The sequence below is a fragment of the Alteromonas sp. S005 genome (assembly GCF_036864475.1).
Taxonomy (GTDB): Bacteria; Pseudomonadota; Gammaproteobacteria; order Enterobacterales; family Alteromonadaceae; genus Alteromonas.
In genome coordinates, this window is the sequence record NZ_JAZETN010000009.1 from 115,343 (window position 1) to 156,152 (window position 40,810).

A 40,810-nucleotide genomic window follows, 5' to 3' on the forward strand; every position below is an offset into this window, starting at 1 on the left:
CCCATGCCCTCTACTTCTTCTTCATCACTATCTACTCTAAGGTTGGCCTTGTTCTTTTTAATTAATTCTTCAAAAAAGTTGCGAGCACTTTTGCCCTCATCACCTGTGGCTGTTTTCAAATGAAGGATGTTTTTTTCCACATTATGATAAATAATGTCGTATTGAAGGTGCATTACGTCAAAGTTGTTAGCTATTTCCTGAAGCCGAGGAAACCCAACTTCTACTCTACCTTCTAAGCTGCCTTTATAATCTTTTGCCAGTTCTACCCGAAGACCCAATCCGTGAACTGATATATCTTCGCTTATGCCACGATGTACAGTTGAGTCGCCATTAAATCTTGCTTCAATTTGCGTTCTTAACTGGTAGCGGCTTTCAATACGCTGCTCTTCGTATTTAAAGCGTACGAGTTGAACATTAGAGGCTGCACGACTTCGTGGGTGACCAAAAACTCTCAAATGTGAGAGATTGTCACGATTAAACTTAAGTTCGTTATATGTCTCTTGCCCTGTAACAGAGGTTACGTCTGTCACATGAGCGAGATAACGTAGGTTCTTAAGCTTTGACATCAAACGAGCAGAAGGTGGTGTATTGAGCTTTTTAACTTTATTGCCGACAGAGTCTGGAATAGAAAGCGGAATATGGGCTTGCTCTGGCTCCATGTCTGTCAGAGTTATTTTAAACACTCGCCAACTCGCCTTCCTTGAGCCGAAGCCCAAAAATACACGTGACAACACCTCTTTTTGAAGAAGCTCTTCATAAGCAGCTGAATAAAAATAAACTTTATCTGTGTGCAAGTGCGTGAAGCTGAAAACAAAAATTTCACGAACTTCATCCGATTTATTAAGTAGCCGAGTCAGTCTTTCTTGCGATAATAAGAAATTCAAACGACAGTTTTCTTCTTCGTCTTGCCAATATTGTACCGTTTCACGGTTTACTTCATTTACCATTGCATAGCGTGGCACTAAAGTTTCGTTGACGACGTCGATAAAAACGGGAAGCGTGGGGCTACGAGGTGAAAAGTATTGCTCGCAGGTTTTACTGGTTATCGCCTCAATGGTGTTCGTCATATTCACTTTATAACGGCGTTTGTTACCGTGTATAAAGCTCTCCAAGAACTTGTCGAATGCTGGGCTTGGATGAGTCTTATCGCGCTGTAAGGCTAAGTAGTTAACGTCATTTTTCGTAATGATTTTTACTAACTTGTAAGCAATGCCATTTTTCTTATCCATGGCAAACTCGTTTTCAAGCCCTCTGAAGTAAATAAAGAGCGTTTCACCCTTTTCAAAAAACGAGTCCTTAGACAGTTTTACTTGCAGACCTTCAAGGGATATATCAACGCTTAAGCCACGCATTGATTGATTTGCACTATTGAATATTTCAACGGCAACCGCAAAATTCATGCGCTCTGTATTGCGTTGTCTGTAATCGAGAAGATTTACTGTAGGTACTTTGAACTGTTCCAAAACCGCTGAACGCTTTTTGAGTTCTGGATTTTCTTTGTCAGCTCTTTCTTGCTCGAGTTCTTTTTCGCGCATTAGGCGAAAGTTGTTTTCAGTGTTTTGAACAGCTTCGTATACACCGTAGGTGTATCGACCGAACACGCGTAGTTGTTCTTCGAACTTATCAACAGCCAAGTCGTCCATGTAGTGACTACGCCCTTCGTGTACGTATTTTTTGCATTTGCCGTCTACATGACCGCGCAAATCAATAGTGCGCATGCAAGGTTTGGCCAAGCGCTTCACTTCCATTTTAATAAGAAAGCGTTTTTCTTTAGGTACATCAGAAGCAGTTTGAAGCAATACCTGGTTAAATTCAGGCTCATTAACCATAGGCTTTAGCTGTTCAATAATATCAGCATATTGCTTTAAATCTTGACTCATGAATGCGCAACTTTATTGTTAAGTATCATTATTTTAGTTGTTATCGGCAAATCAGTAAAACTCATTAACCCGTTAATATTTATACTTTTGGGGTATATTTCTGAATGAAAACTGACCGTGGGTTTGTGCTTAATTCACCGTTATTAAGTGTTAGAATACTCTTTTTAAGCAATGGATAAAACTGGAATATGGCAAAACGTAAAACTGCTTATGTGTGTTCTGACTGCGGGGCAGAGTTCCCCCGTTGGCAAGGGCAATGCTCTGAGTGTAAAGCGTGGAACACGATAAGTGAGTTTGTGGTAGCGAGTGCCAAAAGTGTGGCTCGACAAACTACATCAGGATATGCAGGGCAAACTGCTGCCAAAATCGAAACGCTAAACGCAATAGATTTAGAATCATTACCGCGGTTTTCCTCAACGTTTAAGGAGCTAGATAGAGTACTTGGCGGGGGGATAGTCCCGGGCGCAGCCATGTTAATTGGTGGTTCACCTGGCGCCGGAAAAAGTACACTTTTACTGCAAGTCATGTGTCAGATGGCGAAAAGCGAAACTGCCCTTTATGTAACAGGGGAAGAGTCTCTTCAGCAGGTGGCGATGCGTGCAAAACGTTTAAACCTTCCCGACGATAAGCTGATGATGCTTGCCGAAACTAATGTGGAAACCATCTGTGATCTGGCACTGACCAAAAAACCCAAAATTATGGTTATCGACTCTATTCAGGTTATGCATGTGTCAGATGTACAGTCGGCGCCAGGCAGCGTATCCCAAGTAAGAGAAAGCGCAGCCTATCTAACACGCTTTGCTAAACAAAATCATTTTGCCATGTTTATAGTTGGTCACGTAACGAAAGACGGTAACTTAGCCGGCCCGAAAGTACTTGAGCACTGTATCGATAGCTCAATGATGCTGGAAGGGGAAAGTGACGGCCGTTATCGTACTCTGCGAAGCCACAAAAACCGCTTTGGTGCAGTCAACGAGCTTGGTGTATTTGCCATGACGGAAAAAGGTTTGAAAGAGGTAAGTAATCCTTCAGCTATTTTCTTAAGTCGGGGCGATAACGAAACGCCAGGGTCCAGTGTAATGGTTATATGGGAAGGCACTCGCCCGCTGCTAGTGGAAATACAGGCGCTGGTGGATTATTCGCAGATGTCTAACCCAAGGCGTATAGCGGTGGGCTTAGATCAAAACCGTTTGTCTATGCTTTTAGCGGTACTTCATCGACACGGTAACGTGCAAATGAACGACCAAGACGTGTTTGTAAACGTGGTTGGCGGTGTACGAGTCTCTGAAACCAGTGCTGACTTGGCGTTATTGTTGGCGATGATTTCCAGCTTCAGAAACCGCTCGTTACCACGAGACTTAATCGTATTCGGTGAAGTAGGGCTCGCGGGTGAAATTCGTCCGGTTCCCAATGGTACAGAGCGCATTATTGAAGCAGCAAAACATGGCTTTAAACGCGCTATTGTGCCCAAGGCCAATGCACCCAAACAAGCCATTGATGGCATGAAAGTTGTGCCGGTTGCTCGTCTTTCTGAAGCATTAGATGCCCTAGAGTAAGGCGAAAGACAAGAATTTCAAAGCAGTCTAGAACGCGTAAGGTGGCTTACTAAGTATGTCCTCTTGCGCAGTTTTATGGGAACAGGGTTCTCTGAAGTATTGCAAAGCCTTAAAGTAACTTTACGTTCTATTTTGGCGCTTGATAAACCGCATTAACCAATGCGTTAAGGTCCTTCTCTTCAATACTGGCGTCATCGCTATTTAAAGTAATCAAACGGCGCAGGGCGCTTATGCTGTCCACATCCATGCGCTCTACTTTGCATCCTAATGAAACAAGCTCTTGCCTGCTGTCCGCGTGGCGATATAACTGCGAGATTGAAAGAGTAATGATGGGGCTGTCTTCGTTGGCTTGGAAGGTAGCAACATAAGGTTCATGGCTGTCGAAAGGTAGGTTTGATAATGCAAGTTCCGTTGCCTGAAGTTTTATGCCCTGCAGAGACACGTCGCTAACCACCACATCAATGCTGATGTCGTTATGTGCCAGTGTGCCGTTTACATTCAGTAAAACTCGTTGGAATTGACGTTTATCTGTCATTACTCACATACCTAGTTATCATTAACGACCTCAGTATTGGCTAAATTTCTCGTGTTCGCAACGAAAAGCAAACAAATAAAAAAGCCGCTATCGATGACAGCGGCTCTTGGCTTTTAAGGTAAGGAAAGGTTTATCCTAAATTCCCTTTATTTAGACATGCGCTTATATTTAAGGCGGTGTGGTTCAACCACATCTTGCCCAAACTCCTGCTTCAACCAGCTTTCGTAATCTGAGTAGTTACCTTCGAAGAAGTTAATGTTACCTTCATCGCGGTAATCCATGATGTGCGTCGCCACGCGGTCTAGGAACCAACGGTCGTGCGAGATAACCATGGCACAGCCTGGGAACTCCAACAACGCGTTTTCTAAGGCGCGAAGAGTTTCTACGTCTAGGTCGTTGGTTGGCTCATCCAGTAGCAATACGTTACCGCCAGCTTTGAGAAGTTTCGCAAGATGTACACGGTTTCGCTCACCACCTGACAAGTCTTTAATAAACTTCTGCTGGTCGGTGCCTTTGAAGTTAAAACGGCTGCAGTATGCGCGGCTGTTAATTTCAAAGTTGCCAATGCGAATAATGTCTTGCTCGTCAGAAATTTCTTTCCACACAGTGTTTTCTTCGTTCATGTGGTCGCGGAACTGCTCTACCGCAGCAATCTGAACAGTATCACCTAAATCTATATTGCCTGAATCAGGTTGCTCAGCGCCGGTAAGCATTCTGAATAAGGTTGATTTACCCGCACCGTTAGGGCCAACAATACCTACGATTGCACCTTTCGGTACTTTAAACGTTAAATCATCAATTAATACACGATCGCCATAGGACTTTTTAAGGTTGCTAACTTCAATAACCTTGTCACCCAAGCGCTCACCTGGTGGAATGAAAAGCTCGTTAGTTTCGTTACGCTTTTGGTAATCGCTAGTCGATAGTTCTTCAAAACGAGCCATACGAGCTTTACTTTTAGCATGACGACCCTTTGGGTTTGAGCGTACCCACTCAAGTTCCTGTTTCATGCTCTTCATACGCGCCGTTTCGGTACGCTCTTCTTGCTCTAGTCGGTTTTCTTTTTGCTCCAACCAAGAAGAGTAGTTACCTTCCCATGGAATACCTTCACCTCGGTCAAGCTCTAAAATCCAACCCGCAACGTTATCAAGGAAGTATCTATCGTGGGTAATAGCTACAACTGTACCTTCATAATCGTGAAGGAAGCGCTCTAGCCATGCAACTGATTCGGCGTCCAAGTGGTTGGTCGGTTCGTCAAGAAGCAACATTTCAGGTTTTTCTAAAAGCAGGCGACAAAGCGCAACACGGCGACGCTCACCACCCGACAATTTGCTAACGTCCGCATCCCAAGCTGGCAGGCGAAGGGCATCTGCAGCACGCTCGAGGGCATTTTCTAAATTGTGGCCGTCTTTGGCTTGAATAATAGCTTCTAGCTCACCTTGCTCTTTAGCAAGGGCGTCGAAATCAGCGTCTGCTTCTGCGTAAGCGGCATAGACTTCGTCTAGGCGAGTCAGTGCGTGCTTAACATCGGCTACGGCTTCTTCGATATTGCCGCGAACATCTTTGGTTTCATCAAGCTGAGGTTCCTGTGGAAGATAGCCCACCTTCAAACCTGGTTGAGGACGCGCTTCACCTTCGATGTCGGTATCTACGCCAGCCATAATGCGAAGTAAGGTAGATTTACCTGCACCGTTTAGACCTAGCACACCAATTTTGGCGCCTGGGAAAAAGCTAAGTGAGATATTTTTTAGAATGTGTCTATTAGGTGGGACGATTTTGCCCACGCGATGCATACTGTAAACGTATTGCGCCATGCTCTATCCTCGCTGAATAAGCGGTGAAAATAAAAAAGTCGTTACGGTGTATTCTACTCGTAACTGGGTAGTTTGCGCCAGTTACTTAACCTCGGTGAATTTGCGCTTGGCGATATTTTAATCACTCATGCCAAAAAGATCGATTTATGCATCGGTTGGCGAGTTGATTTAAGGTAAACTTGTGTTTTATAAGCATGAGTAAACATGGGCTCTATGGTTAGCTACTGAGCTAGTAAAAAGCAATAAAGAACCCAAAGAGATAGACTCAATACTATTCATATTTCTGAACAGGCAATTAAGATGACCGCTATGAATAAACGCATATACAGTCTGGATGAACTCGCCAAGCATGTTGGTGGGGAAGTGCAGGGCGACGGCAATATCACAATTTCTGCGGTTGGCACGCTATCTGGTGCAGCATCGCATCAAATTTCGTTTCTGACCAACCCTAAATATAAACCGCAGTTGAAAGATACAAATGCCGGTGCGGTTATTCTGCACGAAAGCTTAAAAGGTGACAGCCCAGTTCCCGCTCTAGTTGTGGCAAATCCACATGCGGCCTTTGCGCTCATCGCTCAGCTATTCGATACCACCCCAGCGGTTGCTACAGGCATTGCTGAGTCAGCAGTTATTGCGCCGTCTGCGCGCATCGGCAGTGATGTGTCGCTAGGACACAACGTTATTATTGAAGATAATGTGGTGCTGGGCGATAGAGTTACGGTTGGCGCTAATACCGTTATCCGCAGAGGCACGCACATTGGTGAAGGCTGTACTATCCATCCAAATGTGACCATTTATCACGACGTGGTTATTGGCAAGCGCGTGACCATTCATAGTCAAACGGTAATTGGTGCAGCGGGCTTTGGCTATGCAAATGATAAAGGCGTGTGGATCCCTATTCCGCAAACCGGCTCAGTACGTATTGGTGACGACAGTCAAATTGGTGCGAGCAGCAGCATCGACCGCGGTGCTATGGAAGATACGGTGTTAGGCACTAACGTTATTATCGACAATCAAGTACAAATTGGCCACAACTGTATTATTGGCGATCATTCCTGCATTTGCGGCGCTACCGGTATCGCCGGCAGTTGTCATATTGGCAAACACGTAATTATTGGCGGAGGAGTTGGCATCAATGGTCACATTAGCATTTGTGATAACGTTCAGGTGACTGGCTACACAATGATTGTACAAGATATCACTGAACCGGGTGTTTATTCTTCTGGTCAGCCAGCACAAACCAACCGTGATTGGCGTAAAAATACGGTTCGCCTTGCTAAAATTGGCAGTTTATTTGACCGTGTTAAAGCCCTTGAAAAACAGGTCTGATCTCGCGCTGGCGTAGGTATTACGTTAAACCTGCGCCATTTATATTAATTTGGTCATAAAGCGGTATACAAGTAACCGAAAATGACTAGAATATGGCTCGAATTTGAGCAATCAGTGCGTAACGCCATATAAAAACCGCAGTTAAGGAGCCCCCCATGTTTTCTCGCGAAATGAATATAGCCGACTTCGATCCTGAATTAGCCGATGCAATGTCTAAAGAGGTTGAGCGTCAAGAACATCACATTGAGCTAATTGCCTCTGAGAACTACTGTAGCCCACGTGTAATGGAAGCACAGGGTTCGCAGCTTACTAATAAATACGCTGAAGGCTATCCAGGCAAGCGTTACTACGGCGGTTGTGAGCACGTAGACGTTGTTGAGCAACTAGCTATCGACCGTGCAAAAGCGCTATTTGGTGCAGACTACGCAAATGTTCAGCCACACGCTGGTTCACAAGCAAACTCAGCTGTTTTCATGGCATTACTTGACGCGGGCGATACGGTATTAGGTATGAGCCTTTCTGAAGGTGGTCACCTGACTCACGGTTCGCACGTAAATTTCTCTGGTAAAACCTACAACGCTGTCCAGTACGGTTTGAATAAAGAAACCGGTGAAATAGATTACGCTCAAGTAGAAGCGCTGGCTAAAGAGCACAAGCCTAAAATGATTATCGGTGGTTTCTCTGCGTATTCAGGTGTTGTTGATTGGGCTAAATTCCGCGAAATCGCAGACAGCGTGGGTGCATACTTGCTTGTAGATATGGCGCACGTAGCAGGTTTAGTAGCCGCTGGCGTTTATCCTAACCCACTTCCTCATGCACACGTGGTAACAACGACAACGCACAAAACCCTTGCAGGCCCGCGTAGTGGTCTAATTTTGTCAGCATGTGGCGACGAAGCAATTTACAAAAAGCTTAACAGCTCGGTATTCCCAGGTAACCAAGGTGGTCCTCTTTGCCACGTTATTGCAGCTAAAGCCGTTGCCTTTAAAGAAGCGCTACAGCCAGAATTTAAAGTGTATCAGCAGCAGGTTGTTGCAAATGCGAAAGCGATGGTTTCTGTAATGCAAGAGCGCGGTTATAACATCGTTTCTGGCGGTACTGACAACCACTTGTTCCTTCTTGACCTTATTGACAAGGACATTACCGGTAAAGATGCAGATGCAGCACTAGGTGCCGCAAACATCACCGTTAACAAAAACTCGGTTCCAAACGATCCACGTTCACCGTTTGTAACCAGTGGTCTTCGTATCGGTAGCCCAGCGATCACTCGCCGTGGTTTCAAAGAAGAACAAGCTAAGCAAGTTGCTACTTGGATTTGCGACATTCTAGATAACATGGGCGATGAGTCAGTTATTAAGCGTGTTCAAGACGAAGTGGTTGCGCTTTGCGCACAATTCCCTGTTTATAAATAAATAGGATTGTGTTTTATTGCGTACTTTGGTACTAATGCTGGACTAACTAGTCTAGGTTCGATTGATAAGCCTAAGTACGCAATATTTAAGGATTATTCATGTTTTGCCCGTTTTGTTCAGAACAAGAAACAAAAGTCATTGATTCTCGTTTGGTTGCAGAAGGGCAACAGGTGCGTAGACGCCGTGAATGTATGGTGTGTCACGAGCGCTTTACGACCTTTGAAAGTGCCGAGCTTGTGATGCCCCGCGTTATTAAACGGGATGGTTCTCGTGAACCGTTTAACGAAGATAAACTTCGTGCAGGCTTGCAACGGGCACTCGAAAAGCGTCCTGTTAGCACAGAAAAAGTCGAACAGTGTATCCTTTCACTGAAGTCACAGTTGCGTGCAACTGGTGAACGCGAAGTGAGTAGTGAGCTGCTCGGCAACCTAATAATGAAAGCCCTAAAAGAACTCGACAAAGTTGCCTATGTCAGGTTCGCCTCGGTTTATCGTTCCTTCGAAGACATTCGTGAATTTGGAGAAGAAATCGCGCGATTAGGGGATTAGGTCGAACACAACTAAAACCTCTTGCACTTAGGGCTACAACAGGAATCCAAGTGAACCACGATACGGTTAAAAACGATTATTTTTGGATGGCAAAAGCCATTCAACTTGCCCAACAAGGGCGCTTTACCACCTCTCCGAACCCTCGCGTTGGCTGTGTAATTGTTGACGAAAACAATCAATTACTAGGCCAGGGATATCACATTCAAGCTGGCACCCCCCATGCCGAAGTACATGCATTGAGACAAGCAGTTAAAACACGAGAAGGCGGAGCAAAAGGCGCGACGGCTTATGTAACCCTTGAGCCCTGCAGTCATTTTGGTCGCACGCCGCCTTGTGCGGTGGCTTTGGTAGAAGCAAAAGTGGCGCGAGTGGTTATTGCCATGACCGACCCTAACCCAAACGTATGCGGTAACGGTATCAGCATCCTGCAAGAAGCTGGTATTGAAGTGGTCAGCGATGTGATGGCCGCAGAAGCTGCAGCATTAAACCCTGGGTTCATCAAGCGCATGCTTACTGGCAAGCCTTTCGTTCGCGTGAAATTAGGCATCAGCTTAGACGGAAAAATAGCCCTTCAAAATGGTGTAAGTCAATGGATCACTGGACCCGAGGCAAGGCGTGATGTGCAGCGCTATCGCGCGCAAAGTTGCGTGGTACTTACAGGCTCAGGAACGGTAAAAGCTGATAACCCTAGTTTGCTGGTTAGAGAGCAAGAGGCACAGTTCACAGATTATCCCCTAGAGCACATTCGCCAGCCAGCCCGGGTTGTTGTCGATGGCAAAAGCAAGCTCAGCCGAGACTACACTTTATTTAACGACGGCAATACAACTTTAACGGCTACTTCGCAGTCGCATCCAGATACAGCAACACAGCACTATCTTTCGATAGACGAAAAAGACGGTAAGCTCAACTTACATGCACTAATGTCAGCATTAGGCGATAAGCAATATAACGAGGTATGGGTGGAAGCGGGCCCGGGCTTAGCCGGTGCATTGTTGCAAGAAGGGCTTGTGGATGAGCTAATTTGCTACCAAGCGCCCAAGCTCTTAGGTGATAAGGGAATAAGTATGGTTAATTTGCCAGCGTTTACGTCATTAAGTGAATGTATTTCGCTTTCGCTTATTGAAAATCGTCAGGTGGGGAACGATATTAAGTTTATCTTTCGCCCTGATGTTAGCAACACTCGTGGTTAACGCGATTAAAGAGGAACTTTATGTTTACTGGAATTATTCAAGCGCTCGGTACTATTAAAAAGCTTGATAACCGTGGCAACGATATTCGCCTAACCGTTACGTCACCTACGCTTGATATGTCTGATGTCGCACTGGGCGACAGTATCGCGACCAATGGTGTTTGTTTAACAGTGACCGACATGGGCCCCGATTATTACTGCGCCGATGTATCGGCCGAAACCATCAAATTGACCGGGTTTGCACACTATAGTGCAGGCTCAACGGTTAATCTTGAGAAGGCAATGCGTCCAAGCGACCGCTTAGGTGGCCATATCGTGTCAGGTCATGTGGACGGCGTAGGCGAGGTTACGCAGATTATCAAGCACTCAGACTACGTCGAGTTTTGGGTAAAAGCGCCAGAAGCCTTGGCTAAATATATTGCCCATAAAGGTAGCATCACTGTTGACGGTATCAGTTTGACAGTAAACGAAGTCAATGGCGCAGAATTCATGCTTTGGATCATTCCTCATACGCTGCAAGAAACAATTATGGGAAGCTATAAAGTGGGCACAGCGGTAAACCTAGAGGTTGATGTTATTGCGCGCTATTTAGAGCGACTAATGCTAGGCGATAAAGCCGCCGAGCCTACAAGCAAAGGCATCGACATGGCATTTCTTGCCGAGAACGGATTTTTAAGAAAATAACCCTACAAGAAGCACACAACATGGCATTTAACACTACACAAGAAATAATTGAAGACATTCGCCAAGGTAAAATGGTTATCTTGATGGATGATGAAGATAGGGAAAACGAAGGCGATTTAATCATGGCGGCAGAGCATGTGACGCCTGAAGCCATTAACTTTATGGTTACTCACGCTCGCGGCTTGGTGTGCTTACCTATGACGCAAGAGCGCTGCCGCACGCTAAATCTTCCTTTAATGGTTGATAAAAACGAAGCGCAGTTTTCTACCAACTTCACCGTTTCTATTGAAGCCGCAACTGGCGTAACAACTGGTATCTCAGCAGCAGATCGCGCAACAACGATTAAAGCGGCTGTGGCTACAGATGCTAAAGCGACAGACATTGTTCAGCCTGGCCACATATTTCCATTAATTGCTAAAGAAGGCGGTGTGTTAAATCGCGCAGGCCACACTGAAGCAGGTGTAGATTTGCCGCGTTTAGCCGGCTTAGAGCCTGCTGGCGTTATTGTAGAAATTCTTAATGAAGATGGGACTATGGCTCGCCGCCCAGAACTAGAGAAGTTCGCGGCTAAGCACAACCTAAAAATCGGCACCATTGCTGATTTGATTGAATATCGCAACTTAAACGAAACGACTATTCAAAAAGTTGCTCAGTGCAATATGCCAACAGAATATGGCGACTTTGAGCTGCACACGTTCAAAGACAGCATCGACAATCAGCTGCACTTTGCGCTTAAAAAAGGCGATATAAAAGAAGATGATCCGACACTTGTCCGTGTACACCTTCACAATACCTTTAGTGATCTTCTTGGGTCTACCCGCGGTATTCATCGCTCTATGACGCTAGCAGATGGCATGCGCAAAATTTCAGAAGAGGGTGGCGTATTGGTGCTGTTAGGTAAAGAAGAGCATATTGAAAGTCAGGTACGCCGCTTTGCAGCAGAAGATAGAGGCGAGCGCCCAGCTGGCGCTGACTGGCAAGGGTCGTCACGCACTATTGGTGTGGGCAGCCAAATTCTTGCCTCTATGGGCGTTCACAAAATGCGCCTTCTTAGTAAGCCAATTAAATATCATGCACTTTCAGGCTACGGCCTTGAAGTTGTAGAGTACGTGCACGACTAGTGCTGGCTTACTGGCTCTTTGTTAAGTCTATCGCGAAGGCTTGGTGAACTAGAGTGGGATAGCAGGCTCGATCTAGTACCTCTACCGTATCTATGTGGTCAAGGAGTTGCAACGAGCATTCCTTCACCACATTGCGTTAAGCAAAAGTATCCGTTTACGAATAGTTGAAGTTAAAGAAACAATCGATTTAGTTTGGGCGTAGTTGTGGTATACTTCGCGCCGTTTTTTCTCGAGGAATGAATCCATGCAGGTAATTGAAGGTAATATCAGAGCAACCGGTAAGAAGTTTGCTATCGTTGTATCACGCTTTAATAGCTTTGTTGTTGAAAGCTTACTGGAAGGCGCATTAGACACACTAGAGCGTCACGGTGAAGTAAGCGATGACGATATCACGGTAGTACGTGTACCTGGTGCTTACGAGTTACCTGTAATTGCTAAGAAATTAGCTGAGAAGAAGTCATTTGACGCCATCATCGCTCTTGGTGCAGTTATTCGTGGCGGCACGCCACACTTTGATTTTGTAGCAGGTGAGAGCAACAAAGGTCTTGCGCAAGTATCGCTTGAATACGGCGTACCTGTATCATTTGGCGTAATCACAACAGATTCAATTGAACAAGCTATCGAGCGTTCGGGAACCAAAGCGGGCAATAAGGGTGCAGAAGCTGCACTTGGTGCGCTGGAAATGGTTAACGTAATCGATGCTGTTGAAAAGCTTTAAGGTAAATATTAAGTGAAAGTTTCAGCTCGTCGTAAAGCCCGTGAACTTGCCCTGCAAGGCGTGTATTCATGGCAAATGAGTCACAACGATATTCAGCAGGTTGAACTGGCGCTAGCCACCAGTAACGACATGCAAAAGGTAGACATGGCGTATTTTCAAGCATTGCTTCGCGGTGTTGCACACAACGCAAGCAACCTTGATGCAACCATAAAACCTTACCTTGGTCGTTTGCCGGAAGAGTTAGACGCTATCGAAAAAGCCATCTTGCGCATCGCGACGCTGGAACTCACTGAGCGCATTGACGTACCTTACCGCGTAATTATTAATGAAGCGATTGAGCTTGCTAAGGCATTTGGTGCTGAAGAAAGCCATAAATTCATTAATGGTGCACTGGATAAAGCAGTGCGCACGTTGCGAAAAGACGAGCGCGACTAACCTTACCGTGGCGGCATGGATTGCCGCTAAAAGGGTTTAATAACTACCGTGAAAGAATTTGATCTTATCGGCCGCTATTTTTCAAACAGTGGCCACAAACGCAAAGACGTTGTTATTGGTATTGGTGATGACTGTGCTGTAACAACAGTTCCTGAAAATCAGCAGCTTGCCGTTACTACAGATACTCTTGTTGCAGGAGTACACTTTCTAAAAGATGCGCCTGCCAAGTCCGTAGCATACAAAACCGTTGCTGCTAACTTGAGTGACCTTGCCGCGATGGGGGCTGAGCCCGCATGGATCAGCTTGTCTTTGTCACTGCCTGAAGTAGATGAAGCCTGGTTAGATGACTTTGTATCTGGGTTATACGAACTTACTCAGTACTATTCTGTCCAGCTTATCGGTGGCGATACAGTAAAAGGCCCTATGGCGTTTACTATTACTGCACAAGGTTTTATTCCGCCGGGTTCCGAGCTAACGCGCAGTGGCGCTAAGCCGGGTGATTGGCTCTATGTTACCGGAACACTAGGTGATGCAGGAGCGGGCTTAGATATTCTGCAAAAAAATCTCAGCGTAAGTGGCGAAGCGAAAGATGTATTGGTTAATCGTCATTACTTTCCAACGCCTCGCGTTGCGGTGGGTACGGCGATACGTCGAATTGCAACGTCTTGCATTGATATCTCTGATGGCTTACTTTCAGATATAAAGCATATTTTGAAAGCGTCTAACTGTGGCACTAATGTTCATGTAGATCGTTTACCGCTGTCACGCGCATTAACAAGTGCAGTTACGCCTGAGCAAGCCATTGAATATGCACTGTCCGCTGGTGACGACTACGAACTTATCTTTTCTGTAAGTGAAGAGCAGCGCGGAAGCCTTGAAACTTCGTTGGCGAGTACCAATGTAAAAGCCACGTGTATTGGGCAATTAACGGGTCATAGCGGCACGCTTTCGTTGCTGAAAAATAACGAAAAGTATACGCCAGCTAATCCTTCTGGCTACGAGCACGCCTTTTAGGCGATACACATCTTACAATAGTAAATTAAGGAAGAGTCATGCAGGCGGAATATCGCGCTAGAGTGAGTATGAAAAATCCAGTTCATTTTCTCGCTCTCGGTTTTGGTAGCGGGCTTGTTCCTTTTATGCCAGGTACATTTGGCTCGCTTGCTGCACTACCGCTTCTTGTAGCATGTAGCCAGATCTCAGTGGTTTCCTTCATCGCGCTTACGCTGATATTTTCAGTGGTAGGCATTTATCTTTGTGGCAAGACTGCAGACGATATGCAGGTACACGACCACGGCTCTATTGTGTGGGATGAAATAGCAGGCATGTTCATCACCTTCTTATTCGTACCTATCTCAGCATCGTCTTTACTCGTGGGCTTCGTTCTGTTCAGACTTTTCGACATCTTAAAGCCTTGGCCAATAGGTATTATTGACAAGCGCTTACACGGCGGTACAGGCATTATGCTGGATGATCTTCTTGCTGGCGCTATGGCTTGTGGCTGTTTACATGTATTAATGGTGTTCTGGCCAGCGGCACTGGCGTTGTTCTAGCTAATTGGGAAGATTTAGAGCCCCTTTGATAGATACTCTGCAGCGAAAGGTTAGGTAACAGAGAAACAATAATAAGAAAAAAGCCCGCAACTAGCGGGCTTTTTAATGACTAGTCAGCTATTAAACTATTTGCCGCAGCAATGATGCCTTCAGCATCTAAGCCGTGCTCTTTGTACATTTCCTGCTGTGTACCTTGCAAAATAAAGCTATCGGGCAGACCCAACATTTTCACTGCTTTCAGAACACCATTTTGCTGTAAGTGTTCAAGTACGGCACTACCAGCACCGCCCATAATACAGCCGTCTTCTAATGTTATAAGTGCGCTATGTTCACTGGCTGCCTTTAAGACTGCGTCGCCATCTAATGGTTTAATGAAACGCATGTCTATAACGGTAGTGTCAATGGCTTCTGCTGCTTCAAGCGCATAGGGCAACAAACAGCCGAAGTTCAAAATAGCAACGCTTTCAGATTTATCTTTTGATGTTTCTCGACAGGTACGTGATTTACCTATTTCAAGCTCCGTCATCGCTTCATCTGGCGTAACTCCCATGCCTGCACCTCGAGGGTAACGGACAGCAGCTGGTTTTTGTAGCTTGTGGCCAGTATAAAGCATTTGGCGACATTCATTTTCATCAGAAGGCGCCATTACCACCATATTTGGAATGCAGCGAAGGGAAGCTATATCAAATGCGCCTTGGTGAGTAGGGCCATCGGCGCCCACAATTCCCGCTCTGTCTATGGCAAATAATACCGGTAAGTCTTGAATTGCCACATCGTGGATAAGCTGATCGTATGCGCGTTGAAGGAATGATGAATAAATCGCAACAACCGCGTTCATACCGTCTTTGGCAAGACCGGCACCAAAGGTTACCGCATGCTGCTCTGCAATGGCGACATCGAAGTATTGCTCAGGAAAACGCTGAGAAAACTCAACCATGCCAGAACCTTCCCGCATGGCAGGCGTCACAGCCATCAATTTGGGGTCTTGCGCGGCCATATCACATAGCCACTTACCAAATATAGCCGAGTAAGTAGGAGCAGAAGGCTTCGACTTTGGCAGTGCGTTATCTGCCGGATTAAATTTTGGCACCGCGTGAAACTTAATTGGGTCTTCTTCAGCAACGGCGTAGCCTTTACCTTTCTTTGTTACAACATGTAAAAGCTGAGGACCTTCAAAGTTACGCATATTGCGAAGGGTATCGACTACAGCGTTTACGTCGTGACCATCAATAGGGCCGATGTAGTTAAAGCCTAGTTCTTCAAATATAGTTCCTGGAACAACCATGCCTTTGATGTGCTCTTCTGCACGACTAGCAAACTCTTTGATTGGCGGCACATTGCTTAGCAGTTTCTTGCCTCCGTCGCGTATAGAGTTGAAAAAGTTACCCGTGAGTAAGCGAGCCAGGTGACTATTTAATGCCCCTACGTTTTCAGAGATAGACATTTCGTTGTCGTTAAGTACGACCACCATATCTTTTTTGATATCACCAGCATGGTTTAGGGCTTCAAACGCCATACCTGCGGTCATTGCACCGTCGCCGATAACCGCTACCACTTTGCGGTCTTCACCTTCTTTTTCAGCGGCTACCGCCATTCCCAGCGCGGCACTGATCGATGTGGAAGAATGGCCAACGGCAAAGGTGTCGTATTCGCTCTCAGGCGGCCAAGGAAAAGGATGTAGGCCATTTTTTTGACGAATGGTACTCATGCGCTCTGCACGGCCTGTCAGGATTTTATGAGGGTAGGCTTGATGCCCCACATCCCACAATAAGCGGTCAAATGGTGTGTTGTACACATAATGTAACGCGACAGTAAGTTCTACCGTACCTAAACCAGAAGCGAAATGACCACTTGTTTGGCTTACACTATTAAGTAAATACTCACGTAATTCATCGGCGAGCTCGCGTAACTTGTCCTGGGGCAGCTGCCTCAATTTTTCAGGTGTTTGCGCAAGCGCAAGCGTTGGGTAATGTTGGAGATCTAAACTCATGTACTTATTATCTTTTTCAACATGGCGCGTGGCTAATGGTCGCGTTTCACCAAAAGCTCGCTAAACGCAATTAAACTGTCAGTATTGTAGGGTAAACGCGTCAATGCTTGAAGTGCATTATTGTGAAGCATTTCTAATTCTTGCTTAGCGCCAGCTATTCCAAGCTTGGCGGGAAACGTATTTTTTCCCAATGCTTCGTCTGACCCTGCCGGTTTACCTAGCTTTTCGCTGCTGCCTTCAACGTCTAAAATGTCGTCTTGAACTTGAAACGCTAGCCCGATATCGGCGGCATAAGCCATTAAGTCAGCTTTAGTTTGCGGCAGTAAGCCTTCACTGACAATAGCAACCATTTCAACACAGGCCTTGAGCAAAGCTCCAGTTTTTAATCTATGCAGCTGCTTCAGCTCTTCCAGTGAAATAGTTTCACCTGTACTGGCTAAGTCGATAGCCTGACCACCACACATTCCTGCATAACCCGCACTTTTAGCAAGTACAGATAGAAGCTTCCCGCGTTTGGTTTCTGCATAAGTGCTAAGAGGAGAATCAGCCAGCACCGTAAACGCCAGAGACTGCAGCGCATCTCCCGCTAAGATAGCTGTAGCTTCATCAAAGGCGATATGACAGGTTGGCATGCCGCGACGCAAATCATCATCGTCCATGGCTGGCAAATCGTCATGAACTAAAGAGTAAGCGTGGACACACTCAATAGCCATGCTTATAGCCATCTGGTCTTTCTTAGGTACATCTAGGGTGTTGCCTACAACCTGCACCAGTAGAGGGCGCATGCGCTTACCTCCCGCAAGCAATGCATGACGCATGGCATCTTTGAGACGCGGTGCATAATCGGGTAAATCATCAATTAAGGTAAGAAGGGATGCATCAGTTTGCTGTTTGACTTGCTGATGCAATGCAGAAAAATTCATAGGTCGCCTGTAAGTTAAAAATGAACGTTTTACGGCTGTTCACTTTCAGGAAGAGTCTGAAGCGTTTCTTCGCCTTGTTCATTAAGCAATATTTTTACCTTTTGCTCGGCGTTTTCAAGAGATTGCTGGCCTTGACGAGATAACGCTATGCCTCGTTCAAATTTTTCCAGTGCTTTATTAAGCGGCAGATCACCGTTTTCCATTTCGTTAACAATGGCTTCTAGTTCAGATAAAGTTTCTTCAAAAGACGCTGATGCTTTTTCTGTCGTCATAAAACACTCAATACATTGGCCAAAATACGTATATCGCGCACATTAACCGAGGGTTGCACAAGGGTCAAATGGTTTGTCGGTATATCGCCTATATCTCAGCAATATAGCTTTTTTTTCATGCAGTTGACCACGTCGAACATCAAGATATTGTGCTATATTCCAAACAAGTGGCTTGTATTACTTTAAGACAAGGATATGCAGGCGTACTTCGATTAGGGGGTTAACATATAGAGCAAGGATGTTGCTTTGAAGATAACCTTAAGTCGACGTTTTTTTAAAATCATACTTAATAAAAAACAGATAAATATGATATTTTTCAATAATGTCGTTTTAGTATTTCTATCGCTTGCCGATAGGATAATTGTACATTAACAGCACTGACTGCGCATAAATGGGGAAGAGTGAGTGGATTTAGCAACCGTCATAGGTATGTTGGGCGCCATTGGTTTCATAGTTATGGCTATGATTCTGGGCGGCAGCTTAAGCATGTTCATCGACGTTCAATCGATATTGATCGTATTTGGTGGGACTTTGTTTGTTGTCTTGTCACAATTTACACTCGGTCAGTTCTTCGGTGCAGGTAAGATTGCTGGCAAAGCCTTCATGTTTAAAATTGAATCGCCAGAAGAACTTATTGAGAAAATAGTTGAGATGGCGGACGCGGCGCGAAAAGGCGGTTTTCTAGCTCTAGAAGAAGCAGAAATTTCCAATGAATTTATGCAAAAAGGCGTAGATATGCTGGTTGATGGCCACGATATAGAAGTGGTCAGAGAGACACTCGCCAAAGATATATCTATGACGACAGAGCGACACGACTTTGGCGCTTCGTTTTTTAAAGGTATGGGCGATATTGCGCCAGCAATGGGTATGATCGGAACCTTGATTGGTTTGGTTGCCATGCTATCAAATATGGACGACCCCAAGGCTATCGGTCCTGCAATGGCGGTTGCACTACTTACAACGCTTTACGGTGCTTTTTTCGCTAACGTGATATGTTTGCCAATAGCGTTCAAACTAGCTGTGCGAGCAGGAGAAGAGAAGCTAAATCAAAGTCTTGTGTTAGACGGTATTGTCGGTATTGCTGATGGTCAGAATCCGCGAGTCATTGAAGGCGTTTTGAAAAACTATCTTGCGGCGAGCAAACGCGGAAGCGCAGAGGAAGAATAATGGCCGAAGAAGAATGCCCAAAATGCCCCCCCGAGGGGCTTCCAGCTTGGATGGGAACCTTCGCAGACTTGATGTCACTGCTTATGTGCTTCTTTGTACTTCTGCTTTCATTTTCAGAGATGGACGTACTCAAATTTAAACAAATTGCGGGTTCGATGAAGTTCGCTTTCGGTGTACAAAACAAAATCGAAGTAAAAGATATTCCAAAGGGTACCAGTGTAATTGCTATGGAATTTCGACCTGGTAAGCCCGATCCTACGCCAATTGAATCTATACAACAGCAAACCAACGAAATGACACAGCAGATGCTAGAGTTTCAGGCAGGAAACGAGGATTCGGCCGGCGGAAGGCAAAAGCAGCGCGGCGAACAACGCGGCGGTCAGTCCCAACAAACCGCTACTGAGTCATCTTCATCTGCTGAGCAAAGCACTGATCAATCTCAAATGGCTGAATTGATGAAAAAGGTGGCTCAGCAATTAGAAAAGCAAATTTTAGATGGGTCGGTAGAGATGGAGTCGTTGGGGCAGCAGCTTACCATTCGTATTCGCGAGAATGGCTCCTTCTCAGCAGGTTCAGCTTTCTTGCAGCCACAATTTCAGCCGGTATTAAGAAAAATTGGTTCATTGTTAGCGGATGTGCCCGGCGAAGTTGAAATTTCTGGACATAGCGACGGCCAGCATATTGCTAATGAGCTATATCGTTCGAACTGGGATTTATCGTCGCAACGTGCGGTAGCAGTGGCTGAAGCTATGCGCACAGCGCCAGGTTTTGATGAAAGCCGTATGTCGGTAGTTGGCAAAGCGGATACTAACCCTATTGTTGAGAATGCCACGACAGCGAGTGATAGAGCAAAAAACCGTCGAGTGGAAATTAATATCAACCAGGGCAAGCCAATGATATCCCAACCCATATCAGTGGTAGACGACTAATTGTCACTCCGTTGTAAGTGTCATACTCACAAAAAAGCGGTGCTATAAAGCACCGCTTTTTTACCAAAGTGGTTGCTGGTCACCCAGCTAAGATAGTCAAACTCTAGCCAAATCCTCTCTGTACTGAGGCTTAGATATAACAAGCTGTACAGTACTGATGGTTCTTTCTAAAAAGCCGCCTTCGCAATATTTTAGGTAATAGGTCCACATACGCATAAAACGCTCGTCGTAACCGTCATTTAATAATTGTTCTTTTGCCGAGATAAATGCTTCATACCAATGATTTAGGGTTCTTGCATAGTCCACGCCAATATCGTGTAAATCACGGATCATCATATTCGTGTACTTTTTAAGGTGAGCATTTATCTGGTATTGCGATGGTAAAAAGCCACCCGGGAAAATGTATTTTTGTATGAAGTCTACGCTGTTTGAGTAGCTATCATAACGTCTATCGTCAATGGTTATTGACTGAAGCAACATAACACCGTCGTCTTTCAAAAGAGAAGCACACTTTTCGAAGAAGTTGCCTAAATACTGTTTGCCAACGGCTTCAATCATCTCAATGGAAACGAGTTTGTCGTATTTACCATCAAGTAATCGGTAGTCTTTTTTAAGCAGGGTAATTTTGCTTTCAAGTCCTTCCCGTGCAATCCAATCTTTCGCCCAAGCATGCTGCTCTTCCGAAATAGTTGTGGTTGTCACGTTGCAGCCGTAATGTTTTGCAGCGTATACAGCTAAGCCGCCCCATCCTGTGCCTATTTCGATAAGATGGTCAGCTTCGGTTAGTTGTAACTTGTCACAAATGGCTTTAAGTTTGTAATTCTGGGCGTCGTTCAGCGTTGCATTCGGATCAGGGTAAATCGCTGATGAGTACATCATCGTCGGATCTAGAAAGCGGGTATAAAGCTTGTTGCCCAAATCATAATGCGCTTCTATGTTCTTTTTAGCTTGGTCTTTTGTGTTTCGACGCGCAAGATGCTGAACCTTATTGATGGGCATGGTTAACCACTTGAATTTATTTTCCCATTCATCAAGGGTAGGTAAGTTCCTCGCAAAGACCCTTACCACAGCGGTAACATCGTCACTGTCCCACAAACCATCCATATACGCCTCACCGGCGCCCACACTGCCGCCAAGTAACAATCGTCGATAGGCCTGCACATCTTTGATATTTACCGTAGCGTTTAAGTCGCTATCCTCTGTGCCAAAACGCGCAACGACATCGCCATTTTCTTGAATAGTTAAGCGACCAAATGGAAGCTGATTCAAACACTTTAAAAACAGTGTTCTACAAGTTTTATCTACAAAAGAGACCTCTGAGGTGGTCAGTAGTACAGATTCACCGAAAGACATTGTTATTGTTCCTGACTCTTTTCTGGGTGTGTATAAAGTGGCGTTCGTTTCAGCAATAGCTTAAGCGCGTGCCAATAAATTCCGGCCACAGTTTTTATTGTCATACTAGGTATACGTTTAAGTGCAGCAGATAGATTCGCATTATCTAAAGTAAATTTTGTTAGATTAATCCCTGCACTGAACTCTTTATCCTCTCTTACGCAATCCATAGCTAGAGAAAGTCTAGATGACGGCTGTGAAATTGACCATTTGTAAGTCATATCCATCGGGTTGAAAGGCGACACGTGAAAAGCCTTAGGCGTATCATCTTGCGTATCCAAGTTTACAAGGTAATGATGGCGCTCATTCCAAGGCGTATTGCTGACTTCTGCAAGCATGTGAGTGTACTTTCCCTCATCATTGCGAAGGTAATAAAAGTTAACTGGGCTAAAATACATTCCCCACATGCGCAATTGGCCGAGCATAAAAACGTCGCCGTGTAGCACTTTACCCTCGTTCAACTCAGTCATTCTCTCCAATACGGCTTGTTTCAACGAAATAGAATCGTCGCCTAGGTAGTCTTCTCGCTTAAAGCGAACCCTTGACTTATTGCTCGTACTGAAGTGTTTTAGCTGACTAGATAAGGCTTCAAATTCGTCGGTATCAAGCTTCAGCCAAAACAGATAAATATCATAGTCAAATTTATGTTGTGTCGGCTTGAAACGTTGGTGATATACCTTACCTCTGTATAAAGCACTTTCTATCACAGGGATTCACCAAAACGCGCACAGACGTCTAAAGCACTGGTAACGCCGTCTTCATGGAAACCGTTGTACCAGTAGGCGCCACAGAAATGTAAGTTATCCACGCCACATATCTCGCTTCTTCGCGATTGCGCTTTCACCATGTTGGCGCTGTACTGTGGGTGAGCATACTGATAGCTTCGTAAAATACTGTTTTCGTCGATTTCAGGCGTATTATTTAGCGTTACGCAATAAGTATTCTCTGCTTCTAATCGCTGTAGAATGTTCATATTGTAGGTGACAGAGGCGGGGCGAGCTTCCTCGCTCGCGTCCTCTTTTAAGCTGTAGTTCCAACTGGCCCACGCCAACTTCCTTTTAGGCAATTGGCTTATGTCTTTGTGCATTACTACATCATTTTCCGCATAAGGGATATTGCCAAGAATATCTTCGTGCAGTGAGGTAGGGGAATGTATCATTTTTAATGCTTGATCGCTGTGACACGCAAACACGACATGGTCAAACGCTGCAACTGCACCGGATGAATCGGTAACTTCCCACTTGTCATCGCTTTTAGCTACAGAAATGACAGCTGTGGACAATTTGATCTTAGACTCAAATGGCGCAATCAGTGGTGGGATATATTGACTAGATCCACCTTTTATCGTGTACCACTGAGGCCGGTCAGTAATATTGAGTAGCCCATGGTTATTGAAAAATTGCAGGAAGAAAGTTAACGGAAACTTTCTGGTCTGCTCCAGACTACTAGACCAAATAGCGGCGCACATGGGCAATATATAGTAGCGCGCGAAATCATCGCTCAGCTCTAATTCTTTGATGATGTCTTCAAGCGTTAACGATGACGTGTCGCGCTTCTCAGCCACCATTGCTTTACACGCCTTATTAAAAGTTAGAATGTCTTTAACGATTCGCCAAAACTTAGGCCGAAGAAGATTACGTCGCTGGGCGAATAAACTGTTTAAGTTATTGCCATTGTACTCAAGGTTCGCTTTTTTACTCATCACAGAGAAGCTCATCTCGGTGGGTTGGTAGTCAACGTTTAGCTGAGTAATAAGCTTGATGAAGTTAGGGTAAGTCCAGTCATTGAAGACGATAAAGCCAGTGTCAATCTTATGAGTGTGCCCATTATCGTCAATTTTCTTGGTTGCCGTGTGACCACCAATGTAGTCATTCGCTTCGTAAACTGTGATGTCATGCTGTCTACTTAAAAGGTGTGCGCAGGTTAGCCCTGAAATACCCGTGCCTATGATGGCAATCTTATTATTCATTTTAACTTCTCTTACTGTTTCTCACGCATGGCCAAGGATAAACGCTTTTGAATTGATGTTGGCAATATGTGCATAAAGCGCAGAATAAAGCCAAAGAAGCGAGGGAAGAAAACCGTCTGCTTGTTACTTTCTATCCCTTTAAGCATAGCCTCAGCTGCTTCTTCAGCGCTAATCTTCATTGGCATTTCAAAATCATTTTTGTCGGTCAAAGGCGTTTCAACAAAGCCGGGAGATACGGCCTGCACCTTTATACCCTTGTGATGAAGATCAACTTCTAAGGACTTGGTAAAGTAATGCAGAGCGGCTTTACTAGAACCATACGCCTGAGTGCGAGTAAAAGGTAATAGGCGCGCCATGCTGTCGACTATGACGAGTTTGTCGCCATCTTTTAGTCGTGGAATAAGGGCGTCAACACAGTGAACTACGCCAAAGAAGTTAGGCTCGAAAACGCGGCGGAACATTTCTGGCTCGAAGTCGTCAAGGTCTACATACTCACAAGTGCCAGCGTTAAGTACAGCGATATCAAACTTAACGTTAGCCAATGCCTGTCGAGTATCTTCTAAATTTGACACATCAAACTGACAACTACTTACATTGCTATATTTGCTTAGTTCATCGAGGGCTTCTTTGTTTCTTCCACAGGCAATTACGTGATACCCATTATCAGCGGCCTTGATCGCTAATGCTTTACCTATTCCCGATGTGGCGCCAGTAATTAGAATAGTCTTCATTTTGCCAGCTTCCCTTTTATCTTTCTGATTATAAAACCTAAAATAGGTACGTGTTCATAAACCATTTCGCCCAAATCATAATAATCTTTATGGAAAATAATGATGTCATCTTTAACCCCAAGCTGCGTTGTACCGTCTAGCGTTATTTTTTTATCGCTGTTTTTGAGCACCAGAGTCATTGTCCAATTTACAAGATGAGTTACATCGGTTTGGTTTTGAGCATTTTGTTGCGAACAACGGAAAATGTCTGATATGTCGAACTTGCACGTTTCAGCTTGGGTAAGAAGGTTAGAAAAGTAATGTTTTACTTCATCTATTCCACGGTGCGTAGTAATGGGGTCAATAAATGTGATGTCACTGGCATAGATGTTTTCCAAGTCGTTTGGAGAAATCTGACATATATCTGTGTAAATTTTACAAAAGCGTTTAATCACATCCATACAACTTCCTTTACGGTTCAATTTTAAATATAGACTCACCAGCTGGTTTTTACTTACTCTTGACCTTGTTAGTTCTTTTTACGTATTTTTCCGCAAGTCCCTGATCTAGAATCTATTGAGTTTGTTATTTAGCTCATAAGTTACATCAAACGCAGTGCTTAAGATCACGTTTTTCAATTCTGCTGTGAAAAATATTCCCATTCGATCCTATTTGTACTCAGTCGCGTAGTTATTCTTGTGTTTTTGGAAGTGTTGAGTATGAGTGTAGAACGTTTTCCCTTATTTCCTTTATCTGCGCACCTTTTGCCTGAGGGCCGAATGGCGCTGCGTATTTTTGAGCCTAGATATGTGCGCATGGTTAAGCAGGCATGCGCCGAAAATAAAGGCTTTGTGATGTGTATGCTAAATGCAAATGGCGACAAAGATGTAAATGAGCATATCCATAAAATAGGAACATACGCACAAGTTATCGACTTCGATATGCTCGACGACGGTTTGCTTGGCATAAAGGTTGCTGGTTCTCATCTAGTTGAGGTAAGTAGCATTGAAGTTGAAAAAGACGGTCTTCGCACTGGTAGTTGTAAGGTTATAAAACCGTGGCAGTGCGATTTGGCTCCTCAGCAAATAGCGCCTATGGACGAGCGGCTTAAAGAAATATTTGGAAATTACGAAGAACTGGCGTCACTCTACGATTCACCAAAGTTTGATTGTCCCAACTGGGTATTAAATCGGTGGTTGGAATTATTGCCAGTCGATGGCTCACAAAAGCAACATTTTTTAGCGCAAAGAGAGTGTACAGGTTTACTCAATTATCTCTCTGCCTTGATAGCCTAAATGTGAGAGCTGTAATCGATATTACAAATTCGTAATCCAACATTTGCGATTTTCGCAAACGTTTTGAGCCTGAACGTCGTAGAATGATACAACCAAAACGGAAAAGCGGACGAATATTATGTTAGTTGGAATTCCATTGGAACAAAGTAACAGCACAATCAAACCTAAAGAGTGTGCTACCGAAATGTCTGATTACCTAGTGGCGGTTGCTGACGCCAGATGCAAACGTTCATTTGCTCGAGTGTTCAATTATTTTGCCCCCCGTCTTCGTTCATATGCGTTAAAGCAAATGGGTAATGAAGCATTGGCAATGGAGTTGGTGCAAGACACAATGTCAAACGTGTGGCAAAAAGCACACCTCTTCAACGCAGAGAAAGGGTCTCCATCGACATGGATATTTACCATTGCACGTAACATACGTTTTGATATGTTGCGTAAGCTGCAGAACCGAAAAGAAGATGTATGTTCTGATGACCTATGGCCAGTGCTTTGCGAACAGACGGCAGACGCAAATGAAGCGCCGCTTGACGAGCAGGTTACATTGGAGCAAATTGGTCATTTATTTGAATCACTGCCTGTAAAGCAAAAAGCGGTAGTTGAAGCCATCTATATCGATGGTAAGTCTCAACAAGAAGTTGCCGATGAACTTTCTATTCCCTTGGGTACAGTAAAGTCACGTACACGATTGGCACTTCAACGATTAAAGGTCATGTTAAACGACAATGATTAGGTTTCACCCCAGTGCCCAACAACTTAAAGATTTCGTTGAGGGCACACTGTCACCTGCTACATCTTTAATGGTCTCAGCGCATTGTGACATGTGCGCCAAATGTCAACGCTTTGTAGAGATTGAGACAGAAAGCTTAGCCGCTCAAATGGTATCGGCTGTTAGTGATAACGCATTCGCGACTTCTGAAGCGTCGCTTCAGTTTGGTGACATGCTTTCGCAGATCACGCAACTCCCACAATCTCCCAATGGCGGTGTTGAGGGGGCTAATGTTGCTGAGTATCGAGAAACTTTTAATAAGAAAAACTCACCGCGCAAACCCGAGAAACTGGGTACTATCGAGTTGGACGGAAGGACATTTACAATTCCCCGAACGCTCCACAGGTATATAGACAAGACAGGAAACTGGTCAAGCTTAGTCGGCAAACTATGGCAGGCCCCGGTTGATTTGGGTAATCAAGGCGTAGCCAATTTCATTTTTATGGGCAGTGGTGGCAGTGTTCCCGAGCACACCCATCGAGGAACTGAGTATACCTTGGTCATAGATGGTGAATTCAGTGACGGGCTTAGTCGTTATGATACCGGCGATTTCATTTTTATGGACGGTGATAAAACCCATACACCAAAAGCCGAAGGTAAGGATGGTTGCTTGGTTTTTAGTATTGTTGACCAGCCATTACACTTTACTTCCGGTTTAGCAAGACTGTTAAATCCGTTTAGCCATTTGTTTTTCCGCTAAAGACAGAACGGTTTTGCCAGCTATATAGCAACTGCAAAATAACAAAAAAAACGCACTGAAGTGCGTTTTTTTTGTTCTAATTACGTGCTCGAAAATCTTTCGCGCTTCAAACCTGCCTTAGCTAGCTGATGAATTCGCTATCCGGGTAGTTAAGTCTAAGTGTCTTCATGGCGTTATCACGAAGCTCCGTTAGACCAAGCTGTTCGTAGCTTGAAACCATAATTTCCAAGGCTTGCTGGACCTGCGTAGTATTAGGAAAGTGCTCAATAACATAGCGACCGCGGTTAGCTGCAGCAACATAAGCCTCTCGCCTCATATAGAAACGTGCAATAGCAATTTCGTAGCGCGCTAGACGGTCTTTGATATGAACCATACGCTGCTTCGCGTCAGCCGCATACTTGCTGTCTGGATACTGCTGAATTAGGCGACGAAAGTCTTCAAATGCTGCACGGGATTTTGAAGGGTCTCTATCCGTACGGTCAATATTCATTAGTTCTTGGAACAGGTTACTGTCCGATTCCATGTTAGTTAAGCCACGCATGTAATACGCGTAGTCAACATCAGAATGGTTAGGGTTGAGACGAATGAATCTGTCAATAGTAGCAAGTGTTTCTTCGTTTTTGCCCGATTTGTAATAGCTATAAATAAGATCTAGCTGTACTTGATGCGAAAGAGGACCAAAAGGGTAACGTGAGTCTAGTGCGCTTAACGTTTGAGCAGCAGCACTGAAGTTACCGACTTCCATGCTCTGCTTTGCTCTGTCGTACAGTTGCTGAGCACCCATATTAGCTAAAACGGCTTTCTCTTCTTGATCTGAAGAACTGCATCCTGCGACAGACACCATAGCACCCAATAAAACGGGAGCCAGTAGACGAAATGATTTCATAATAATTCTATTTTCCTGCTAAACAGTTTAATACTTCGCTGTCTAAGCTCATGTGTTAAACAACAACACTTTAATTGCATTCTAACGTACTAACGACGAGAAAAACCATACAAAAACGTAAACAAGGCAGTGTACAGCGTGAATACTTGTTATAATACCCTTTTTTAGACGTAATCAATGGTGTTATGACACAGTCGCCGAACACAATACAATTAGAAGCTTCAACGGAAGCTGCGCATTTTGGTTTACGCTTAGATCAGGTTTTGGCTGATTTGTTCCCTGAATATTCTCGTTCTAAGTTAAAAACTTGGATTCAAGACGGGAATGTTGCAGTAAACGGTGAAGTAATCACTGTCCCACGACACAAAATGCAAATGGATGAACTCATTACTGTACAAGCCGAAATGGATGTGCAGGTAACAAGTGTAGCGCAAGACATCGCGCTAGATATTGTTTACGAAGATGAGCACATCCTCGTTATAAACAAACCTGCTGATTTAGTGGTGCATCCCGGAGCCGGAAACCCGAGTGGCACCGTGCTTAATGCATTGCTGAATCACTACCCTGAAATTGACAAAGTTCCCCGTGCAGGCATTGTCCACCGTCTTGATAAAGACACTACGGGCTTAATGGTAGTAGCAAAAACAATACCCGCACAAACGCACCTGGTTGACCAGCTGCAGCGCCGCGAAATGAGCCGTGAATATGAAGCCATTGCATTAGGTACTATGGTTGCCGGTGGTATTGTAGATGAACCTATCGGCAGGCACGCCACAAAGCGCACGCATATGGCAGTTCGCGAAATGGGTAAACCCGCAGTCACCCATTATCGCGTTATTGAAAAGTTTCGCGCTTATACACATTTGCGATTGAAGCTTGAGACCGGTCGTACGCACCAAATCCGCGTTCACATGGCGCATATAAAGCATCCGCTGTTAGGCGATCAGGTGTACGGCGGGCGTCCGCGCTTACCTAAAGGTGCGTCTGAGGAGTTTATTGCTGCGCTTCGCGGATTCCAGCGCCAGGCTTTACATGCCGCTCAGCTATCGCTATTCCACCCTGAGACCGAAGAGTGGATGACCTGGAAGGCACCGCTGCCTCAAGATATGCAAGACTTGCTGAAGGCGGTTAAGAAAGACACAGCAGACAATCCTCAAGATATGCTTTAAGCAGATGACACTATGACATTTTCAGCTGCAAATTCACCTATTACGTCATCGTTGGATTTAATTAGTCCGTCATGGTCATGCCCCGATAATGTTGTTGCTTACACAACAACCCGATTGGGGGGCGGTAGTATGGGAGATTTTGCAGGCTTGAACGTTGGAGCTCATGTGGGAGATGACCTTTTATTAGTTAAAGCCAATAGAAGCCTTATCCCACACAGTGAAAAAATCACATGGTTAGAGCAAGTACACAGTAATCGTGTGGTGTCATTGCCAAGCGCTGATACCACCGCCGATGCTGCGTACTCTTGTTCTGTCTCACACTTTTGCGCCGTAATGACTGCAGACTGTGTTCCCATCTTATTATGTGATGGGAGTGGTCAAGAAGTGGCAGCAGTACACGCGGGGTGGAAAGGGCTTGAGACCAATATTATCAGAAATGCGGTTGGGCAATTTAGCTGCGATGCCAATAAAATCATGGCTTGGATAGGTCCTGCAATAAGCGGTGCTTGCTATGAAGTGGATTCTCAATTGGCGAGTAAATTTCGTCATATAAAGGGCGCCATCGCTGATAGTCACAATGATGGAAAATACCTATTAGACCTGCCTTTAATTGCGCAAATACAGCTGCAACAAGCTGGCGTAGATACTATTACGCAAAGTAATCTGTGTACTTACTCTGATGAGCGACGCTTCTATTCACATCGAAGAGCAACGCATCAAAAGAAACGTACGACGGGGCGAATGGTCAGCGTGATAGGCCTACTTTAGATTGTTTAGGAAAAAAGGCTCAAGATTTCAGACTCATCAAATATTTGCGCTAAATCAAAATTCCTACAGTATTTTTTATATTTTTGACTAACTTTTCAATCTCATACTTGAATCGCAATTGAGCAGCCTACATAACTAGAACAGGAATAATTGTTCATTTATTAGGTTGAGATTATGAGACTAGACAGATTTACCAGTAAATTTCAGCTCGCCATATCCGATGCTCAATCACTCGCATTGGGGCGAGATCATCAATACATTGAACCTGTTCATTTAATGACTGCCATGCTCAACCAGCAAGGCGGTTCAGTACGCCCGTTGCTTGACCAAGCAAACATTAATGTCAATGCGCTCCGTTCTGCTTTAAGTCAGGCTATTGAGCGCCTACCGCGAATTGAAGGTATTGGAGGCGATGTTCAGTTAAGCAAAGACAGTGGAGTTCTGCTGAACCTTTGCGACAAAATAGCCCAGCAACGAAAAGATGAATATATAACGTCGGAAATCTTTGTCTTGGCAGCGCTTCAAGATAAAGGGCGATTAGGTGAAATTTTAAAAAGCCTAAACATCACTAAAGAAGCTATTGAAACTGCGATAGATGATATGCGTGGTGGTCAAAAGGTGACAGATCCTAACGCGGAAGACGTGCGCCAAGCCCTTGAAAAATACACCACAGATTTAACCGAGCGGGCGGAGCAAGGCAAGCTCGACCCCGTGATTGGGCGTGATGACGAAATTCGTCGAACCGTTCAAGTACTGCAGCGCAGAACCAAAAATAACCCCGTCCTTATTGGTGAACCAGGTGTGGGTAAAACGGCCATTGTTGAAGGTTTAGCACAGCGCATCATTAACGGCGAAGTACCTGAAGGTTTGAAAAACAAGCGCGTTCTTGCCCTAGATATGGGCGCGTTAGTCGCTGGTGCTAAATACCGCGGTGAGTTTGAAGAGCGTTTAAAGGCTGTTCTTAACGAGCTAGCTAAAGAAGAAGGCCGCGTCATTTTATTCGTTGACGAACTGCACACCATGGTAGGAGCAGGGAAGGGCGATGGCGCAATGGACGCTGGGAATATGCTAAAACCAGCACTGGCTCGTGGTGAACTTCACTGTGTGGGAGCAACCACGCTAGATGAATACCGTCAGTACATTGAAAAAGACGCGGCACTGGAGCGTCGTTTCCAAAAGGTATTGGTTGAGGAGCCAAGTGTAGAAGACACTATCGCTATTCTTCGTGGCTTGAAAGAGCGTTATGAGCTTCACCACTCGGTAGACATCACGGATCCTGCCATCGTTGCAGCGGCAAGTTTGTCACATCGTTATATCAGCGATCGTCAGTTACCAGATAAAGCCATTGACCTTATTGATGAAGCGGCCTCTAGTATTCGTTTACAAATAGACTCTAAACCTGAGGATATGGATCGATTAGAGCGCCGTATCATCCAGCTTAAGTTAGAAGAGCAAGCGCTTGCTAAAGAAACTGACGATGCAAGCCACAAGCGCCTTGAAATGATTGAACTTGAGCGCGAGCAAGCAGAAACAAAGTATGCAGAGCTAGAAAAAGTATGGCTAGATGAAAAAGATGCCATGCAAGGCACCCAAACCATTAAAGGGGAGCTCGAACAAGCAAAGCTTGATTTAGAAATTGCTCGCCGGGCATCTGATTTGAATCGTATGTCGGAGCTTCAGTATGGTCGTATTCCTGAGCTTGAAGCAAAGTTAGAGCAAGCGGCAGAAAACGAAACCCGTGAGACCACGCTACTTAAAAACAAAGTAACGGACATTGAAATTGCTGATGTGCTTTCTCGGTGGACAGGTATTCCGGTAGCGAGAATGCTTGAAGGCGAGCGCGAGAAGCTGCTGCGCATGGAAGATGTCCTTCATAAACGTGTAGTCGGGCAAGAAGAAGCGGTTGAGGCAGTATCAAATGCCATTCGACGTTCACGTGCGGGGCTTGCTGATCCAAACCGTCCGATTGGTTCATTCCTATTTTTAGGGCCAACTGGCGTGGGTAAAACTGAGTTGTGTAAAGCTTTGGCCGGCTTTATGTTTGATACTGAAGATGCCATGGTGCGTATCGATATGTCAGAGTTTATGGAAAAACACTCGGTGGCGCGTTTAGTGGGCGCACCTCCTGGCTATGTTGGCTATGAAGAAGGTGGTTACTTAACCGAAGCGGTTCGTCGCAAGCCTTACTCGGTCATTTTATTGGATGAGGTTGAAAAGGCACATCCTGATGTATTCAACATTCTACTTCAGGTGCTGGATGACGGCAGACTGACTGATGGGCAAGGCCGCACGGTAGACTTTAAAAATACCGTTGTGATCATGACGTCTAATTTAGGTTCAGACATCATTCAAGATAAACACAACGAAAGTCAGTATGACGATATGAAGGCGTCGGTAATGAACGTGGTAGGGCAGCATTTTAGACCTGAATTTATAAACCGCGTAGATGACATTGTGGTATTCCATCCGTTGGGTAAAGAGCAAATTAAGTCTATTGCTAAAATACAGCTTGCTTCCTTGAGAGCGCGACTAGCGGAAAAAGGTTACAAACTTACTCTTTCTGCTGCGGCCATGGATAAGTTAGCAGATGCTGGTTTCGACCCTGTGTTTGGTGCAAGGCCGCTTAAGCGAGCGATACAAGTGCAGGTGGAAAATCCACTCGCACAGCAATTGCTAGCGGGCGAGTTATTACCCGAGTCCACCATTCGAATTGATGCTGACGAAAGTGGGCTATTTGTAGTAAGTAGTTAATCAGCAAACCAAATGTTTAATTTTAAGGCACTGGAAACAGTGCCTTTTTTATTGCTTTATTATTGCCTTGGCACTGTCTTTTCCTTTAGTTTAGTCTGCTAGAGCAATTTCAGCGTGAGTGTTAGGAGTCATACATGGAAACAGCCCCAATTATTAACGCACTTAAACGCGTACTCGGGGAAAGCAACCTTGCCATTGGAAAACGCCAAACTGAGCACTATCGAAAAGGGTGGCGCTCGGGCGAAGGTGAGGCATTGGCCGTACTGTTTCCAAACACGCTCATGCAATATTGGGAAGTGCTTAAGGTTTGCGTTGAATATAACTGCATTATCATTATGCAGGCTGCGAAAACTGGGTTAACGGAAGGTTCTACACCAAGCGGGGACGACTACGATAGACCTGTGGTGGTTATTAACACCCTCGCTATGGACGAGATTCTTTTACTAAACGAGGGTAAACAAGTGTTGAGTTTTCCTGGCGCTACCTTGTTTAAACTTGAAAAAGTTTTAAAGCCCCTTGGCCGAGCGCCACATTCGGTGATTGGATCGTCCTGTTTGGGAGCGTCTATTGTGGGTGGTGTAGCTAACAACTCCGGTGGCGCTTTGGTGAAACGAGGCCCTGCTTATACGGAATTATCGTTATTTGCTCAAATAGATGAAAACGGTGAACTAAAGTTAGTTAATCACTTAGGGATAGACTTGGGTGAAACACCTGAAGAAATTATCGGTAATCTCGCTTCAGGCAACTTTTCAAAATCACTCCCAGAAACAAGTAAAAAGGCTTCAGCCAGTGACTATGAAGAAATCGTTCGAGATGTAAATGCTAGTACGCCTAGTCGCTTCAATGCCGACCCATCAAGACTATATGAAGCCAGCGGTTGCGCGGGTAAAATTGCCGTTTTTGCCGTTCGCTTAGATACATTCGAAGTACCAAAAAAAGAACAAACGTTTTATATCGGTACAAACGATGCTGGTGTACTTACCCGTATTCGCAGAGACATTCTGTCGACGTTTAATAATGTTCCTGAAGTAGGTGAATACCTGCATAGAGAAATGTTTGATATTGCAGATGTGTATGGCAAAGACACGATATTGAGTATTGAACGTTTGGGTACAGATTCACTACCTGAAATGTTTGCCCTTAAAGGGCGGGTGGACGCTGTGCTTAACAAACTGCCTTTTATGCCTCGTTACCTAAGCGACAACATTATGCAGTTTGTGAGTAAGTTTTTCCCTAACCAAATTCCTACAAGTTTGAGAGCCTACCGCGACAAGTACGAGCACCACCTTATCCTTAAAATGAGCGATGGCGGTATTGAAGAGGCAAAGGCACTTTTAGCCAAACTTTTTACTGAAGAGAAGCTAGATGGTGACTACATTACCTGTAATGAAGAGGAAGCATCTAAAGCCTTTTTACTTCGCTTCGCAGCGGCAGGTGCCGCGGTGCGTTATCAAATCCTGCATTACAAACAAGTCGGGGATATTTTAGCGTTAGATATTGCGTTGCGCCGCAATGACGAGTTTTGGGTAGAAAAGTTGCCTGAGCACATAGCCAAACATGTCGAAAAGCCACTTTATTACGGCCATTTCTTTTGCCATGTCTTCCATCAAGACTACATACTTAAAAAGGGCAGCGATGCCAAAAAAGTAAAGGCGGACATGTTGGCATTATTAGATAGTCGCGGCGCTAAATATCCTGCCGAGCATAACGTCGGGCATTTGTATGAAGCTGAGAGTACGTTACAGCAGTTTTACAGAGAGCTAGACCCTACCAATACCTTTAATCCGGGCATTGGTAAGATGGAGAAGCACAAACGCAATTGTTCGTGCTGCCTTTAGTTGTATGCGAAAGAGAGCCTTATAGGCTCTCTAATAATGCTCTAGCTTGCGGACGCCTAAAGAATGGGCGCTCTACATTTACTGCATACTCTAGCTCTTTCTTCGCTTCGTCAATTCTATTGAGTTTTGCAAGCGTGTAGCCAAGGTGGTAGCGAACGTTAGGGTCGTTAGCGTCCCTTGCGAAAGCGTCTCTAAGCATTTTAAGGCTACCCTCATAATCTCCCTGTAGCGCTTTAATATGCCCAAAAGTGTCGAGTATTTTTGATGAATTAGGCTGTAATTCGTAAGCCTGTCGCGCATAGTTCTTCGCGGTAACTAAAGACTTTTCTATATGCATGATAGCTAAGCGGTTAAAGGCTTCGGCTGGGTTCAATAGGTTGGGCTCTTCAACAAGCTCTTTGTATAGCGCTATCGACTCGTCAAACTCTTGAATAAAGAAAAGGTACTGTGCTAGAAGGTTTTTCGCCAGCAGGTTGTTTTCACTTTCGCTCACCAATTTGCGGGCAGTATTTAAAAATACATCAACGAACTGTTCGTTCAATGCGTAGTTGTAGATCGCAACAAAGGCTTGTGCAAAAGAAGCGTCGACTTCTAGCGCTTTTTCGAAAGCGTTAATCGCACTTTCATCATTACCTTTATTCGCAGCTAATCTTCCTTTTAGAAAATGGTAAACCGGGTTTTGCTGCTGGTTTGCAGGAATTGTCGCTAACAACGACTGTGCTTTATCGTTTTTCTGTAAATCTAACAGTAAGCTTGTATAGCGCAGGGTAACAAATGTGCTTGTGTTTGCTATGTCGTGTGCTCGAGCCATGGCGTTTAACGCGCTCTCGCTATCACCAATGTTTCGGGCTTGGTCGGCATAGGCAATTAATTTACCCGCGTCGTCGTTAATAAAGTTTCTTACAATGCTGAGCGTTTTTTCGGCATCGGCACGTTGATTATTAGCAAGCTGAAGGGCAGCTTTACGAAGAAGGTAGTCAGCATTGTCGAAGTCATCTTTAATTAGCAGGTCCAAATGATACAGTGCATTCTTGATGTCGCCTTGTTGCTGATACAAAGACGAAACGCGTTCCCTAGCACCGCTATTCGACGGCGTAAGAGTTAGTAAATCGAGATAGATTTGCTTTGCTTCATCTACCTTGCCTGCTTTGGTCAGGTTAAACGCTTTTAGCATCAGCGTTTCATTATGCTGCGGTGACAAAGTAAGAAGTTCTTCAATCAATTGATTAGAAGTTTCTACGTTGCCTAAGCGACTCTCTGTAGCCGCCAAATTAAATTTTGCAGGAAAAAGGGTAGGGTTCTGTGCCAGCGCTTTTTCAATATTGGTTTTAGCTTCTTCTAGCTGACCTTGTCTAATCAAGATGCCGGCTTTAAGGTTATATACTTCAGCTTCGTCGGGAAAAAGCCCACTTAGCAGGTTTGCACCTTTCAATGCATTGTCAAACTTCTGCGCCTGTAAATTCATTAATGAATAAGTGAATAGAAAACCCGCGTTATCTTTGTAGTTAGGTAAATTGTTTTCTAGGATCGAAAGCGCATCGTCCTGTTTACCTCTTGCAGCCATCAATTTGATTTTAAAAAGCTGAAGCTTATTTTCATTTGGGTACTTATATTCAAGGTTTTGCAATAAGCGTTCAGCTTTAAACGCTTTGTTTTGGCGAATAAATAAGTCACCCAGAAGAAGTGCTGAGTCAGGGTCTTCCATCAACGCATCTTGATGGCGTTCAAGCAGCGCAAGCGCCTGTTTGTCTTGCTGGGTTGCCATATAGACTTGGCTTAGCATTAATACTGCCTGCAGGTCATCAGGCTCCTGCTGCAAGTAAGCATTAAAGTCCTTTGCGGCTGTTTCCATGTTGTTGTTAAAAAAATTCGTTAAACCACTTATATACAACAACATCGGCTGTGAGGTTATCAGCTCAGGGTCAAGCTGCGCCATGAAGTCGTTAAGTTCTTTTAGCTTTGAATTATCAATAGCTTGCTGGTTGTCTCTACTTTGTAGCCAGCTGTTGAGTAATATGGCTAACGGATCGTTAGGTGTATCTTCAATAATTTCATCAACGAAAAGCTTTGCGGTATCGTAGTCTTTTGCTTCTAAGTACAAATCTACAAGGTTACGTAGCGCAATAGGGTCGTCTCGGTTAAACGTTAGGGCTTTTTGTAAATGTGCAGTTGCCGCGTCAGTATCTCCCTGTCGGTAAGCAAGCTGGCCCTTAAGTCGCCATGTAATTGCATTTTCTGGTTCTAACGACATGGCTTTATCGATAAGAGAATTCGCTTTAGTTAAGTCTTCATTTTGAAGGGCAATAGAGGCTAAGCCGTTTATAGCTGGCACGAAGTTAGGTGTGCGTGAGACTATAGTGTTGTAGTCGCGTAAGGCACACTGCTCGTCTTCCAATCTAATACATGCTGTTGCACGAATCATAAGCCATTCGAGCTCAGCATCACCCGATAGCTTGTTTAAATCGGCAAAATCGACAATCTCTTTATATCTGTTCAAGAACAGCCAAGTGTTGCCAAGCGGCTCTGCCAGAAGGTTAATATCGGCACCCATCTCTAGCGCTTCTACAAACTCCATTTCGGCCGCGGTTAGGTAGCCGTTTATAAGCAGTATTTCGCCCATCAGTATTTTTGCGGCTAGATTTTCAGGGTCTTTCTGTAAGCTGTTTTTAAGGTGGATATAGGCTTCGTCGTATTCGTTTTGATTAAACGCGGTGAGTGCTTTTTCGTAATCTTCTGATGTAGTAGCAAAACTGTTGAAAGTAATTAACGATGAGGCAACTGCAGAGATAATAGCGCGCTGTACAACACGCTTTTTATTATTAAAAAAATCCATATAAACCTTCGAAACTTAGCCTAGCCACTGGCTTAAAAATAGCATAAAAAAAGGTGGCCTAAGCCACCTTCTAAAGATACGTGTTTTCTATGCGTTTTTAAACCATTAAACGCGACGCTTACGTCTATAAAGAACAAGACCCAAACCTAAGCTCATCAGTGCAAGTGCACCTGGTTCGCTAACTTGTGTCGGTGGTTGAGTGTTTTTTTCTTCTAAGCCAACGGTAAGTGAGGAAAGTTTAAAACCTACGTTATTGATAGAACCGCTTGCGCTCTGGTCGAATATGGTATTGTAGGCGCCAACAAGCCAATACTTAGCGGCGGTGAGATTCTTTGCGAATGAAGATTCGTAATAGTTTTCAGAATTTTTTGTTTTGCTAATGTCGAAATGGCCAAGTGCGCCAGCAATTACACTGTCATTTACATCTGACCACGTAAAGTTACTAGTGCCGGTAAATAAAGCGTTAGCTTTGTCATAGTCGAGGCCTGCAACAGTTACATCGTTTCTCTCGCCGTAATCGTAGTAATTTGCAGAGAAAGTTCCGCCTGTTAAGACGACTTCTTGATCAAATGAAAGTAGGAGCATGTCAAAGTCCCTATCTCCCCCATCCCACACATTATCTATTGAATGACTATCTTTATAAGTGTTGCCTTGGTAGTAAGCTTTATCGGCATTTCTGATTCCCAAACCGTATGCCTCAGAACCAGATATACACTTTTTGTACTGGTTTTTTAAACAATTAACATAACCAGTCATCGAAGCACTTTTCACGGAGATATCTTCTGCACCCTCATGCCATTCTTTGGTGGTGTTATTGTACCAAGCTGTGTGACTACCAGTATCGCTCCATGCAGAAACTGAGACCTTTACGTTAATGCCGTCGATTAAAATACCTTGAGAAGCGTCTGTACTCTTAAAGATATTAGTAGTAGCGGTATCACCAATACCGTCAACAAGCGTGTAAGTGGCTTCTTCTAACGCTCTATCGCTAGCATATATGCTTGCACTTATCGGCAGGAATAAAAGGGAGATACTTAAAAACTTCTTCAAATTCATTTTTGGACCACAAATACTATGAAAATAATTTCTCATATTAAGCATTTGGCGTGCCATTTTTATACGTTTGAAATTTAAAGGTTTTTTCGAGTTGCGGTTGGTGTTAGTAAAAAAACCTGACAGGTTGTACCACCTGTCAGTGATCTAAAGTCTAATTTTGTTAAACAAGTTTTTTGCGGCGCCACATGACGAAGAGTGAGCAGGCCATGAGTAGGCCGATAGTTCCAGGTTCAGACACTTCGGTAGTATCTGGTGTACCCGCTGTTTCTGAAATAGAGAAACCGATATTGGCAAGTTTAAACGCGTCGTTACCTATTCTTCCGTCTGTTTCACCAAATACAGTGTTGTACGCTCCCACCAACCAATATTGGGCCGACTCAGTGAACGTAAAGTCTGCGCGGTGATCTAAATATTCACAACTTTCGATGTCAAACGATGCTGACGTTAGGGCATCTTCAACTATATCACTCCACGTGTTAACGCCAGAAGTTAATTTCGCCGTATTGCCAAGCGCTGCTACAGACACCTGACTATCGCTGCTGCTGTGTAGCCAAGAAAAGCTAGCGCCGGTAAGCGTTACCGCAGAATCAAAAGACAGCAACACAAAATCATAATCCCGTTCTACGTTTGTGAATCTGTAGTAGTCCGAGTTATCGCTACCGCTGGAAAAGTAGTTTAGGTTATCAATGGCGTGGTCTGCACTGCCACGGTAATTTGATTCATCATTATTAGTAACACCATAAGCCCATTTATCAGATATTTTCTCTAGCTTCGCGCCGAATACGGTTTCTCCAGTAATTCCCTGCGTATCAGAAAAGGCAGACATGTTTATATTTAGCCCGTCTATTTGAACGGTGGAATCATTTGTCGGGGTGTTCTGGGTTACTTTGTTATCTACCAAGTCATAATTGTATTCACCTAACGGTGAATTGCATACTTTGCTTTGTTCTGATGTTTGACTTGACGAACCGCAATGTGAATAACTCTGTTTGGTATAATAGTAGGTGGCATATGCTGAATTAGCACTTAACGTGGATAGCAAAGCCGTGGAGACTAGTAATACAGACTTCAAAGAAAAGTGTTTTGGAAGTAATAGCATAATTGCTTTCCTATAAAAGAAGCGCTTTTCGCTTCTAGTACATACTAAGATAGCGTTGCACCTTTCTATTGGCGCACACTTAGTAGGTACCTAATTTCAACATGGACTTGTATGATATATGAACGGTGACCTATTTAAGGTATGTTGCCGTATACCTAGTTATTAGACTCAGTTGGAGGGATACGTTAGGCAACTTAGGTTTCTAGGGGCAGCTGCTAGTAATGTCGGCGATAGAATAGCGACTATTATTTGCTTTATCGAAATAGGGTAAAAATATGCAGGTAAAGACACTGTATTTTTACTTTGCTATGCGTTCCTAGATATCTATGAAATAATTAACGCAATTGTATATGTAGAAGTATGAGGACATATGTCTGATCAAAAACGTAAAGGGATATACTTACTTCCCAACTTATTAACAACAGCAGGGTTGTTTTCTGGTTTCTTTGCTGTGGTTTCATCAATGAACGGAAGATTCGAGGCCGCCGCAGTAGCTATCTTCGTCGCTATGATCTTTGATGGTTTAGATGGGCGTGTGGCAAGAATGACAAATACACAAAGTGACTTCGGTGCTGAATTTGATTCTATGGCCGATATGGTTTCTTTTGGCGTAGCGCCTGCACTTGTTGCTTATAACTGGGGGTTGACTGAACTTGGCAAGTTAGGCTGGTTAGCAGCCTTTATATATGTAGCAGGTGCAGCACTTCGCTTGGCCCGTTTTAATACACAAGTGGGTATTGCAGATAAGCGCTTCTTCCAAGGGCTTGCAAGTCCGGCTGCTGCGGCAGTTGTGTCTGGTCTTGTATGGGTAGGTGTTGAGTATGATGCAGTAGGTACTGACTATGGTTTTATAGTTGCTGCAGTAACTGGCTTAGCTGGCTTACTTATGGTGAGCAACTTTAAGTACAATTCTTTTAAAGAAGTAAACTGGCATGGCAAGGTGCCATTCGTTGGCCTGCTGTTAGTGCTTCTGATATTTGTTGTTGTAGCAACAGAACCAGCTTTGGTGTTGTTCCTTGTGTTTGCACTATATGCGTTAGCTGGACCTATTAATACTTTCCGTACCGTTGAGAAAGTAACGTTAGACGACGTAGTGGGCGATCATGAAGAAGATGCGGATTTCAATGCCGATAAAAAGAAAAGCAATGAAAGTGCAGACAGTAAGCAAGAATGATTACGTAGCAATCAATAATCAGATGTCTTTGCTCGTATTAAAGAGAATATGCCTTTTTGAGCTGATAAAATAAGGATATTCAGGCTTAAATGCATGTTTAATGTGCTAATAGATTAAAAAGCGACCGAACGGTCGCTTTTTTTGTGTTTATTCTAAAAAGGGTGTTGACGATGTGTCAGGAATGCGTAAAATGCGCGCCTCCTCAACAGGGAACAGCAAAACGCTAACAACTGATGAGGATGTCAAAAACTAAGTTTAAAAATAAATAAACAAAAGTTGTTGACAAAAAAAAGATGCGCTGTAAGATACGCATCCGCTTCGGGAGAGGCAGCTAGCAAAAGCTAGTAAC

36 protein-coding genes (1 of these 36 only partly in view) are annotated in these 40,810 nt (G+C 44.3%); 21 read left to right on the forward strand and 15 right to left on the reverse strand.

The features are described 5' to 3' along the window. Positions 1-1,880, reverse strand: partial view of a PilZ domain-containing protein gene (locus V7R55_RS12185; RefSeq protein ID WP_334059705.1) — the 5' portion only. It extends 634 nt beyond the left edge of the window; only the first 1,880 of its 2,514 coding nucleotides appear in the window; its start codon is at positions 1,878-1,880; the stop codon falls past the left edge of the window. Positions 1,881-2,068: 188 nt separating this feature from the next. On the opposite strand from V7R55_RS12185, the gene radA reads away from it, so the two are divergent. After that, positions 2,069-3,436 (forward strand): DNA repair protein RadA, encoded by a 1,368-nt coding sequence (gene radA / locus V7R55_RS12190; protein ID WP_334059706.1) that lies wholly within the window; start codon positions 2,069-2,071, stop codon positions 3,434-3,436. A gap of 127 nt (positions 3,437-3,563) precedes the next feature. On the opposite strand, the gene V7R55_RS12195 is transcribed toward radA, so the two are convergent. Beyond that, positions 3,564-3,971 carry a PilZ domain-containing protein gene (locus V7R55_RS12195; RefSeq protein WP_334059707.1) on the reverse strand — a complete coding sequence of 136 codons (408 nt, stop codon included), beginning with the start codon at positions 3,969-3,971 and terminating at the stop codon, positions 3,564-3,566. 146 nt (positions 3,972-4,117) lie between these two features. Beyond that, positions 4,118-5,785, reverse strand: coding sequence for an energy-dependent translational throttle protein EttA (ettA, locus tag V7R55_RS12200; RefSeq protein WP_179983992.1), 1,668 nt, complete (start codon positions 5,783-5,785; stop codon positions 4,118-4,120). A gap of 300 nt (positions 5,786-6,085) precedes the next feature. Between ettA and lpxD the strand changes: the two genes are divergently transcribed. The 10 genes from lpxD (at position 6,086) to V7R55_RS12250 (ending at position 14,774) form a co-directional block, all read left to right on the forward strand. Beyond that, entirely contained in the window at positions 6,086-7,114 is a 1,029-nt protein-coding gene (gene lpxD / locus V7R55_RS12205) for a UDP-3-O-(3-hydroxymyristoyl)glucosamine N-acyltransferase (RefSeq protein WP_118493414.1), read from the forward strand. Between the two features lie 155 nt (positions 7,115-7,269). Beyond that, a complete protein-coding gene (gene glyA, locus V7R55_RS12210; protein WP_118493416.1) occupies positions 7,270-8,526 on the forward strand; it encodes a serine hydroxymethyltransferase in 1,257 nt (418 codons plus the stop codon). A 98-nt stretch (positions 8,527-8,624) separates the two neighbouring features. Next, positions 8,625-9,074, forward strand: a complete 450-nt coding sequence (nrdR, locus tag V7R55_RS12215) for a transcriptional regulator NrdR (RefSeq protein ID WP_012517538.1) — start codon at positions 8,625-8,627, stop codon at positions 9,072-9,074. 50 nt (positions 9,075-9,124) lie between these two features. Continuing rightward, positions 9,125-10,264 carry a bifunctional diaminohydroxyphosphoribosylaminopyrimidine deaminase/5-amino-6-(5-phosphoribosylamino)uracil reductase RibD gene (gene ribD / locus V7R55_RS12220; RefSeq protein ID WP_334059708.1) on the forward strand — a complete coding sequence of 380 codons (1,140 nt, stop codon included), beginning with the start codon at positions 9,125-9,127 and terminating at the stop codon, positions 10,262-10,264. 20 nt (positions 10,265-10,284) lie between these two features. Next, complete coding sequence (locus V7R55_RS12225) at positions 10,285-10,947, forward strand: riboflavin synthase (RefSeq protein WP_334059709.1); 663 nt, start codon at positions 10,285-10,287, stop codon at positions 10,945-10,947. 20 nt (positions 10,948-10,967) lie between these two features. Continuing rightward, positions 10,968-12,068 carry a bifunctional 3,4-dihydroxy-2-butanone-4-phosphate synthase/GTP cyclohydrolase II gene (gene ribBA, locus V7R55_RS12230; RefSeq protein WP_334059710.1) on the forward strand — a complete coding sequence of 367 codons (1,101 nt, stop codon included), beginning with the start codon at positions 10,968-10,970 and terminating at the stop codon, positions 12,066-12,068. Between the two features lie 244 nt (positions 12,069-12,312). Then, on the forward strand, positions 12,313-12,786 hold the full coding sequence (ribH, locus tag V7R55_RS12235; RefSeq protein ID WP_025255832.1) for a 6,7-dimethyl-8-ribityllumazine synthase: 474 nt from the start codon (positions 12,313-12,315) through the stop codon (positions 12,784-12,786). Positions 12,787-12,798: 12 nt separating this feature from the next. Beyond that, a complete protein-coding gene (nusB, locus tag V7R55_RS12240) occupies positions 12,799-13,221 on the forward strand; it encodes a transcription antitermination factor NusB (protein WP_014979773.1) in 423 nt (140 codons plus the stop codon). A 48-nt stretch (positions 13,222-13,269) separates the two neighbouring features. Next, the gene (thiL, locus tag V7R55_RS12245) at positions 13,270-14,235 is read left to right on the forward strand and encodes a thiamine-phosphate kinase (protein ID WP_334059711.1); all 966 of its coding nucleotides are present in this window, start codon (positions 13,270-13,272) and stop codon (positions 14,233-14,235) included. A 38-nt stretch (positions 14,236-14,273) separates the two neighbouring features. Further along, positions 14,274-14,774 carry a phosphatidylglycerophosphatase A family protein gene (locus tag V7R55_RS12250; protein ID WP_334059712.1) on the forward strand — a complete coding sequence of 167 codons (501 nt, stop codon included), beginning with the start codon at positions 14,274-14,276 and terminating at the stop codon, positions 14,772-14,774. 109 nt (positions 14,775-14,883) lie between these two features. Here V7R55_RS12250 and dxs read toward each other — a convergent pair whose 3' ends face one another. Genes dxs through V7R55_RS12265 form a run of 3 tightly spaced genes read right to left on the reverse strand, consistent with a single transcriptional unit; the run spans position 14,884 to position 17,959 of the window. Then, positions 14,884-16,764, reverse strand: coding sequence for a 1-deoxy-D-xylulose-5-phosphate synthase (dxs, locus tag V7R55_RS12255; RefSeq protein ID WP_334059713.1), 1,881 nt, complete (start codon positions 16,762-16,764; stop codon positions 14,884-14,886). Positions 16,765-16,796: 32 nt separating this feature from the next. Next, complete coding sequence (locus V7R55_RS12260; RefSeq protein ID WP_334059714.1) at positions 16,797-17,687, reverse strand: farnesyl diphosphate synthase; 891 nt, start codon at positions 17,685-17,687, stop codon at positions 16,797-16,799. 29 nt (positions 17,688-17,716) lie between these two features. Next, positions 17,717-17,959: an exodeoxyribonuclease VII small subunit gene (locus tag V7R55_RS12265; protein WP_334059715.1), complete on the reverse strand. Its 243-nt coding sequence runs from the start codon at positions 17,957-17,959 to the stop codon at positions 17,717-17,719. A 405-nt stretch (positions 17,960-18,364) separates the two neighbouring features. Here V7R55_RS12265 and pomA point away from each other — a divergent pair, with 405 nt between their 5' ends. Further along, a complete protein-coding gene (gene pomA / locus V7R55_RS12270) occupies positions 18,365-19,126 on the forward strand; it encodes a flagellar motor protein PomA (RefSeq protein WP_071815317.1) in 762 nt (253 codons plus the stop codon). Next, positions 19,126-20,055 carry a flagellar motor protein MotB gene (locus V7R55_RS12275; RefSeq protein ID WP_334059716.1) on the forward strand — a complete coding sequence of 310 codons (930 nt, stop codon included), beginning with the start codon at positions 19,126-19,128 and terminating at the stop codon, positions 20,053-20,055. The genes pomA and V7R55_RS12275 overlap by 1 nt, the downstream gene beginning before the upstream one ends. 96 nt (positions 20,056-20,151) lie before the next feature. On the opposite strand, the gene V7R55_RS12280 is transcribed toward V7R55_RS12275, so the two are convergent. From V7R55_RS12280 to V7R55_RS12300, 5 genes are read right to left on the reverse strand one after another with little or no spacing between them, the layout of a single operon-like run. Then, a complete protein-coding gene (locus V7R55_RS12280) occupies positions 20,152-21,408 on the reverse strand; it encodes a cyclopropane-fatty-acyl-phospholipid synthase family protein (protein WP_334059717.1) in 1,257 nt (418 codons plus the stop codon). A gap of 2 nt (positions 21,409-21,410) precedes the next feature. After that, complete coding sequence (locus V7R55_RS12285) at positions 21,411-22,154, reverse strand: DUF1365 domain-containing protein (protein WP_334059718.1); 744 nt, start codon at positions 22,152-22,154, stop codon at positions 21,411-21,413. Then, positions 22,151-23,416 carry an NAD(P)/FAD-dependent oxidoreductase gene (locus V7R55_RS12290; protein ID WP_334059719.1) on the reverse strand — a complete coding sequence of 422 codons (1,266 nt, stop codon included), beginning with the start codon at positions 23,414-23,416 and terminating at the stop codon, positions 22,151-22,153. The genes V7R55_RS12285 and V7R55_RS12290 overlap by 4 nt, the downstream gene beginning before the upstream one ends. An 11-nt stretch (positions 23,417-23,427) precedes the next feature. Then, positions 23,428-24,147 (reverse strand): SDR family NAD(P)-dependent oxidoreductase, encoded by a 720-nt coding sequence (locus V7R55_RS12295; protein WP_334059720.1) that lies wholly within the window; start codon positions 24,145-24,147, stop codon positions 23,428-23,430. Further along, complete coding sequence (locus tag V7R55_RS12300; protein WP_334059721.1) at positions 24,144-24,587, reverse strand: nuclear transport factor 2 family protein; 444 nt, start codon at positions 24,585-24,587, stop codon at positions 24,144-24,146. The genes V7R55_RS12295 and V7R55_RS12300 overlap by 4 nt, the downstream gene beginning before the upstream one ends. A gap of 258 nt (positions 24,588-24,845) precedes the next feature. Between V7R55_RS12300 and V7R55_RS12305 the strand changes: the two genes are divergently transcribed. The 3 genes from V7R55_RS12305 to V7R55_RS12315 all read left to right on the forward strand — a co-directional run bounded on the left by V7R55_RS12305 (position 24,846) and on the right by V7R55_RS12315 (position 26,887). Further along, positions 24,846-25,421: an LON peptidase substrate-binding domain-containing protein gene (locus V7R55_RS12305; protein WP_334059722.1), complete on the forward strand. Its 576-nt coding sequence runs from the start codon at positions 24,846-24,848 to the stop codon at positions 25,419-25,421. A 118-nt stretch (positions 25,422-25,539) separates the two neighbouring features. After that, positions 25,540-26,151 carry a sigma-70 family RNA polymerase sigma factor gene (locus V7R55_RS12310; protein WP_179983974.1) on the forward strand — a complete coding sequence of 204 codons (612 nt, stop codon included), beginning with the start codon at positions 25,540-25,542 and terminating at the stop codon, positions 26,149-26,151. After that, the gene (locus tag V7R55_RS12315; protein WP_334059723.1) at positions 26,144-26,887 is read left to right on the forward strand and encodes a ChrR family anti-sigma-E factor; all 744 of its coding nucleotides are present in this window, start codon (positions 26,144-26,146) and stop codon (positions 26,885-26,887) included. The genes V7R55_RS12310 and V7R55_RS12315 overlap by 8 nt, the downstream gene beginning before the upstream one ends. A 121-nt stretch (positions 26,888-27,008) precedes the next feature. Here V7R55_RS12315 and V7R55_RS12320 read toward each other — a convergent pair whose 3' ends face one another. Continuing rightward, the gene (locus tag V7R55_RS12320) at positions 27,009-27,773 is read right to left on the reverse strand and encodes an outer membrane protein assembly factor BamD (RefSeq protein ID WP_334059724.1); all 765 of its coding nucleotides are present in this window, start codon (positions 27,771-27,773) and stop codon (positions 27,009-27,011) included. A gap of 185 nt (positions 27,774-27,958) precedes the next feature. Here V7R55_RS12320 and rluD point away from each other — a divergent pair, with 185 nt between their 5' ends. The 4 genes from rluD to dld all read left to right on the forward strand — a co-directional run bounded on the left by rluD (position 27,959) and on the right by dld (position 34,299). After that, entirely contained in the window at positions 27,959-28,942 is a 984-nt protein-coding gene (gene rluD, locus V7R55_RS12325; protein WP_334059725.1) for a 23S rRNA pseudouridine(1911/1915/1917) synthase RluD, read from the forward strand. A gap of 12 nt (positions 28,943-28,954) precedes the next feature. Next, positions 28,955-29,710: a peptidoglycan editing factor PgeF gene (gene pgeF, locus V7R55_RS12330; protein WP_334059726.1), complete on the forward strand. Its 756-nt coding sequence runs from the start codon at positions 28,955-28,957 to the stop codon at positions 29,708-29,710. A 174-nt stretch (positions 29,711-29,884) separates the two neighbouring features. Further along, the gene (clpB, locus tag V7R55_RS12335; RefSeq protein ID WP_334059727.1) at positions 29,885-32,461 is read left to right on the forward strand and encodes an ATP-dependent chaperone ClpB; all 2,577 of its coding nucleotides are present in this window, start codon (positions 29,885-29,887) and stop codon (positions 32,459-32,461) included. Between the two features lie 134 nt (positions 32,462-32,595). Continuing rightward, the gene (dld, locus tag V7R55_RS12340) at positions 32,596-34,299 is read left to right on the forward strand and encodes a D-lactate dehydrogenase (protein ID WP_334059728.1); all 1,704 of its coding nucleotides are present in this window, start codon (positions 32,596-32,598) and stop codon (positions 34,297-34,299) included. A 19-nt stretch (positions 34,300-34,318) separates the two neighbouring features. On the opposite strand, the gene prsT is transcribed toward dld, so the two are convergent. The 3 genes from prsT to xdp1 (V7R55_RS12355) all read right to left on the reverse strand — a co-directional run bounded on the left by prsT (position 34,319) and on the right by xdp1 (V7R55_RS12355) (position 39,287). Then, on the reverse strand, positions 34,319-37,132 hold the full coding sequence (gene prsT, locus V7R55_RS12345) for an XrtA/PEP-CTERM system TPR-repeat protein PrsT (protein WP_334059729.1): 2,814 nt from the start codon (positions 37,130-37,132) through the stop codon (positions 34,319-34,321). Between the two features lie 105 nt (positions 37,133-37,237). Then, complete coding sequence (xdp1, locus tag V7R55_RS12350) at positions 37,238-38,188, reverse strand: exosortase-dependent surface protein XDP1 (RefSeq protein WP_334059730.1); 951 nt, start codon at positions 38,186-38,188, stop codon at positions 37,238-37,240. 160 nt (positions 38,189-38,348) lie between these two features. Further along, on the reverse strand, positions 38,349-39,287 hold the full coding sequence (xdp1, locus tag V7R55_RS12355; protein WP_334059731.1) for an exosortase-dependent surface protein XDP1: 939 nt from the start codon (positions 39,285-39,287) through the stop codon (positions 38,349-38,351). A 370-nt stretch (positions 39,288-39,657) separates the two neighbouring features. On the opposite strand from xdp1 (V7R55_RS12355), the gene pssA reads away from it, so the two are divergent. Further along, a complete protein-coding gene (gene pssA, locus V7R55_RS12360) occupies positions 39,658-40,461 on the forward strand; it encodes a CDP-diacylglycerol--serine O-phosphatidyltransferase (protein WP_334059732.1) in 804 nt (267 codons plus the stop codon). Positions 40,462-40,810 lie beyond the last annotated feature (349 nt).

Bases quoted from the DNA above. Each gene is read 5' to 3' on its own strand.
- radA (WP_334059706.1), top strand. From the start codon at position 2,069: ATGGCAAAACGTAAAACTGCTTATGTGTGTTCTGACTGCGGGGCAGAG.
- V7R55_RS12195 (WP_334059707.1), bottom strand. From the start codon at position 3,971: ATGACAGATAAACGTCAATTCCAACGAGTTTTACTGAATGTAAACGGC.
- ettA (WP_179983992.1), bottom strand. From the start codon at position 5,785: ATGGCGCAATACGTTTACAGTATGCATCGCGTGGGCAAAATCGTCCCA.
- lpxD (WP_118493414.1), top strand. From the start codon at position 6,086: ATGACCGCTATGAATAAACGCATATACAGTCTGGATGAACTCGCCAAG.
- glyA (WP_118493416.1), top strand. From the start codon at position 7,270: ATGTTTTCTCGCGAAATGAATATAGCCGACTTCGATCCTGAATTAGCC.
- nrdR (WP_012517538.1), top strand. From the start codon at position 8,625: ATGTTTTGCCCGTTTTGTTCAGAACAAGAAACAAAAGTCATTGATTCT.
- V7R55_RS12225 (WP_334059709.1), top strand. From the start codon at position 10,285: ATGTTTACTGGAATTATTCAAGCGCTCGGTACTATTAAAAAGCTTGAT.
- ribBA (WP_334059710.1), top strand. From the start codon at position 10,968: ATGGCATTTAACACTACACAAGAAATAATTGAAGACATTCGCCAAGGT.
- ribH (WP_025255832.1), top strand. From the start codon at position 12,313: ATGCAGGTAATTGAAGGTAATATCAGAGCAACCGGTAAGAAGTTTGCT.
- V7R55_RS12250 (WP_334059712.1), top strand. From the start codon at position 14,274: ATGCAGGCGGAATATCGCGCTAGAGTGAGTATGAAAAATCCAGTTCAT.
- dxs (WP_334059713.1), bottom strand. From the start codon at position 16,764: ATGAGTTTAGATCTCCAACATTACCCAACGCTTGCGCTTGCGCAAACA.
- V7R55_RS12260 (WP_334059714.1), bottom strand. From the start codon at position 17,687: ATGAATTTTTCTGCATTGCATCAGCAAGTCAAACAGCAAACTGATGCA.
- V7R55_RS12265 (WP_334059715.1), bottom strand. From the start codon at position 17,959: ATGACGACAGAAAAAGCATCAGCGTCTTTTGAAGAAACTTTATCTGAA.
- V7R55_RS12275 (WP_334059716.1), top strand. From the start codon at position 19,126: ATGGCCGAAGAAGAATGCCCAAAATGCCCCCCCGAGGGGCTTCCAGCT.
- V7R55_RS12280 (WP_334059717.1), bottom strand. From the start codon at position 21,408: ATGTCTTTCGGTGAATCTGTACTACTGACCACCTCAGAGGTCTCTTTT.
- V7R55_RS12290 (WP_334059719.1), bottom strand. From the start codon at position 23,416: ATGAATAATAAGATTGCCATCATAGGCACGGGTATTTCAGGGCTAACC.
- V7R55_RS12295 (WP_334059720.1), bottom strand. From the start codon at position 24,147: ATGAAGACTATTCTAATTACTGGCGCCACATCGGGAATAGGTAAAGCA.
- V7R55_RS12300 (WP_334059721.1), bottom strand. From the start codon at position 24,587: ATGGATGTGATTAAACGCTTTTGTAAAATTTACACAGATATATGTCAG.
- V7R55_RS12305 (WP_334059722.1), top strand. From the start codon at position 24,846: ATGAGTGTAGAACGTTTTCCCTTATTTCCTTTATCTGCGCACCTTTTG.
- V7R55_RS12310 (WP_179983974.1), top strand. From the start codon at position 25,540: ATGTTAGTTGGAATTCCATTGGAACAAAGTAACAGCACAATCAAACCT.
- V7R55_RS12315 (WP_334059723.1), top strand. From the start codon at position 26,144: ATGATTAGGTTTCACCCCAGTGCCCAACAACTTAAAGATTTCGTTGAG.
- V7R55_RS12320 (WP_334059724.1), bottom strand. From the start codon at position 27,773: ATGAAATCATTTCGTCTACTGGCTCCCGTTTTATTGGGTGCTATGGTG.
- rluD (WP_334059725.1), top strand. From the start codon at position 27,959: ATGACACAGTCGCCGAACACAATACAATTAGAAGCTTCAACGGAAGCT.
- pgeF (WP_334059726.1), top strand. From the start codon at position 28,955: ATGACATTTTCAGCTGCAAATTCACCTATTACGTCATCGTTGGATTTA.
- clpB (WP_334059727.1), top strand. From the start codon at position 29,885: ATGAGACTAGACAGATTTACCAGTAAATTTCAGCTCGCCATATCCGAT.
- dld (WP_334059728.1), top strand. From the start codon at position 32,596: ATGGAAACAGCCCCAATTATTAACGCACTTAAACGCGTACTCGGGGAA.
- prsT (WP_334059729.1), bottom strand. From the start codon at position 37,132: ATGGATTTTTTTAATAATAAAAAGCGTGTTGTACAGCGCGCTATTATC.
- xdp1 (WP_334059730.1), bottom strand. From the start codon at position 38,188: ATGAATTTGAAGAAGTTTTTAAGTATCTCCCTTTTATTCCTGCCGATA.
- xdp1 (WP_334059731.1), bottom strand. From the start codon at position 39,287: ATGCTATTACTTCCAAAACACTTTTCTTTGAAGTCTGTATTACTAGTC.
- pssA (WP_334059732.1), top strand. From the start codon at position 39,658: ATGTCTGATCAAAAACGTAAAGGGATATACTTACTTCCCAACTTATTA.